The sequence below is a fragment of the Azonexus sp. genome, assembly GCF_030824335.1.
Classification (GTDB): Bacteria; Pseudomonadota; Gammaproteobacteria; order Burkholderiales; family Rhodocyclaceae; genus Azonexus.
This window is the reverse complement of the sequence record NZ_JAVBXX010000044.1, coordinates 1-56,791: the sequence shown is the minus strand read 5'-3', so window position 1 is coordinate 56,791 and position 56,791 is coordinate 1. Positions and strand designations below refer to the sequence as shown.

Annotated in this window: 56 protein-coding genes and 1 tRNA gene (1 of these 57 cut by a window edge); 19 read left to right on the top strand and 38 right to left on the bottom strand. The window is 61.7% G+C overall.

Annotated features, from left to right (window positions below):
* From RCI20_RS17540 to RCI20_RS17435, 22 genes are all read right to left on the bottom strand, one after another.
* A protein-coding gene (locus tag RCI20_RS17540; RefSeq protein WP_306607864.1) for a YfiR family protein crosses the window boundary here: on the bottom strand, positions 1–190 show its 5' portion. It extends 335 nt beyond the left edge of the window; only the first 190 of its 525 coding nucleotides appear in the window; the start codon lies at positions 188–190; its stop codon lies beyond the left edge, outside the window.
* A gap of 17 nt (positions 191–207) precedes the next feature.
* Entirely contained in the window at positions 208–1,467 is a 1,260-nt protein-coding gene (locus RCI20_RS17535) for a diguanylate cyclase (RefSeq protein WP_306607862.1), read from the bottom strand.
* A gap of 342 nt (positions 1,468–1,809) precedes the next feature.
* Positions 1,810–2,298: a nitrous oxide reductase accessory protein NosL gene (locus RCI20_RS17530; protein ID WP_306607860.1), complete on the bottom strand. Its 489-nt coding sequence runs from the start codon at positions 2,296–2,298 to the stop codon at positions 1,810–1,812.
* Positions 2,298–2,909 carry a nitrous oxide reductase accessory protein NosL gene (locus RCI20_RS17525; RefSeq protein WP_306607858.1) on the bottom strand — a complete coding sequence of 204 codons (612 nt, stop codon included), beginning with the start codon at positions 2,907–2,909 and terminating at the stop codon, positions 2,298–2,300. The genes RCI20_RS17530 and RCI20_RS17525 overlap by 1 nt, the downstream gene beginning before the upstream one ends.
* A gap of 79 nt (positions 2,910–2,988) precedes the next feature.
* Positions 2,989–3,690 carry a sulfite exporter TauE/SafE family protein gene (locus RCI20_RS17520; protein WP_306607857.1) on the bottom strand — a complete coding sequence of 234 codons (702 nt, stop codon included), beginning with the start codon at positions 3,688–3,690 and terminating at the stop codon, positions 2,989–2,991.
* 98 nt (positions 3,691–3,788) lie between these two features.
* A complete protein-coding gene (locus RCI20_RS17515; RefSeq protein WP_306607855.1) occupies positions 3,789–5,717 on the bottom strand; it encodes a TonB-dependent siderophore receptor in 1,929 nt (642 codons plus the stop codon).
* A gap of 26 nt (positions 5,718–5,743) precedes the next feature.
* Positions 5,744–6,511 carry a sulfite exporter TauE/SafE family protein gene (locus tag RCI20_RS17510; protein WP_306607853.1) on the bottom strand — a complete coding sequence of 256 codons (768 nt, stop codon included), beginning with the start codon at positions 6,509–6,511 and terminating at the stop codon, positions 5,744–5,746.
* A complete protein-coding gene (locus RCI20_RS17505) occupies positions 6,501–7,565 on the bottom strand; it encodes a 4Fe-4S binding protein (RefSeq protein ID WP_306607851.1) in 1,065 nt (354 codons plus the stop codon). Before RCI20_RS17505 ends, RCI20_RS17510 begins: the two co-directional genes overlap by 11 nt.
* Positions 7,558–8,409, bottom strand: coding sequence for a hypothetical protein (locus RCI20_RS17500; protein WP_306607849.1), 852 nt, complete (start codon positions 8,407–8,409; stop codon positions 7,558–7,560). The genes RCI20_RS17505 and RCI20_RS17500 overlap by 8 nt, the downstream gene beginning before the upstream one ends.
* Before the next feature lie 185 nt (positions 8,410–8,594).
* Positions 8,595–11,018, bottom strand: coding sequence for a cation-translocating P-type ATPase (locus RCI20_RS17495; protein WP_306607847.1), 2,424 nt, complete (start codon positions 11,016–11,018; stop codon positions 8,595–8,597).
* Complete coding sequence (locus RCI20_RS17490; protein WP_306607845.1) at positions 11,015–11,614, bottom strand: heavy-metal-associated domain-containing protein; 600 nt, start codon at positions 11,612–11,614, stop codon at positions 11,015–11,017. The genes RCI20_RS17495 and RCI20_RS17490 overlap by 4 nt, the downstream gene beginning before the upstream one ends.
* Before the next feature lie 11 nt (positions 11,615–11,625).
* Positions 11,626–12,003 (bottom strand): hypothetical protein, encoded by a 378-nt coding sequence (locus tag RCI20_RS17485; protein ID WP_306607843.1) that lies wholly within the window; start codon positions 12,001–12,003, stop codon positions 11,626–11,628.
* Positions 12,004–12,015: 12 nt separating this feature from the next.
* Positions 12,016–12,198, bottom strand: coding sequence for a heavy metal translocating P-type ATPase metal-binding domain-containing protein (locus tag RCI20_RS17480; protein WP_306607841.1), 183 nt, complete (start codon positions 12,196–12,198; stop codon positions 12,016–12,018).
* Positions 12,195–12,686: a TlpA disulfide reductase family protein gene (locus tag RCI20_RS17475; RefSeq protein ID WP_306607839.1), complete on the bottom strand. Its 492-nt coding sequence runs from the start codon at positions 12,684–12,686 to the stop codon at positions 12,195–12,197. Before RCI20_RS17475 ends, RCI20_RS17480 begins: the two co-directional genes overlap by 4 nt.
* Position 12,687: 1 nt before the next feature.
* Entirely contained in the window at positions 12,688–13,695 is a 1,008-nt protein-coding gene (locus RCI20_RS17470) for a hypothetical protein (RefSeq protein ID WP_306607837.1), read from the bottom strand.
* Complete coding sequence (locus RCI20_RS17465; protein WP_306607835.1) at positions 13,695–14,369, bottom strand: ABC transporter ATP-binding protein; 675 nt, start codon at positions 14,367–14,369, stop codon at positions 13,695–13,697. The genes RCI20_RS17470 and RCI20_RS17465 overlap by 1 nt, the downstream gene beginning before the upstream one ends.
* Positions 14,366–15,499, bottom strand: coding sequence for an ABC transporter permease (locus tag RCI20_RS17460; protein ID WP_306607833.1), 1,134 nt, complete (start codon positions 15,497–15,499; stop codon positions 14,366–14,368). The genes RCI20_RS17465 and RCI20_RS17460 overlap by 4 nt, the downstream gene beginning before the upstream one ends.
* Positions 15,462–15,806 carry a hypothetical protein gene (locus RCI20_RS17455; RefSeq protein ID WP_306607831.1) on the bottom strand — a complete coding sequence of 115 codons (345 nt, stop codon included), beginning with the start codon at positions 15,804–15,806 and terminating at the stop codon, positions 15,462–15,464. Before RCI20_RS17455 ends, RCI20_RS17460 begins: the two co-directional genes overlap by 38 nt.
* Positions 15,806–16,384: an SCO family protein gene (locus RCI20_RS17450; protein ID WP_306607829.1), complete on the bottom strand. Its 579-nt coding sequence runs from the start codon at positions 16,382–16,384 to the stop codon at positions 15,806–15,808. Before RCI20_RS17450 ends, RCI20_RS17455 begins: the two co-directional genes overlap by 1 nt.
* Positions 16,385–16,418: 34 nt before the next feature.
* Positions 16,419–16,598 carry a hypothetical protein gene (locus RCI20_RS17445; RefSeq protein WP_306607827.1) on the bottom strand — a complete coding sequence of 60 codons (180 nt, stop codon included), beginning with the start codon at positions 16,596–16,598 and terminating at the stop codon, positions 16,419–16,421.
* A gap of 92 nt (positions 16,599–16,690) precedes the next feature.
* Entirely contained in the window at positions 16,691–17,236 is a 546-nt protein-coding gene (locus RCI20_RS17440) for a response regulator transcription factor (RefSeq protein WP_306607825.1), read from the bottom strand.
* Positions 17,226–18,497 carry an ATP-binding protein gene (locus tag RCI20_RS17435; RefSeq protein ID WP_306607823.1) on the bottom strand — a complete coding sequence of 424 codons (1,272 nt, stop codon included), beginning with the start codon at positions 18,495–18,497 and terminating at the stop codon, positions 17,226–17,228. The genes RCI20_RS17440 and RCI20_RS17435 overlap by 11 nt, the downstream gene beginning before the upstream one ends.
* Positions 18,498–18,883: 386 nt before the next feature.
* Here RCI20_RS17435 and RCI20_RS17430 point away from each other — a divergent pair, with 386 nt between their 5' ends.
* The 10 genes from RCI20_RS17430 to RCI20_RS17385 all read left to right on the top strand — a co-directional run bounded on the left by RCI20_RS17430 (position 18,884) and on the right by RCI20_RS17385 (position 31,128).
* Positions 18,884–20,416 carry a cytochrome ubiquinol oxidase subunit I gene (locus RCI20_RS17430; protein ID WP_306607821.1) on the top strand — a complete coding sequence of 511 codons (1,533 nt, stop codon included), beginning with the start codon at positions 18,884–18,886 and terminating at the stop codon, positions 20,414–20,416.
* 12 nt (positions 20,417–20,428) lie between these two features.
* On the top strand, positions 20,429–21,565 hold the full coding sequence (gene cydB / locus RCI20_RS17425; protein ID WP_306607819.1) for a cytochrome d ubiquinol oxidase subunit II: 1,137 nt from the start codon (positions 20,429–20,431) through the stop codon (positions 21,563–21,565).
* 15 nt (positions 21,566–21,580) lie between these two features.
* The gene (gene cydX / locus RCI20_RS17420; protein WP_306607817.1) at positions 21,581–21,679 is read left to right on the top strand and encodes a cytochrome bd-I oxidase subunit CydX; all 99 of its coding nucleotides are present in this window, start codon (positions 21,581–21,583) and stop codon (positions 21,677–21,679) included.
* Positions 21,680–21,763: 84 nt separating this feature from the next.
* The gene (gene cydD / locus RCI20_RS17415) at positions 21,764–23,500 is read left to right on the top strand and encodes a thiol reductant ABC exporter subunit CydD (protein WP_306607815.1); all 1,737 of its coding nucleotides are present in this window, start codon (positions 21,764–21,766) and stop codon (positions 23,498–23,500) included.
* Positions 23,497–25,194: a thiol reductant ABC exporter subunit CydC gene (gene cydC / locus RCI20_RS17410; RefSeq protein WP_306607813.1), complete on the top strand. Its 1,698-nt coding sequence runs from the start codon at positions 23,497–23,499 to the stop codon at positions 25,192–25,194. Before cydD ends, cydC begins: the two co-directional genes overlap by 4 nt.
* An 83-nt stretch (positions 25,195–25,277) precedes the next feature.
* Positions 25,278–25,781 carry an RNA polymerase sigma factor gene (locus tag RCI20_RS17405; RefSeq protein ID WP_306607812.1) on the top strand — a complete coding sequence of 168 codons (504 nt, stop codon included), beginning with the start codon at positions 25,278–25,280 and terminating at the stop codon, positions 25,779–25,781.
* Between the two features lie 17 nt (positions 25,782–25,798).
* Positions 25,799–26,749 (top strand): FecR domain-containing protein, encoded by a 951-nt coding sequence (locus RCI20_RS17400; protein ID WP_306607811.1) that lies wholly within the window; start codon positions 25,799–25,801, stop codon positions 26,747–26,749.
* A gap of 114 nt (positions 26,750–26,863) precedes the next feature.
* Positions 26,864–29,200, top strand: a complete 2,337-nt coding sequence (locus RCI20_RS17395) for a TonB-dependent receptor (protein ID WP_306607809.1) — start codon at positions 26,864–26,866, stop codon at positions 29,198–29,200.
* An 80-nt stretch (positions 29,201–29,280) separates the two neighbouring features.
* Positions 29,281–30,504: a serine hydrolase gene (locus RCI20_RS17390; RefSeq protein ID WP_306607807.1), complete on the top strand. Its 1,224-nt coding sequence runs from the start codon at positions 29,281–29,283 to the stop codon at positions 30,502–30,504.
* 21 nt (positions 30,505–30,525) lie between these two features.
* Entirely contained in the window at positions 30,526–31,128 is a 603-nt protein-coding gene (locus RCI20_RS17385) for a nitrous oxide reductase accessory protein NosL (protein WP_306607805.1), read from the top strand.
* A gap of 68 nt (positions 31,129–31,196) precedes the next feature.
* On the opposite strand, the gene RCI20_RS17380 is transcribed toward RCI20_RS17385, so the two are convergent.
* From RCI20_RS17380 to RCI20_RS17355, 6 genes are all read right to left on the bottom strand, one after another.
* The gene (locus tag RCI20_RS17380; RefSeq protein ID WP_306607804.1) at positions 31,197–31,937 is read right to left on the bottom strand and encodes a formylglycine-generating enzyme family protein; all 741 of its coding nucleotides are present in this window, start codon (positions 31,935–31,937) and stop codon (positions 31,197–31,199) included.
* Between the two features lie 2 nt (positions 31,938–31,939).
* Positions 31,940–32,548 carry a nitrous oxide reductase accessory protein NosL gene (locus tag RCI20_RS17375; RefSeq protein ID WP_306607803.1) on the bottom strand — a complete coding sequence of 203 codons (609 nt, stop codon included), beginning with the start codon at positions 32,546–32,548 and terminating at the stop codon, positions 31,940–31,942.
* A gap of 12 nt (positions 32,549–32,560) precedes the next feature.
* A complete protein-coding gene (locus tag RCI20_RS17370; RefSeq protein ID WP_306607802.1) occupies positions 32,561–34,921 on the bottom strand; it encodes a TonB-dependent receptor in 2,361 nt (786 codons plus the stop codon).
* Between the two features lie 89 nt (positions 34,922–35,010).
* Positions 35,011–35,994 (bottom strand): FecR family protein, encoded by a 984-nt coding sequence (locus tag RCI20_RS17365; protein WP_306607800.1) that lies wholly within the window; start codon positions 35,992–35,994, stop codon positions 35,011–35,013.
* 37 nt (positions 35,995–36,031) lie between these two features.
* Entirely contained in the window at positions 36,032–36,526 is a 495-nt protein-coding gene (locus RCI20_RS17360) for an RNA polymerase sigma factor (protein WP_306607798.1), read from the bottom strand.
* Between the two features lie 17 nt (positions 36,527–36,543).
* Positions 36,544–37,116 (bottom strand): tetratricopeptide repeat protein, encoded by a 573-nt coding sequence (locus RCI20_RS17355; RefSeq protein WP_306607796.1) that lies wholly within the window; start codon positions 37,114–37,116, stop codon positions 36,544–36,546.
* A gap of 450 nt (positions 37,117–37,566) precedes the next feature.
* Between RCI20_RS17355 and RCI20_RS17350 the strand changes: the two genes are divergently transcribed.
* The 7 genes from RCI20_RS17350 to RCI20_RS17320 all read left to right on the top strand — a co-directional run bounded on the left by RCI20_RS17350 (position 37,567) and on the right by RCI20_RS17320 (position 44,249).
* Positions 37,567–37,971, top strand: a complete 405-nt coding sequence (locus RCI20_RS17350; protein WP_306607795.1) for a hypothetical protein — start codon at positions 37,567–37,569, stop codon at positions 37,969–37,971.
* Positions 37,968–38,918 carry a 4Fe-4S binding protein gene (locus tag RCI20_RS17345; RefSeq protein WP_306607794.1) on the top strand — a complete coding sequence of 317 codons (951 nt, stop codon included), beginning with the start codon at positions 37,968–37,970 and terminating at the stop codon, positions 38,916–38,918. Before RCI20_RS17350 ends, RCI20_RS17345 begins: the two co-directional genes overlap by 4 nt.
* A 1-nt stretch (position 38,919) precedes the next feature.
* Entirely contained in the window at positions 38,920–40,776 is a 1,857-nt protein-coding gene (locus RCI20_RS17340) for a nitric oxide reductase activation protein NorD (RefSeq protein WP_306607791.1), read from the top strand.
* An 82-nt stretch (positions 40,777–40,858) separates the two neighbouring features.
* Positions 40,859–41,977 carry an ABC transporter permease gene (locus RCI20_RS17335; RefSeq protein WP_306607789.1) on the top strand — a complete coding sequence of 373 codons (1,119 nt, stop codon included), beginning with the start codon at positions 40,859–40,861 and terminating at the stop codon, positions 41,975–41,977.
* A gap of 1 nt (position 41,978) precedes the next feature.
* Positions 41,979–42,731 carry an ABC transporter ATP-binding protein gene (locus RCI20_RS17330; protein WP_306607788.1) on the top strand — a complete coding sequence of 251 codons (753 nt, stop codon included), beginning with the start codon at positions 41,979–41,981 and terminating at the stop codon, positions 42,729–42,731.
* Positions 42,728–43,645, top strand: a complete 918-nt coding sequence (locus RCI20_RS17325; protein ID WP_306607786.1) for an MlaD family protein — start codon at positions 42,728–42,730, stop codon at positions 43,643–43,645. The genes RCI20_RS17330 and RCI20_RS17325 overlap by 4 nt, the downstream gene beginning before the upstream one ends.
* Positions 43,646–43,652: 7 nt before the next feature.
* The gene (locus RCI20_RS17320; protein ID WP_306607784.1) at positions 43,653–44,249 is read left to right on the top strand and encodes a membrane integrity-associated transporter subunit PqiC; all 597 of its coding nucleotides are present in this window, start codon (positions 43,653–43,655) and stop codon (positions 44,247–44,249) included.
* Positions 44,250–44,268: 19 nt separating this feature from the next.
* Here RCI20_RS17320 and RCI20_RS17315 read toward each other — a convergent pair whose 3' ends face one another.
* The 5 genes from RCI20_RS17315 to RCI20_RS17295 all read right to left on the bottom strand — a co-directional run bounded on the left by RCI20_RS17315 (position 44,269) and on the right by RCI20_RS17295 (position 50,169).
* Complete coding sequence (locus RCI20_RS17315) at positions 44,269–46,593, bottom strand: response regulator (protein WP_306607782.1); 2,325 nt, start codon at positions 46,591–46,593, stop codon at positions 44,269–44,271.
* The gene (locus RCI20_RS17310; RefSeq protein WP_306607780.1) at positions 46,590–47,705 is read right to left on the bottom strand and encodes an ABC transporter substrate-binding protein; all 1,116 of its coding nucleotides are present in this window, start codon (positions 47,703–47,705) and stop codon (positions 46,590–46,592) included. The genes RCI20_RS17315 and RCI20_RS17310 overlap by 4 nt, the downstream gene beginning before the upstream one ends.
* A gap of 139 nt (positions 47,706–47,844) precedes the next feature.
* Entirely contained in the window at positions 47,845–48,690 is an 846-nt protein-coding gene (locus tag RCI20_RS17305; protein WP_306607777.1) for an alpha/beta hydrolase, read from the bottom strand.
* Between the two features lie 16 nt (positions 48,691–48,706).
* Positions 48,707–49,669, bottom strand: coding sequence for an SLAC1 anion channel family protein (locus RCI20_RS17300; RefSeq protein ID WP_306607775.1), 963 nt, complete (start codon positions 49,667–49,669; stop codon positions 48,707–48,709).
* Positions 49,670–50,081: 412 nt separating this feature from the next.
* Positions 50,082–50,169 (bottom strand) — tRNA-Ser (locus tag RCI20_RS17295).
* Positions 50,170–50,298: 129 nt separating this feature from the next.
* Between RCI20_RS17295 and mltF the strand changes: the two genes are divergently transcribed.
* Positions 50,299–51,600: a membrane-bound lytic murein transglycosylase MltF gene (gene mltF / locus RCI20_RS17290; RefSeq protein WP_306607772.1), complete on the top strand. Its 1,302-nt coding sequence runs from the start codon at positions 50,299–50,301 to the stop codon at positions 51,598–51,600.
* 3 nt (positions 51,601–51,603) lie between these two features.
* Here mltF and serS read toward each other — a convergent pair whose 3' ends face one another.
* Positions 51,604–52,884 (bottom strand): serine--tRNA ligase, encoded by a 1,281-nt coding sequence (serS, locus tag RCI20_RS17285; RefSeq protein ID WP_306607771.1) that lies wholly within the window; start codon positions 52,882–52,884, stop codon positions 51,604–51,606.
* A gap of 178 nt (positions 52,885–53,062) precedes the next feature.
* Here serS and RCI20_RS17280 point away from each other — a divergent pair, with 178 nt between their 5' ends.
* A complete protein-coding gene (locus tag RCI20_RS17280; RefSeq protein ID WP_306607770.1) occupies positions 53,063–53,941 on the top strand; it encodes a M14 family zinc carboxypeptidase in 879 nt (292 codons plus the stop codon).
* Positions 53,942–53,985: 44 nt separating this feature from the next.
* Here the strand turns inward: RCI20_RS17280 and RCI20_RS17275 are convergent, their stop codons facing one another.
* The 4 genes from RCI20_RS17275 to RCI20_RS17260 form a co-directional block, all read right to left on the bottom strand.
* A complete protein-coding gene (locus RCI20_RS17275; RefSeq protein WP_306607769.1) occupies positions 53,986–55,299 on the bottom strand; it encodes a replication-associated recombination protein A in 1,314 nt (437 codons plus the stop codon).
* 4 nt (positions 55,300–55,303) lie between these two features.
* Positions 55,304–55,633, bottom strand: coding sequence for a CcdB family protein (locus RCI20_RS17270; protein WP_306607768.1), 330 nt, complete (start codon positions 55,631–55,633; stop codon positions 55,304–55,306).
* A complete protein-coding gene (locus RCI20_RS17265) occupies positions 55,630–55,881 on the bottom strand; it encodes a type II toxin-antitoxin system CcdA family antitoxin (protein WP_028995283.1) in 252 nt (83 codons plus the stop codon). The genes RCI20_RS17270 and RCI20_RS17265 overlap by 4 nt, the downstream gene beginning before the upstream one ends.
* Positions 55,882–55,992: 111 nt before the next feature.
* The gene (locus RCI20_RS17260; protein WP_306607767.1) at positions 55,993–56,550 is read right to left on the bottom strand and encodes a phage integrase N-terminal SAM-like domain-containing protein; all 558 of its coding nucleotides are present in this window, start codon (positions 56,548–56,550) and stop codon (positions 55,993–55,995) included.
* Positions 56,551–56,791 lie beyond the last annotated feature (241 nt).

The following is a 56,791-nucleotide window of genomic DNA, read 5'->3' as shown; positions in this document are numbered from 1 at the left end:
GCAGTTTGCCGAACGGATTGTCGTCAAGCAGGGTGATGACAAAGCGCTCGCGCTCCCTGTCTTTGTCGGGCCAGTCGATATAGCTGGCAAAACGACCGATGAACACGGCTTCGAGCTTTCTTTCCTCGTCGCCGGCATAGACCCACGGTGCTTGCAGCAATGACAGCAAGCCGACCATCAACAAAAGCATCCTCACCCGAACTCCCCTCAAGCCACGATGTAACAGTTGCGACCAGCCGCCTTGGCACGGTACAAAGCCTCGTCGGCGGCAGCGATCATTGTCTCAATCGGCTCGCCAGGCCGTTTTTCCGAGGAATATACACCGAGGCTCACCGTCACATTGAGCGAGTGTCCAGGTTGATATTCGATGCTGCGGCCTTCGAGTCCGAGGCGGATGCGCTCCGCCACGGCAATGCAGGCATCAAGCGTGCCGCAGTCACAAATCACCAGGAATTCCTCACCGCCCAGCCGGGCCACCAGGTCGTACTCACGGGCGCTATCCAGCAATACCCGCGCCGTTTCCTGCAAGACAAGATCGCCCACCGGATGACCATAAAGATCATTGACCTTCTTGAAAAAGTCGAGGTCGAGCATGATGATGCCGATCGGTTCCCCCTTGCGCAAGGCGCGGGTGAGCATGGTTCGCATGATTTCCATCGCATGATGGCGATTGGCCAGACCGGTCAACGCGTCCGTCGTGGCAAGTTTGCTCAAGCGGTCATCGCGCTCGTGGATATCAGCCAGCATGGCGTTGAAAACATCGTAGAGACTCTTGAACTCATCCCGGCGGTTCGATGTCAGCACGGCGCGGTAGTTCTTCGTCTGGGCCACCTCTTGCATGGTGGCGATCAGGCTCATGATCGGACGCGTGAACAGCGCCTGGAGTTTCAACGACAAAAACAGCAGCAAAACCAGCGTCAGCACGGATGCGGCAATTTGCACCAGCACGAATTCGCGGATTTTCGCCCACATCAGTTCGGTATCCGAAATGATCGCCAGGGTGCCAATCGGCTTGTTTTCGAAAAAAATCGGCCGCAAAACCAGCATCGAATCATTGTCGATGCGCTCAACGAAACCAAGCGGACTACCGAGTATGCCGGCATCTTTTCGAATGCTCGCCTGCAGGGCTTCCTTGAACGCTTGTTCGCTCGATGTCGGCAAACCGGCGGAACGATACTCCGCGAGCAGTTTTCCGGATTCATCGCTGACCACGGCCAGCAGGATATGCGGGTCCGCGTGCAAGGAAGCGAGCATGGCATTTGCACTGTCCGCATCGCTGAAGGCCAGTGCAGCGCGCATGTTCTCGCTGATCACGTCGGTCAACTGATGCAAAACCCGCAACGAGGACTTCGACTCACTCAGATAAGTCGAATAAATCGCGATCAGCGAAGAAATGACCAGCGCAAGCCACGCACTCAAACCGAGCAGGACAATCAGCTTGTAGCGAATTGAAATCCTATCGAACATAACGTTTTGATTAAACAGGTTATTAACCGAACAGGATTTTTGATTTCGGAAGACATGACCGCGACAGGGCCATCTATTCCACTTGGTTCACACAAGCGTTTCAGCAGACGCAGGAACCAAGGGACTCGACGATTCTACCCCAAGCCGAGGGCGTGCAAACCTCCCGCAACAGCAAGGGCCTGCGTTTTACTGGACGGCAGATGCCAATCCCCAGTCCGTAATGATTTTTACCTGAGGTTTGCCCGCATACCCAAGCCAACTGGCGAGTTGCACGAGTCCCCGTCACGTCAGGGACGTTTTTTGCAAAATTATCCGGTCGACCGCAAAAAAACCGCCGATTATCTACTTGAACCGACCGGCATCCAATGCATCGGGCAAATCCGGGGTAATCTGATCAAACTTCAATAAGCGCTTGCCCTTGTGATCCTTGAGGAAATCATCGGCATCCTCCCGGGTGCCCAAGGGCACGAATTCGTGCCCCATCGGCCCGAGCACATCCGAACCAGTCACGAACCAGGCTCCGCGAGCATCGATACGCTCCAGATTGTAGAAGTCTGTCACGTAAATACCGACAATATTTTCCCGGCGATGCCCCGGCGCATACTTGGACAGGTCGAACAGGAACTTGAACATGTCCTTGGCCCCATCGAAGAAATGGGCATGCCCATCCTTCCAGACGACGACGGCGATCCAGTTCGGATACTTGGAAACGATCATGCCGCAAACCGGGCATAAATCCTTCGGACCCGGTTTGGGCACAACCATGCCTTGCGCGTAAGCCGGCACCAGGCAGAACGCGAGGCCGGCAACAATGAAATGACGACGCTGCATCAGCCCTGCTTCTGCTGCATCGCGCGCTTGCGGCGCTCTTCACGGTTCTTGCGGATCTGGGCGACATCGTCCGACATGCCGAGATAGCTTTCGCGCAAGGCATCGTTGAAACTAGCCAGCGTTCCGCCGTGCTTTCCCTGAAACTCCTTGGCTACGTCGGCTGAAGCGAAGGAATGCTTGCTCTTCTTCGTCATCGCGTGTTTCAGGTCAGCACCGATCAGGTAGGTCAGCTGGTCAACCGGCACCAGCGGACGGGGTTCCTGGGTTGAGCCAAAGTCCGGCCCCCAGATGTTCTTCGGTTCGCGGTCGATGTTGAGGCTGAGGCTGAGCGCCAGACAGTGGATGGAACAGACGCCGTCGGCCAGGTCGTCACCGTACTGGACCAGCATCCGGGTCTTGTTGTGCTCCTTGCGATCCATGCCGCAGTACGGGCATTTCGCGTATTTTTCGATATCCCGCTCAAGCGGATTGGCATCGGCTGCCTTTTTGGGAATAAACTGGTTCGGCGTCCCGTCGGTCGTGCAGGCCTCGGCACGTGCGTTACCGGTAGCGGCCATGGCCATGGCCAGACCGGCCAGTGTGGAAACCTTGAGAAGATCGCGGCGATTCATGGTGTTCTCCCTGTGTCGAATTGATTTCGGGGCATATTAGCGCCGCTTGATTTACCCACTCTGCGGCATATTGTCGCAGTCAGCCGATCAGCCGGTGCATCACCATGTAGTAACGCATGCCCTGCCAGAGCGTCGAAACCCCGAGGGCGATGACGAACAATGCCGCCCCCTTGAGCAGCCAGCCGCGCAGACGCGGCCCCAGTTTGCCGAAGAGGAAGGAAGCGGACAGCATCGACGGCAGCGTGCCGGCACCAAAGGCCAGCAGCAGCAAGCCGCCTTCGACCATGCTGGGCGCCGTAGTTGCCTTGACCGCCATCGCCATCGTCATCGAGCACGGCATCAGGCCGTTGATCGCCCCGCCGATCAGCGCACCGGCAACCGGACCACGCTGGACCGCCAGGGAAAACTGTTTGCGCAGCCAGGCGACCGGTGCGAAACCGAGGCTGTTGCGCCAGGGCGAAACCCCCAGCAGGTCTAGGCCGAGCAAGATCACGACAACCCCGGCGACGATCTGCAAGATGCCCTGTAGCTTGCCGAACTGTCCAGTCGCCACGAGCACTGCGCCGACAGCGGCGGCAATCACGCCGATCACCGTATAAACACCGACACGCGCCGCGTGATAAGCAAGGTAGGGCCAGATGCCTTTGGCGCCGAGACGCATGAAGAATGCCGAGACCAAGCCACCACACATACCCAGACAGTGCCCGCTGCCGAGCAGGCCGGTCATGAAGGCCAGCCAATAGGAAAGATCGCCAATTGCCTGGTGCTGAGAGTGATCCATCGTTTTGTCCGTGAGAAGCGCCTGGCAGTCTAGCAAACCGGCTCAAAAAAAACGCCACGGATCAAGCGTGGCGATTTTCATTGCTCACTACCGCAAGATCAGAACCGGTAGCTACCGCTAAGGTAAAAGAAACGGGTCGGAGGATCCTCGACGGCATACATCGAGCCCCAGTTATCTGGCGCCTGCTTGTCGAAGAGATTGGTCACGCCGGTTGCCACCGAGAACTGCTTGTTGAAGCGATAAGCAATCTTGAGATCAGCAGTACCGTAATCGCTGGAAATATTCAGACCACGAATCGTATTGTGGCTGTTGTAATAATTGAAGTAATAACGCCCCAGCAAGTCCGCTGTCCATCCGGCCTGCTCGAAACGCAAACCCATTCTTGCAATATTGCCCGGCCTGCCGGTCAAACGGTCACCGGTAGTATCGTCGCGGGCATCAATGTGTTCATAAGCACCGCGTAACGACCAAATCTGACTGATTTGCCATGCCGCACTCAATTCGATGCCCTCAATAGTGACTTGTCCGATATTGGCATAGACCGAACGGGACCTCACGCTCGCAGGATCCGTCGGCAATCGAGCAGCCGAAATAGTCGTAATCAAGTTCTTGCTACGCGTCTGATAGGCAGACACATCGACTTTGATTCGCTCGGCGGCATATCCTGCAGCCAATTCAAAGCTACGGCTTTCTTCGGGTTCGAGGGTCTCACTACCGAGAATAAGGAAAGTTCCACGCCGGAAAGTCGCATATTGTTCAAGTACCGTGGGCGCACGAAAAGCCTCGCCATAGCCAGCCCGGAAGCGCCAGTTACCCGGCGTGTATTGAAGCGAGAGACGCGGCGTCGTTGCATCCCCGAACTCGTTGAAGCGATCGTGCCGGACTCCGGCAAGAATGCTCCATTCGCGATTCAGCCGGATATCTCCTTGAGCAAGAACATAGTTATTTGTCCGATCTCCCTCCCGGCTCGTATTGTTGGCGATGCTCAACTTGTCATTCTGTTGCCCGATGCCCAAGGTCAGGGTGTGATCGCCAAATGGCAGGACATAGCGCCCCGCATACTGAGTCTGGGTGTAATCGGTTTGCTCGATCAAAGGATAAGCGCGGGTCGTCTTCGCATCGCTCGTGCCACGCGATGCATCCAGGCTGAGAATACCAGGACCGACTTCACCGGTGTAATTAAGGCTGCCGTAGTCGCGGTCTTCGCGCTCGTAAGCACTGAAGCGCGTAAATGGGGTGGTCGTCAGTTCCCCTGGGCTGCTGTCATCCTGTCTGGCCCGCTCCAGACTCAAGCGCAGCTTCTGCCCTGGTGCGACCTGAAGACCCGCCTGGTAATTGATGTAAGTCTCATCGACACCCTTCAGATCGGCGGCATAACTATTATGGTCGACGCGGTAATCATCCCGGTTGCGCTGCTCGACACTGAATCGATGCGTCAGCATTTCACCACCATATTCGAGAGAAGCTTTCCAAAGGTCGGTTTCCCGCTGCTTGCCTCTGGATTGCCCATAGGTAACCGAGGTGCCGCCGTGCAACCCGCTCCCCAGCTTGGGCTGACGGGTAATCACATTGATCACGCCGCCGGATGCATCAGCCCCGTAAAGGGCGGACATCGGCCCGCGAACAATCTCGATCTGCTCGACATCTTCGGTGCCATAAAGGTTGATATCGCGTGAACCGTATTTCTGCGTACGGCGCATGCCGTCGAACAGAATCAGCGTGCCGCTGCCAGTCATCCCGCGCATGCTCACCGTGCTGTTCAACGAGGTGCCGCGGGTATCGACACCGACCGCTTGGTCAAGCGAATCAAGCAACGACACACCGGGCGTCGACTCGATATCGCGACGACTGACGACCTGAACGCTGGCCTGGACGTCCTTGACATCCTGGGCATAGCTGGCGGCGGTAACGACGACGGTGGGCATGATGCCCGCTTCCTCGGCGGCGAGCGGCACAGTCAGCGCAAAAAGGATTGCAGCGCTGAGCGGACGCAGGCGAGGCAGGGAAGATGGATTGGTGGTTTTCATGAGGTCTGGTGGGTGTATTGAAGAAATCAGTCCGCCCGCTGGCGGAAAACAACGGGAACAACAGCTACCGGTATCGGCGTTTGCCCCGGACGGCGCCGCAGCAGCAAGCAGGCCGCAGCAAGGCAAAGCAGCAGTGAAACCAGCGCGGCTTCCGGCGACACCGTGGCAATCCGGCGGCAACCGATGAGCAGAAGCACGACTGCGGCGCCAAAACGCAACAGTTCCTCCAGCCACGGCTGATCGTTGCGCAGATGCTCCCCGACGCTGGCACAAGCGGGAATCAGGACGAGCATCGGCGTCAGCAAGGCACCCAACCCGAAAACCATCCCGAGTAGCGCGCCTTGCATGGCTGATGCTCCTGCTGCAGCGGTGGCAAGCAGTGTTGCCAGCGGCGCGCAGGGAATCAGGGTCAGCGCGATACCAAGCAGGAATGGGGGGAAATTGGCCAATTTTTGTGGTCGACCGCAGGTGCCACGGTTTTTTCGGCCAGGCACCACCAACAACAAAGCGGTCAGGCAGGCAACGCTGCCGATGATGAGGTTGCCCAGCCCCCCCACCAGCCATTTGACAAAACCGGCGCCGACCAACCCGGCCAGTCCGCCCAGCATCGAATAGGCGAGCAGGCGACCGCCAAGAAAGAGGCCCATGTCGATCAGCCCTGCCCGCCGGCCACCTGCCTTGCCGAAAGCCAGCGTGCCGATGAACGGCAGGCAGGTCACGGCACAGGCAGTCAGCCCGAGCGAAACTCCGAGCAGGAAGACCGTCAGCAGCGATGTCGTCGAGTCAGCCGACATGCTTTTCCTGCCGCGACTTGCGCACGATGCGGACCGGCTTGACCTCTCCCTCCGGCGTTTCACCGCGGACCCGCCGCTTGTAGTACTCACGAGCCGACGAGAACAGCGCCAGCGGCCCAAACTTGAGGCGGATGACGCCATCGTCCGGACAGAATTCGGCGCAGCGGCCGCACAGTGTGCAGTCCTCGTTGAAAGCCCGGCGGCCGTGTTCGTGGTGAATCTCCGGGATATCCATCGGACAGGCTCTGGTGCAGATACCGCACTTGTCGCACTTGGCGTGTTCGACCTTGCTCAGACGCAGCAGCGCAGCGTGGCGGGCCACGGCATTGAGCGCCAACATCGGACAGATGCGGCAAAACGGCTGGCGCACCGCCAGTGCCGCGGCAACGACGAAACCGGCAAGCAGGTTGGCGACGATGCCGAGGCCGAGGCTGAAGCCGTCGGCGCCGGTACGGATCGCCAGTTCATCGGTGTTGGCTGTTAGCAAGGTGGTTACGATGCGCGACGGACAGATGTCGCAATACGGGTTGCCGGCCGAATGCGGCGCGTAGCCGAGACCGGCGAGCAGCGGCACAACGAAAACCAGACCGAGCAATACCAGCCATTTCACCGGTCGCAACCAGCGCAGTTTGCCCGCTGGCACGGGCGTCATGCCGAAACCGAGGCGGCGGCCGAGGCGGAAAAGCCATTCCTGAACCGTTCCCAGCGGGCAGACCCAGGCACAGAAGGCCTTGCCGAGGACGAAAAAGAACAGGAGGAAAGTGCTGAAGGTAACGAAAACTGGGATCAGCACCTTGACGGTAATCTGCTGGGCTTTGGCCATCACCGCGCCGACGCGGTGGTCCATCTGGTGCTGGAGCGGCACCAGCGCGCAGTAGCCGCCGTTTACGCTGTCGTAAGCACAGGATAGCGCAGGCAGCGCAGTAGATATTTTCTCTGCCGCATAACTACCCACCAGCAAGCCGCCATAGACGCTGAGCGCAAAGGTCAGCAACTGGACCAGGAAGCGGAACCGGGACAGCGTTGGAACAACTTGCTTCAGTCGCTCAGGCATTCTTCTTCTCCTTGCGGCGCAGCAGCGGCACGGCAAACACCATGCCCAGTGCGAAGACCCCAACGCCAAGTGCCAGACTGCGTTCTCGCATGCGGTCCGGGTTGTAGCTCTGGTTGTAGGTCGTCAGGAAACGCTTTCCCCCGGAAACATGATCAAGCGAAAGAACGAATTCCTGACGTGCATTCATGCCCTCCTTGGCGTTCAGGCGCTCACTCGTGAAATCGCGTGGAAAGCTGACCTCGGCCACACCGTCGGCGTCCGCCATGAATTGCTGCCGGGTACCGCCCTCGGTTTCGAGGGTCAGCAGGTGTCCGGGCAAAGGCTGATTGTCGTGCCGCAACAGGAAACGCCAGCGACTGCCTTCACGCGTGCCGCCATGCTCCTGCAGGCGGAGCGGAACGATTTCCAGCCCACCGCGCGGTGCGCGCAGCATCTCGGTCGGAACCTGATGACGGGCTGGAAAGAAAAAATAGGTGGTGGCACGGACGACTTCACGTTCGTTCTCACGCGTCGCGATGAACCACAGGTGGCCGCCGGTACCCATCTGGGCCTTGCTTACCGTCCAGCCATCCTTGCCTTGCGCCAGGACAACCGGTGCCGGTGCTTCCGGAGTCTGCAGCACGACCTGATCAAAATCGCCGACGCTTGCCTTCACCCGCATGCCGGGTGCTTCGCCTCGGCTCATCGTGACCCTCAGCAAGGCATCACTGCTCCAGGTGGTCGCCATGGTGGATGCCTGTGCCGCTGCATGGCCTGCTTGTTCACCATGGGCCAGCAGAGTCGGACTGACACCCGTCAGGGCAAGTGCCAGAAGCGTGGAAGCAAGAGCATGGGATCGAATCATTACGTGCGCCGGAGATTGGAAAGCGCGCAATGGTTACATAACGTCACATGACAAGGAATGCGACAAGATGTCGCACTAAGTACATGATTGAATTATTATTTTGATGTAGATCAAGTTACCCGGAGCGCTTGCTGGAATTCCTGGCAAGGCCTGCAAATCTGCGAGACAGATATTCCCGGAATGAGTTAGCGCTGCAAGCGCAGCGAATTGGCCACCACCGACACCGAACTCATCGCCATCGCCGCTGCCGCAATCATCGGATTGAGGCGGCCGGCGGCGGCGACCGGGATGGCGATGACGTTGTAGCCGAGCGCCCAGAACAGATTCTGGCGGATGATCGCCATCGAGCGCCGCGACAGGTCGATGCCGGCGGCGACGCGGGCGATGTCGCCGCCGACCAACGTGATGTCGGCCGATTCGACGGCGATGTCGGCACCGCCGCCGATGGCGAAACCGACGTCGGCGGCGGCCAGGGCTGGCGCATCGTTGATGCCGTCGCCGATCATGCCGACCCGCTCGCCGGTTGCCTGCAGTTCGCGGATAACGGCCAGCTTGCCGGCCGGCGTGGCGCGGGCGATGACTCGTTCGATGCCGACCTGGCGGGCGACGTGATGCGCCACCGCATCGACATCGCCGGTCGCCATGACGGTCTTCAGGCCCAGGCGATGCAGCAGCGCGATGGCTTCGCGGGCGCCGGCACGCGGCTGATCGGCAATGGCGAAAACTGCCCGGATTTCGCCGTCGACCGCAACATGCACCGGCGTCTTGCCCTGCTCTGCCCAGCGTGCCGCTTCGTCGGCCAGAGCGCTGCTGGCGATGCCCTGTTCGGCGAACAGCGCGGCATTGCCGATGACGATGCAGCAACCGTCGACCGTCGCCGTGACGCCCTGCCCCGGAAGCGCGGCAAAGGTATTGGCATGTAGTGGCTGGCCCTGGCGCGGCCGGCACCAGTCGGCCATGGCCCGCGCCAGGAAATGCTCGGAACCGGCCTCGGCAGCGTCAATCAGACTGGCCAAGCGGGCCTCGTCGGTGCCGGCGACCAGCAGCGCATCGCTGACCACCGGCTTGCCCTCGGTGATCGTCCCGGTCTTGTCGAAGACCACGGTAGTCAGCTTGGCAGCGGTTTCCAGGGCTTCGCCGTGACGGATGAAAATCCCGCGTTTAGCCGCCTGGCCGGTACCGACCATGATCGCCGTCGGCGTCGCCAGGCCGAGGGCACAGGGACAGGCGATCAGCAGCACGGCAACCGAATGCGCCAGCGCCGCCGATACCGGGGCGCCAGCCAGCGCCCAGCCGGCGAAGGTCAGCCCGGCGATGCCGCCGACAGCGGGTACAAAACGCGCCGAAATGCGGTCGGCCAGTTTCTGCACCGGCAGCTTGCTGCCCTGGGCGTGATCGACCAGCTTGACGATGCCGGCGAGCACAGTGTTACCGCCGATGGCGCTGACGCTCATGGTGAAGCTGCCGTTGCCGTTGAGGCAGCCGCCGATTACCGTATCGCCTTCGCCCTTGGCCACCGGCAACGACTCGCCGGTGATCATCGCCTCGTCGATGCTGGAATTGCCGGCGAGCAATCGGCCGTCGGTCGGCACCTTTTCTCCGGCACGCACGCGCAGGATGTCGCCAACTAGCACGTCGTCGATCGGCACTTCGCGCTCGCTGCCGTCAGCCTCGATGCGCAGTGCGGTTTCTGGCTGTAGTTCGATCAGTTTGCGGATCGCCTCGCCGGCCTGACCCTTGGCCCGCTCTTCCATGTAGCGGCCGAGCAGCACAAAGGTGCAGATGCCGGCGGCCGACTCGAAATAGACGTGGTGATGCATTTTGAACACGCCAGGAATGCTGTAGGCCCAGGCGGCGCCGGAGCCGATGGCGATCAGCGTGTCCATGTTCGCCTCGCCCTGCTGCGCCAGCGCCCAGGCCTTGCGGAAGATGCTGTTGCTGCTGCCGAACAGGATCGCGCTCGACAGCGCGAATTCCATCACGCGCAAGGCCGGCGAGCGGTGCATCAGCATCCCGGAAACCATCACCGGCACGGTCAGCAGCGCCGACTGGACGAAGCGCTTTCTGGCTTCCTCGACGCGCGCCTTCTCGCGCTCGACCAACAATCGGCGCTGGGCCAGCGTGTCCATCGGCCGGGCTTCGTAACCCAGGCGGCGGACCACCGCCGAGACGCCATCGCGGTCGATCACGCCATGCACGGTCAGCGTCGCGGCAGCGAAATTGACCACCGCCGAACGTACGCGTGGGTCGCGCTTGAGCTTCATTTCGATCAGCAGCGCGCAGGAGGCGCAGCTCATGCCTTCGACGGCCACCGAGCACTCGCTGACCGGGCCGTCGACCGGCGCCACCGGCGTTTCCACTTTCGGTGCCGCCAGCAGGTTGCCGAGGATGGCGTCAAGCGTCGCCAGCAGGCGCGCCTCCGGTAACGCGGCGGGATCGTAGCGCACGGTCAGCGAACCGATCTCCGCCACCACGGCCACCTCCTTGATTGCCGGATGCTTGCACAGCAGGATTTCCAGGATGTAGCAGCGCTCCTGCTCGCCAATCAGCGACGGCGCGATGACGCGAATGCGCCGGACCAGACGATGGGCGACCTGGAAATGCTTCATTGGCTCTTGCGGTAGCGGACCAGCAGGAAGACCAGGTAGAACACCGTCAGCCAGGCGTTGCTGTGGGCGACCGGGTTCTGCAGCCAGCGTTTGGTGATCAGGTCCCAGTGCGTCTTGATCAGGTAGAAGGCGACGATGTCGTTGAAGAAATTGACGATGGCCTTCTCGGTAAGCGCGCTCTCGACCAGCGGCTGGAAACGTGCCTGCAGGGAGCCCTCGGCCGGCGGCGTGGCCGGCGTCAGCAGGGCCTTGAGGCGGTCGAGCAAAGGCTGCAGGCCGTTGGCAAAAGCCCCACCAACGAGGCTCTCCGGCGCTTCGGCGACGGGCTCGGCGGTGGACGGCTGATCGCCCAGCAAGACGAACAACGCCCGTGCCACCTGGCCGGCACTGACGGTTGCCGCATCGAAACGAATCGACATCCGCCGGCCATCCGGGTCAACCGTGGCGCCGGCAACGCCGGGCGTCACCGGCAGGCCACGCTCGACAGCCTGCGCGACCTCGGGCCGGCACAGTTCGTTCGGCAGTTCGAGGCGCAGGAAGCCGGCCCCGCGATGCAGCACGACGATGCGCCGTGCCAGTTCATCGGCTTGTGACATGGTGGACTCCGTCAGGCTGCAGACTGGATATCGGTGGCAACCGGCGCCTTGACGCCCTCGATTTTCTCTTCCGCCTCGGCCATCAGGTCAGCGAGGTTTTCCTTCTGGTGCAGTGCGAAATCCTTGCCCATGCCGGTCGCCTTCGAGAGGCCATCGATGATTTCCTTCTGGTACTTGAAGAGCAGGAAACCGGCAACGACACCACCGGCGGCGCCAACCGCCAGCAGGGTCAGCGGGTTACGCAGCAGCGCCCCGCCAAGCAGACCTTTACCGGCGGCAAAACCAGCGCCGGCCATCATTGCGCCGGTGGTCAGCGGTTTTGCCATCACGTGGCTGGCGCCGTTCATCATCATGTGCGGCATGTTCTTGAGCATTTCTTCGGTCATCATGGTTCTGTCCTTTCAACGGGCTTGCGGGTCATTGTTTTCATTCTGAACCGGCGCTTCCTTGATGTCATGCAACATCTCGTAGATGCCGCGGCAACCCTCGCAGCAGAAGCGGTACTGCCGCTCTGCGGTGTTCAGGACAAAGGGCTTGACCCCGATGTCGAGACCGCAGAGATCACAGACCCGGTTATCGTTCATTTGAGCAGTTCCAGCACATGCCGCTCGAAGCTGGCCTCGTCAGCTTCGCCAACAATCTTGCCGCGAACAATGCCGCCGGCGTCGACAAAGAAAGTGGTTGGCAGGCCGACAACGCCGTAGCTACGGGCAATCGCCGACGATTCGTCGAGCAGCGCCGGGTAGCTGACGCCGATCTTCTGCATGAAGGCAGTGACGGTTTTTGCGTCCTGGCCGGCGTTGACCGCAAGAATCGTCAAGCCGCTGGCCTGCTGGCGCCGATAGACCTGCTCGATGGCCTTCATCTCGCCCTCGCAGTACTTGCACCAGTCGGCCCAGAAGCGGATCACCAGCGGCTTGCCGGCGAAGGATTCGGGAAAGGCTACCGTCTTGCCGCCGGCATCGACCGTCTGAAAGGCAGGCGCCGGGCTGCCGACATTGATGTTGCTCTTCGCCGCATCGCCGCCACAGGCGACCAGCAGGCAGGCCAGGAAAAAAGGTAAAAGGCGCATTTCAGTGCTCGATCAGGATCAGGTTGGAAGCCAGCACGAACCAGGTGGCTATCGCAGTAAAAAGCAGGAAGCCGGCCGCGGTCAAGGCTGCCAGGCGGGCGGAAACCCGGGGAATCACCTCGCGCAGGCTGGCCACCCGGGCAAAGGGCTGGATCGCGCCGGCACCCAGCCCCGCCGCCGTCGCTGCGAACAGCGGCAAGTAGAGCGCGTAGCCGCGGTAGTCGTATTCCGGTTTGAGGATGCAAAAAGGGCAATGGTGATGCGGATGCTCGTAGATGTAGAGCGAGACGAAGGACAGCACGCCGGTCATGGCGACGATAAATCCCGCCGCACTGAGCACGGCCAGCAGCCCGCCGCTGATGACCCCACGCCGACGCCAGTGCCACAACGCGAGCAGTGTCGTCACTGCCATCGTCGAGTAGAACAGCCAGATAGCCGGTAGCGGCGGCAGCGCCGACAGATCGCCGGCAATCGATTCGGCCTCGGTAGAGAACATGCTGCCGCAGCAGGAGGTGATGACGTTCGCCTTGAGCCCCGAGAAGTAGCGGAACTGCAGCCAGAACGAAGCGGCCAGGAAAGGCAACAGGACGATCAGCAGGCCGTACTTGATGCGCACCAGCGGGTAGTCGCGCGCCTGCGTGTCGACATGGTTAATCGCCAGCCAGGCCGCGGCCAGGAAGAAAACCAGCATCTGCGCGATCAGCGCCGGAAAGCCCCACTCATTGACATTCAGCGTGCCGACTGCACACATGGCGCCAACAAACATCGCCGACAGCCGGTCAGCGTTGAAGACAAAGAGCAGCAAGGCGCCAAGCTGGACGACGAGGACGAAGGAGACTAGCGTCGAGAACAGGTAGGTGCGCCGCTCCAGAATCAACTGGTATTCCGATCCGCTGCCGATGTCCCAGCGGCGGATTACCTGCAGCGCGAACGGCGTCGCCAGGAGCAGCATCAGCACGGCCAGGCCGGCTGCCAGCAGCAGTGCGATGATCGCCGGCTGGAACAGCATCAGTCGCCGATCAGCCGGCCGTCGCGCATGCCGACGACGCGATGGACGGCGCTTGACTCGACCACCAATGGATCGTGGCTGGTCAGCAGCACCGTCTTGCCGGCGGCAGTGAAGCCTTCGAGGATGGCCATGAACTCCATCGACAGCGCGGTATCGAGGTTGGCGGTCGGCTCGTCGGCAATGATCACTTCCGGATCGTTGATCAGCGCCCGAGCGATGGCGACGCGCTGCTGCTCGCCGCCGGACAGCCACTCCACCTTGGCCTGCGCGCGGTGCGTAAGTTGCAGGCGCTCGAACAACTCGCCTGCCCTGGCGACCAGTTCGGCGCGTGGCCGGCCGGTGGGAAAGGCCGGCAGGATCACGTTTTCCAGCGCCGACAGGCCTTTGATCAGGTTGAACTGCTGGAAAACAAAGCCAAAGCTCTGCCGGCGGATGTCGGTCAGGAAACGCTCGGGCAAGGCCGAGATGTCCTCGCCCTTGAAGCGCACGCGACCGCTGGTCGGCCGGCTCAGGCAGCCGACGATGGTCAGCAGCGTCGTCTTGCCCGAACCGCTCGGGCCGCGGAAGGCGGTCACCTTGCCGGCTTCGACGGCGAGGTCGATGCCGTGCAGCGCCCAGTATTCGTTCGGCCGGTTCTGGTTGAAGGCCTTTTTGATATCGAGCAGTTCGATCATCGCATCACCGCATCGGGATCGGTGATCGCCGCCCGCCAGATCGGCACCAGAATGGCTGCCGTGTACGGGAACACCGTGAAGAAGAATAGCGTCGCCACCTGCAGGCCATCGACCGCCGGCACCAGCGCGAATTTCGGATAGAGCACCGACCAGCCCTTGAGCACCGGCTCGAAGACCGCCGCGCCAAAGTGGAAGACATGAACGTAGGCGGCAAGGAAGCCGCCGAGGAAGGCCGTCAGCGAGATCAGCAGGCCCTCCCAGATCTTCATCCGGATGACGTCGCCGGTTTCCCAGCCGATCGCCTTGAGGATGCCGATCTCACGCTTTTCTTCGGCGGAAAGGCCGGCAGCCTTTTCCCAGGCGAGGATGGCGAAAGCCAGGATGGCGCCGGCTAGCACCGTCAGCAGGATGCCCTCGCGCCAGTCGAAGACGCTCTGGTAGGTGCGCTGCACCTCCTCGCGCAGGATCGGCCGTGAATCCGGCAGCGCCGCCGTCAGCTTGGCGGCGACGTTGCGCACCTCCTGCGGATTGGCGACCGACAGCGCGATGTCGGTGTAGTGGCCTTCCGGATACTCGAAGAAACGGCGGAAATCGTCTTCCGAGAGCAGCACCAGGTCGGCCGACAGCAGCTCCGAATCCGGCGACAGCACCGCCGCCACTTCGAAGGTGAACAGCTTGCCCGAATAGGAACGGAAGGAAATCGTGTTGTTCTTGGCCAGCCCGCGCTCGCGCGCCAGCGCCTCGCCGACCATGATCATGCCGTCGGCGACCTCGCTGGCCGGCCGCGCCATGAAGGTGTAGTTGGCATTGAGCACCGGGTCGTAGTAATAGCCCCAGAGACGACCTTCCTTCTTCTGCACGCCGCGGATGCGACCGATCTGCTCGAGGTAACCTGGCGGAATCAAATCGTGACGGCCGGCCACCATGCGCTGCAGGATGACCTCCGGCGAACCGGCGAGCACGTATTTCGCCTCGCTGCGCAATGCGTTGGAAAACAGCGTCAGCGACGCCAGTACGAAGACGAGCAGCGTGTAGGCGACGAGCAGGCCGATGTTCCGGGTCTTGCGCCGGGCCAGCGAGGCCAGCGTGAAATCAATCAGGTGACGCTGTTTTTCCAGCCACGGGTTCATGGGAATCTGTGCGGTCTCGGGTCAGGTGGGCCGGCGGCGACAGCAGCGAACCGGAAGGAAAGTGATCGAAGGCGCCTGGATGATCCTGCAGCGCCGAATGCAGATCGGCCTGCGAAGGGTGGCGGGTATAGCGGGCCTCGGTGAACAAGGCCAGGTCAGTCAGGCCGAACCGGGCGACCAGTTCGCGGTTGGCGTCGAGCCGGGGCTGGTGTGCTGCGGTCAACGGTCCGGAAAAGGCAAAAATGCCGAGCACAGCGCAGGCCAGCAGGCCGATGATCACCAGGGCAACAGTGGAAGGACGGGACACTACAACAGACTCCGGATGGTTGACGCGATTCTATCGCCGCCGGCGCCCAGTTCAATGACGTCTGACAGCCTGCCGGCGGGGTCGATGACATAGGTTGCCGTCGTGTGGTCGACCGCGTATGTGCCATCGGCTGCCGACGCCTGGCGGACATAGCCGGCACCGTAAGCCTTGGCCAGGCGGGCGATTTCTTCCGGCGCCGCGGTCGCACCGACCATCTCGGGATGGAAAAAGGCGGCGTAATCCTTGAGATGGGCAGGCGTGTCGCGCTCCGGATCGACCGACACCAGCAACAACCTGACCCGCCCCCGCTCTTCCACCGACAATGTGCGCAACGCCTGGGCACCCGCGGCCATCGATGCCGGGCAGACATCCGGACAATGGGTATAACCGAAGTACAACAGGACCACCTTGCCGCGCCAGTCGCGGCTGTCGATCACGCCGTCCGCCGACTGCAGGACGAAATCGCCGCCGGCCGGCAGATCGGCACGTGCCGGGCCGGATGATCTCGATAATCCCAGGGCGACTCCGGCAAGCAGCGCCAGCGCCACGACTGCGCCGAACAACAGGTTTTTTTTCATGGCACTGGCGGCAGCGTTGCGGCGCTGCCGACGATCAGAAACGATTGGCGGCGCGCATCAGGGCGCCACGCAGGGCGATGGTCACGCTCGAGCCGAGGCCGACGCGCTGCGCCACGGCCGGCAGGATGATCAGGGAAGCCAGTGCAAAACCGGCGCCAAGCAGCAAGGAGGCCATTTCCGGTTGCTGCGATTCCTGAGTCTTTTTCTGTTCCATGACGCTCTCCCTAAGGCGGTGAGCGTCATGCTAACCAGTTTTACCGGCGGCCAGATGCGACATAGTGTCGCACCCGGCTGCGGCACGACGCCTCATTCGCTGCTGACATGGCGCTTCTTGGCCAGCTTGCGCTGCAGGGTCCGGCGATGCATCTGCAAGGCACGCGCGGTCGCCGCGATGTTGCCGCCGTGTTCGTTGAGGGTACGCTGGATGTACTCCCACTCCAGATGCTGGACGGTCATCCGCTTCTCGTCGGGCATTTCGGGAATCTCGATCGCTTCGTCGAGCAATGCCTTGACGATATCGGCCGTACTCGCCGGCTTGGGCAGGTATTGCACGGCACCGAGCTTGAGTGCGCTGACCGTCGTCTGGATGCTGGCATAGCCGGTGAGGATGACGATCCTGGCCGCCGGCACCGCGCCGAGCAAGGGCTGAATCAGATTGAGGCCGGACTGCCCGGCCAGATTGAGGTCGAGCAGAATGTACTCGGGGTCATGCTCGGCACATAGCGCCAGCGCTTCTTCGCCACCGGCCGCGGTAAGCACGAAGAAACCCTTGCGCGACAGCGAACGGGCCAGGACATCGCGGTAGCTGTCGTCATCATCGACGATCAGCAGATAGCGTTCTTCAGGATTCATTGGCGCAGTTCTCCCGGTTCATCTCCAATGGAATTTCAATATCGACGCGTGTCCCTACGGGCGCCAGTCGGCTCAGTTCGAGATGCCCGCCATGCCGCTCGACGGCCGTGCGCGACAGCAGCAGGCCGATCCCCATGCCGGCCGGCGAAACCGATGGCTGCCCTGCGGCGTAGGCCTGCAGCGCGGCGTCGCTGATGCCCGAACCATCGTCATCGAGGCGGATGACCAGCGTACCGTCGCGGATGTCGGCCTTGACCAGGATCCGCCCGGCACCGGCGCGCACGGCGTTGTCGAGCAGATTGCTCAGGGCCCGCTCGAGCGTCACATCAAACGGCAAAGCCCCCTGCCCGAGTGCTGGAGCCAGCGCCAGTTGCAGGCTGGCTGCCGGGTTCAGTGCGCTCCACGCGCTCAGCATTCCGCTCAGCCAGGGGCCGGCCATCACCCGCTCGCCACTGCCGCCACGGGCGTGACCGGCGCGCAGCGTGAGCTGGCCGAGCGCCCGCTTGCAGGTTTCGATCTGGGTATCGAGGAGCCGGCAGTCGTCGCGTTGAAGTGCGGCCAGGGAGGCGTCCTCAAGCCATTCGTCGACGATGATCCGCATCGTCGCCAATGGCGTGCTCAGTTCATGCGCCGCACTCGCCGCCAGGGCGCCGACCGAGATCAGCCAGTCGTTGCGGATCGCCTGCTCGCGTGCTTCGGCAAGCGCCAGGTCGCGCCGCTGGATGGCCTGAGTCATTTTCTGGATGAACCAGATCAGGACCACTGCCGACACGACGAAAACCAGCCACATGCCGAGCAGGTGCAGCCGCGTCGCCATTTCCGCATCGGCGATCGCCAGCGGCTGATAGAAGCGCCAGAGGAAGGAATAGGCGAGGATCGCCGCGATACCGAGCAACCACGCCTGAAACCGGCTGAGGACGATGGCCCCGATTGCCGCCAGCGGCAGGAAGACCGAAATCAGCGGATTGGTCGCACCGCCGGAAAGATAGATGTAACTGGCCCAGCAGGCGAGATCGAACAGCAACTGGATCAGCGGCGAAAAAAACGGAAAGTCGTCGTCACCGCGATTGAACAGCAAGGCCAGTTGCAGGCACAGGTTGATGGCGGCAACGAAAGTGGCGAAAGCCAGCAGGCGCGGCATCAACATCGACGAACCGAGGATGTTCGGGCTGACCAGCGCCGCCGCCAGCATGGCGAGCACCGAAAGCCAGCGCAGCTGGATCAGGCGTGCCTGGGTGATCTGGGTCAGCGAACTTATCAAGGGATTTGGCCGGGCAAAAAAAGAAGCCCCGACACCGGGGCTTGAAACGAGAGGTGGCCCGTTCCCGGGACACTTGGGACCGAACTATAGGGAGCCGGCCACCGTCCGGGAAGTGACCAATTGTCGCGCCCCGTCCGAACCTTGCAGCGACAAGCTGTCGCGCGGCATTTGGTCACTTCCGCCGACCTCCCGTGATCGTGAAAATCGCCGCGTCCAAAGCTCCCAAGCCAGGACAAGCCCCCGGGGAGTGTCGCCAGCATGGGGCGCTCCCCCCTCCTCGGACCCATCCATTCACCGGAAACCATGCCGAAAGCCATCCGGATTTCACGCCGGCCATCAGCGCGTCGGGCTGCCGGCACCAACTCAAACAAGCAAGGGGAACCGTCATGATCGATACAACGGTCGTTGACCTGTCGCGGCTGCAATTTGCGGCAACGGCGCTTTACCATTTCATTTTCGTACCATTGACCCTGGGGCTGTCGTGGCTCCTGGTTGCCATGGAATCGGCTTATGTCCTCACGGGCAAGGAAATCTACCGTGACATGACCAAATTCTGGGGCAAGCTCTACGGCATCAACTTCGCGCTCGGGGTGACCACCGGCATCACCATGGAGTTCCAGTTCGGCACCAACTGGGCCTACTACTCGCACTACGTCGGCGACATCTTCGGCGCGCCGCTGGCGATCGAAGGCTTGATGGCCTTCTTCCTCGAATCGACCATGGTCGGTCTGTTCTTCTTCGGCTGGAACCGCCTCTCCAAAGCCGGCCACCTGACCGTGACGATGCTCATGGCGCTGGGCACCAACCTGTCCGCGGTACTGATCCTGATCGCCAACGGCTGGATGCAGGATCCGGTCGGTTCGGCCTTCAACCCAATCACCATGCGCATGGAACTGATCGACTTCTGGGCACTGGTATTCAATCCGGCAGCCCAGGCCAAGTTCGTGCATACCGTCTCGGCCGGTTATGTCGCCGGTTCGCTGTTCGTGCTCGGCATCTCGTCCTGGTATCTGCTCAAGGGCGTGCATACCGAATTCGCCCGCCGCTCCTTCCGCATCGCCGCTGCCTTCGGCCTGGCCGGCACGCTGTCGGTGATCGTTCTCGGTGACGAATCCGGCTATGCCGTCTCCGAATCGCAGAAATCGAAGCTGGCGACCATCGAGGCAATGTGGGAAACCGAGCCCGCACCCGCCGGTTTCAACCTGATCGCTTCGATCAACGAGGAAAAGCAGACCAATAACTGGGCGATCAAGATTCCCTACGCCCTCGGCCTGATCGCCACCCGGTCGACCACCGAAACCCTGCCCGGCATCCGCGAAATCCGCGCCGAGAACGTCGGCCGCGTGAAATCCGGGATCGAGGCGGTCATTGCCCTCGAGGCATTGCGCAAGGCGCCGCAGGACGCCGAGCTGCTGGCCCGTTTCCGCGAGTACGAGCAAGACCTCGGCTACGGGCTGCTGGTCAAGGCTTACGTCGACGATGTCCGCCTGGCGACACCGGCAATCATCGAAAAGGCGGCGCACGACACCGTACCGCCGGTGGCCTCGCTGTTCTGGTCGTTCCGGCTGATGGTCGGACTCGGTTTCGCGATGCTCGCCCTTTTCGTCGTCGCCTTCTGGGCCGGCATCAGGAACAGTTTCGCCGAAAAGCGCTGGCTGCTCCGCTGGGCCCTCTATTTCATCCCGGTTCCCTGGATTGCCATCGAAGCCGGCTGGTGGGTTGCCGAGTTCGGGCGCCAGCCATGGACGGTCTTCGGCGTGCTGCCCACGCACCTGTCCGCCTCCAGCCTGTCGGTTGCCGACCTCTACGGTTCGCTGTTCGGCTTCCTCGGCTTCTATACCGTGCTCCTCGCCGTCGAGATGTACCTGATGTTCAAGTACGCCCGCCTCGGCCCGACCGCGCTGCAATCGAACCAATAAGGGAGAACTGCGATGTTTGATTACGAAACCCTGAAACTGATCTGGTGGTTGCTGGTCGGTGTTCTCCTGATCGGCTTCGCGATCATGGACGGCCACGACATGGGCGTCGGCACCCTCTTGCCCATCCTGGGCAAGGACGACACCGAGCGCCGGGTCATGATCAATTCGGTGGCCCCGCACTGGGACGGCAACCAGGTCTGGTTCATCACCGGCGGCGGCGCCATCTTCGCCGCCTGGCCCTTCGTCTATGCAACGGCCTTTTCCGGCATGTACTGGGCGCTGCTGCTGGTGCTCTTCGCGCTGTTCTTCCGGCCGGTCGGCTTCGAGTACCGCTCCAAGCTGCCCAATCCGGCCTGGCGCGCCACCTGGGACTGGGGCCTGTTCGCCGGCAGCGCCGTACCGGCGCTGGTCTTCGGCGTCGCTTTCGGCAATCTGTTCCTAGGGGTGCCGTTCACGCTCGACGACACGATGCGTTCCTTCTACTCGGGATCGTTCTGGGCCTTGCTCAATCCCTTCGCCCTGCTCTGTGGCGTCGTCAGCCTGTCGCTGCTGACCCTGCAAGGTGCCACTTTCCTTGCCCACCGCACCGAAGGCGCACTGCAACAGCGAGCGAAGATTGCCGCCAGCGTGCTGGTCATCGTACTGCTGGCGGCTTTTTCCGGCGCCGGTGTGATCGTCTGGCGCATCGAAGGCTATATCATCCAGTCGATTGGCGATGTCGGCGGCGTCATCAACCCGCTGATGAAGGAAGTCACCCGCCAACCCGGTGCCTGGTTCGGTAATTTCCAGAAGATGCCCATCCTCTGGCTGATTCCGGCCATCGCCTATGTCGGCGCGCTGCTTGCCTTGCTTGCCATCAAGGCCGGAAAGACCCTGCTCGCCTTCGTCGGTTCGTCGCTGGCCTGCGTTTCGGTGATCCTCACCGCCGGCGTTGCCCTCTTCCCGTTCATCCTGCCCTCGTCGACCATGCCCAAGGCCAGCCTGACCGCCTGGGATGCAACCTCGAGCTACGTCACGCTCAACGTCATGCTCTGGGTCGCGCTGATCTTCACGCCCATCGTCCTGGCCTACACCAGCTGGGCCTATCACGTCATGGCCGGCAAGATCACGCGCGACTTCATTGCCGCCAACGACAAGCAACTGTATTGAACGAAAGGAATCGTCATGTGGTACTTCACCTGGATTCTCGGTCTCGGCTTCGCGCTCCTGCTCGCTGTCGTGAATGCCCTCTGGTACGAAGCGCAGGAGGAAAAATCCGACTAGCGCACGGTCGACCGTAAAAATCGACCAATTTTGCCGGCGCCGGGCGATGACCCGGCGCCGCGCATTGTTTCCGGAGATTCACCGATGTCCGTACCCACCAGCGACGGAGGCACCGCCCTCCGTGCGCTCTCCCGACGCTACGCCCGTCATCCCGGCTGGTCCGCCCTGGCTGTCGGTGCCGGCGTCACCCAGACACTGGCGACCATTGTCCTGGCGACGCTGCTTGCCCACCTGCTGCACGCACTGATCATCGAAAAACAGGCGCTGGCCGGGCTCAACGACGCCTGGCTGGCGATCCTGCCGTGCCTGCTGGTGCGCGCCGTGGCCGGCGTGGTTCGCGAGGAAGCCGGGCTGCGCACCTCGCTCGCCGTGCGCAGCGCCCTGCGCGCCGCGCTGCTCGACCGGTTGTACGCGCTCGGCCCGGCCTGGGTGCAGCAACGTCCGGGCGGAGCGCTGAACGCCGCGCTGCTTGAGCAGGTCGAGGCCGTCGACGGCTATTTCGCCCGCTACCGCCCGCAGCAATGGCTGGCGACACTGACACCGCTACTGATCGCCGCCGCGATCGCACCGTCGAGCTGGGCCGCCGCGGCCATCCTGCTCCTGACTGCACCGCTGATCCCGCTGTTCATGATTCTTGTCGGCTGGGGCGCACGCCAGCGGCAGAGCGAGCAATTCCAGATCCTGCAACGAATGGGCGGGCACTTCCTCGACCTGATCCGCGGCCTGCCGACGCTGCGCCTGCTCGACGCTCACCGCCGCATGGGCGACGAGGTGGCTGGCGTCGCCGATGAATACCGCCAACGGACGATGCGCGTACTCCGCCTGGCTTTTCTTTCCGGCGCCGTGCTCGAATTCTTCGCCTCGCTGGCGATCGCGCTGTCGGCGGTCTATTTCGGCATGAGCCTGCTCGGTTACCTCGATTTCGGCCTCTACGGCGAACCGCCGACGCTCGAGCTGGCGATGTTCGCGCTGCTGCTGGCCCCCGAGTTCTACCAGCCGCTGCGCGACCTGGGCACGCATTACCACGCTCGCGCCGAGGCCCAGGCGGCGGCAAGCGACCTGCTCGCCATCCTCGACGAGAGCGGCGGCCAGGCCGCCGGTGGTCGACGCCGCATCGGTCCCGCGGCACCGGCCCTGACGCTGGCCGAAGTCAGCTTCGCCCACCGTCCGGAAGCGCTGCTGCTGCGCGCCTGCTCGTTGCACGTCGACGCCGGCGAGGCGGTTGCCATCCGCGGCGCCAGCGGCGGTGGCAAGACCACACTGCTGCGCCTGCTGCTCGGCCAGCTGAGCACCGGCGCCGGCCGCATCCTGGTCGACGGCCTGGCCCTCGACAGCCTCGACCTGGCCGCCTGGCGCGAACGGGTCGCCTGGATGAACCAGCATCCGCGGCTGATTGCCGGGAGTCTCGGCGACAACCTGCGCATCGCTCGCCTGAACGCGACCGACGACGAACTGGTTGCGGCAATCGGCTTCGCCGGACTCGCGCCCTGGTTCGCCGCGCTGCCCGATGGGCTCGCCACCCGCCTCGGCGAAGGCGGCCGCCAGCTCTCCGGCGGCCAGCTCAGGCGCCTGGCACTGGCTCGTGTTTACCTCCGCCGGGCCGACGTGCTGCTGCTCGACGAACCAACCGCCAGCCTCGACCCAGCCACCGAAGCATGGGTCGTCGCCCGGCTCGCCGAGCTGCGCCGCGGGCGCACCCTGATCCTGCTCACCCATCGCCAGGCACCGCTCGGCATCGTCGACCGCGTCGTCGAACTGGCCAATGGTTGCCTGCATCCGGCCGACACCGGCCAATCCAGCAAGGAATTTGCCGCCTCATGAAAATCCGCGACGGTCTGCGGGCGCTCGCCCCATACTCCACCCGCCTTGCCGGCGCCGGCCGCTGGCTGGCCTTGGGCGCTCTGCTTGGCACCCTGACCCTGACCGGCAGCCTCGGCCTGCTCGCCCTCTCCGGCGGTTTTCTCAGTGCGGCGGCAATCGCCGGCTTGAGCGCGACGACGGCGATGCACTTCAACTTCTTTCTGCCTGGCGCCGGCGTCCGCTTCTTCGCCCTACTGCGTACCGTCAGCCGCTGGGGCGACCGCGTCGTCACCCACGAAGGCACCTTCCGCCTGCTTGCCGGCCTGCGTCAGTGGCTCTACGGCCGCCTGGCGCTGCTCTCGCCACGCCAGTTGAACCGCCAACACGGCGGCGAGACCCTGAACCGGTTGATGCGCGACATCGATGCCCTCGACAACCTCTACCCACGCTTCCTGCTGCCGATCTTCGCGGCGACGCTGACTTTCGCCGCCCTGCTCGCCGTATTCGCGCACCAGGCACCTGGCCTGCTGTGGCTGCCGGCACTGCTGCTGACCTGCGCCCTCCTGCTGCTGCCGCTGGCCGGCTGGTATCTGGGCCGTGATCTGCTGCCGGCCTCGATCCGCGAACGGGCAACGCTGCGCCGCCACCTGCTCGACTGTAGCGAAGGCATCGAGGATTTTTCCCTGCACGCGCAGGCCTGGTCGCGACAACGCGAGCGGACACTGGCCGCTGCCACCCGCTGGCTGCGGACGCAACGGAGCAACGGCCGGCGCGGCGCCCTGCTGCGGGCGGCCAGCACCTTGCTGGCGGGCCTCGCGGCCTGGGCCTGCCTGGCCAGCGCCGGCACCGATGCGCAACTCGCCGGCCCCTGGCTGGCGGCGCTGACGCTGCTCCTGCTCGGCTGCGGTGAAATCCTCGCCCCGCTGGCCAGTGCCAGCCTGGAACTGCCCGGCACCGCCGGCGCCGCCCAGGCAATCAGCGCGCTCGCCGGACAGACGCCGGCAACCCGCTTCCCCGAACACGGACCGGCACCGGCCGGCAGTGACCTGAAAGTGATCGACGTCGGCTTCGCCTGGGACGCCCATACGCCGGTCTTCACCGCGCTCAACCTCGAATTCGCCAGCGGCCGGCACATCTTCATCAAGGGCGCCAGCGGCTGCGGCAAGAGTACCCTGAGCCAGTTGCTGAGCCGCCTTGAAGACCCGCAGTCGGGGCGCATCGAACTCGGCGGCATCGCTCTCGAGGCATTCGACGAAAGCACGCTGCGCCGGCAGATCGCCTGCGCCGGCCAGTTCGCCTGGGCGAAATGCGCCAGCCTCGCCGACAACCTGCGCCTGGCCGACCCCGACGCCAGCCCGGCGCACATGCGCGAGGTGCTGGCACTGGTCGGCCTGGGTTCGCCCGACACGGCCGGACAACTACAACTGGAAACCTGGATCGAGGCCGGCGGCGCCAGTCTCTCCGGCGGCGAACGCAAACGCCTCGGGATTGCCCAGGCGCTACTGCGCAACGCGCCGATCACCATCCTCGACGAAGCCAGCGAAGGTCTCGACCCGGCCGCCGAACGCGCCCTGATCGGGCGCCTGCGTGAACAACTGCGCGGCCGCAGCCTGCTCTGGATCAGTCACCGCGACCAGTGCGAGGACTGCTTCGATCTGACGGTCGACCTCGATTCCCGGCCCTTTTCCACCAGTTCTATACCCGTGATACTTTGACCGCCTCTCCGGAGGAACGTGATTTCTGATGGCTTTGCCCCGCATTTTGCGGTAAAACGGGCCCTTTGCCGTTCCAATCGTTAATGCCTGACCACCGATCGTTCGTTGCCGCGCTTTACCAGCAGTATTTCGACGAACTGTCCCGTTTCCTGACGCGGCATGTGGGATGCCGCGAGCTTGCTGCCGACCTGACGCATGAACTGTTCCTGCGCCTGTTGTCGAAAGAAACGACTTCCACCGGCATCCGCCACCAACGGGGGTTTCTGTTTCGCTGCGCCCGCAACCTGGCAACCGAAGCCGCCACTTCATCCCGCTGGCGCCGATCGACAGTCGACGAGACTGCGACGGCAATCGAAGAATGTCACGGCACGCAAAACCCCGAGCGTCAAACAGAAGACAAGCAGGCGCTTGATCGCTTGCTCACCGTTGTCCTGGAACTGCCGCCGCGCTGCCGCGACGCCTTCATCCTGCACAAGTTCGAAGGAATGACTTACGGAGAAGTGGCAGAACACATGGGCATTTCCGTCGGCGCCGTCGAAAAGCACATGGCGCGCGCCCTCCAAGCCTGCCGCGCGGCAACGCGCTGATCGGTCTTGCCATCACCATGCGCGACAAGTACAAGACTGCCGAAGACGAAGCTCTTCAATGGTTCATACGTAGCCAGGCCAGCGACTTTTCCGCTACCGAACGAGAGCACCTTGATGCCTGGCTGGCTGACGACACGGCGCATCGGGATGCCTTTGATGCGCTTGGCGGCGTCTGGGCGAGGCTTGACGAACTCGGGCCGCTGTTACCGGAACAGGCGCGCAGAATTCCCCGCGCATCACCTCGCCTGAGCCAATACCCCTGGCAGCGCCTACGCTCCTGGAGCGGAGCTTTGGCGATGGCCACCGTTGTCGCCTTCGTTTTCCTTTTGCCGCAGGAAGAATCGTTGCGCACGATTGAATCGCTGCCAGGCCAGCATCGCCAGGTGACGCTGGCCGATGGCACGCACCTTGCGCTTGATGCGGACAGCACGGTGCGGGTAAGCGATGCCCTGCCGCCTCGCATCGAATTGCTCAAGGGCAAGCTTTATCTTGAGGTAGCGCCCGCGAGTTCCGGCCAACTTGAAGTTCGCGCCGGCGCTGCACGTATCCGCGATATCGGCACGCGTTTCGCCGTCAACCTGCGTGATGGCCGGGGGCAGGTCGCTGTCGCCGAAGGACAGGTCGAGATCAAGGACGATCAACGCCTGCTGATGCTGCTTGCCGGACGTGGCGCTGATTTCGGGCCACAAGGCCTCACTGGCGAGCGCGCTATCCCGGACCCCGACATTGCCCCCTGGCGTGACGGCCGCTGGCGCTTTTCGGCAACGCCGCTGTTGGAACTGGGTAACGAACTGGCTCATCAGCATCGTATACGCCTTGATATCCCGGACCCCCGAATCGCGGCGCTGACGGTCAGCGGCAGCTTTCCGATCAGTGAACCGGACCGTGTTCTCTGGGCCGTCGCCCAGGTACATGCGCTAAAACTGGAACGTATCGCCGAACGCCATTACCGCTTGCGCAAAACCTGAGAATGCTCGATTAACCTCTTGCGACAATATGTCACAGGGGGTAGAAAAGCGCCTCTCCCCTCTTCCTTTCGTTAGGCCGCCATTGGGGCGGATCACTTCGTCAGGGAGAAACAAATGTATCGCCGTACCCCCATCGCGCTTGCCGTCGCAGCAGCGCTCAATCTTGGTGCTGCCGTGCCGGGTCATGCTCAGACCAGTCGAACCGAATTCGTACTGGCAGTCCAGGACCTCGGGCCGGCGCTCGATGCGTTTTCTGCAAAAACTGGGGTGCGTTTGCTGTACGCCCCCGACGCCGTCAAGGGTAAGAAAGCCCCGGCTGTCAGTGGCAAGCTGCCCCCGGAAGAAGCACTTTCCCGCCTCCTTGCCGATTCCGGCCTGACCTGGACGCGCTCGCCGGACGGTGCTTACGCGATCAAGCAAGGGGCAGTAGTAAAGCCCCCCCAAGCGGTCACCAGTAACACCACGCTCGAGCTTGAGGAAATGATCGTCACCGCTCAGCAGCGCCGCCAGCGTGAAATCGACGTTCCCATCTCGATCAACACGCTGAGCGCCGACGAGATCGCCAATCGCGGGATCAAGGATATTCAGAGTCTCTCCTTTGCCGTGCCCGGCATGACGACGGTGGTCACGGGAATGGCGCAGAATCGGGTCATGCTGCGAGGCATTGGCGAAGGGGCCGGCGGTGGGAGTTTCCCGCTGGTTGGCATCCGACAGGACGAAGTGGCGGTCGATGGCCCGCTACGTGGGGGCCTCGATATCCGCCCGCTGGATGTCAAGCGCGTCGAGGTTCTGAACGGACCGCAGGGCACGCTCTACGGCCAGGGCGCCATGGGTGGCACGGTTCGTTTTTTGACTCACGACCCGATCATCGGCAAAACCAGCATGACGGCCGAAGCCGATGTATCAACGACGAAAAGCGGTTCAGCCTCCAACCGGCTCACCGGTGTTGCCAATCTGTCACTAAGCGATAACGCCGCACTGCGCATCGCCGCTACCTTCGAGAATGCCGGCGGCTGGATCGATGCGCCGACGGCCGGCAAGAAGGACATCAACGATGGCGAACTCGCACATATCCGCATCAAGGGCTTGTTCCATCTCACCGACCGTTTTTCATTGACGCCGATGGTGCAGATTCATCGGAACAAGGTCGGCTCGTTGAGCAACGGTGAAAATGCCGACGGCAACCTGGCGCTGCCGGCTTTTGCACCGAATGCCGTCCAGTCCGCCCGCAACGACCATGAACTTTACAGCCTGACGGCAGATTGGGATGTGGCGGACGGCATCAAACTGCTCGCCATCGGCTCGATGTTCCGCAACGACGCCGACGGCGGCTATTACAGCACGACGCCAAACGGCCTGATCGGCGTCATCTCGAGATTCGAGAATCGCGACACGGCGAAGAGCGGTGAACTGCGGCTGATGTCCGACCAGGCCGGTCCCTGGCAATGGACGATCGGCAGCCTCTACCGTAACGTCGATTATCGCCAGACAGTGACATCGTCCCAGATGGGCATGATCAACAGTCCTGTTCCTCTGGCGGTTCCGGCCACCGTCACGTTCACCCCGATCCGGTCGAAAAGCTGGTCGTTTTACGGCAACACCAGCTTCGATCTGACCGAGCGCCTGCAGATCGGCGGCGGTCTTCGTTATTTCACCGATGAACAGGAAGCGCCCAGCGCCGGGCAGTCGAGTCAGCGATTCGATTCCGTCGATCCCCGCGTCTATGTCTCTTACAAGCTGATGCACGACTGGAATGTCTATACCAGTGCCGCCAAGGGTTTCCGGAGCGGCGGTTTCAACGCGGTCAATCCGGCGTTTCCGGGATCGTTCAAACCGGAAAGCGTCTGGAGCTATGAGTTGGGAACCAAGTTCGAAGCGATGGGCGGTATGTTCGGCGGTCAAATTGCCGCTTTCGTGAGTCGTTACACCGACATGCAGACTTCCACGCTGGCGGCGACACCGAACACGTTCTACACCGATAACATCGGCCGTGCGGAAATCAAGGGGATCGACTGGTCGTTCCGGGTGCGTCCCACCGACTGGGTCGCCTTCGGTGCCAGCGGCACCGTCCAGGATACCGAACTGGTCTCGGTCAAAGCCAACAGCGCTTATGCCGTCGGCGACCGCTTGAACTACATTCCGAAAACCAATTATTCAGTTTTTGTCGAAACCCAGACTCAACTTGCTAACGAACTGAAAGCGCGTTTCCGCGCCGACTACAACGTTCGCGGCAGTTCCGTCTTTGCCCAGAGAACCTACAACGCCACGGCGAAAAACGAACGTCTGGCGTTGTTGAACCTGCGTATCGCCCTGAGTCACAAGCAGTACGGCATCGAACTCTACGGCGAGAACCTGCTCGATGATCGCGGCCAGACCTTCCCGAACCCGGTGAACTTTGCGACTCGCACCGTGCCGCGGACGATCGGTCTCAAAGGCACGGTGTCATTCTGATGCCGTTCCGGGAGATGGATCAAATGCAGCCGCAACCCGCACCTGCGAAGCGTATGGAAAAACCGGGCCGGAGAAGCTTCATGGCTACCGCCGCAGCCTTGGGCATGGGGGCTCAAGTTGCCGGATTTGCATCCGAGGCCAAAGCCGCAGCCGCACTACCTGCAGCCAAGGCGATCAAGGTCGAGGGGCGCGTTGCTAGTAGTTACGAAGGCGTCCGCGAGGCTTTCGCTGCCGCCCAGGCAGATGACATCGGCGGTGCCCAACTCTGCGTTTACCGTCACGGCAAGGTGGTCGTTGACCTTTGGTGCGGGCGCGACAGGGTCAATAATCGCCCCTACACCAGCGAAACGGTCACGGTGATCTTTTCCGCGGCAAAAGGCATGGTTTCGACCTGTCTGCACATGCTTGCCGAACGCGGACTGGTCGATATTGACGCGCCGGTCGCTCGTTACTGGCCGGAATTCGCCGCCAACGGCAAGGAGAGCATTCCGGTATCGTCGCTGATGTCGCATACTGCTGGGTTGCCCTGGTTTCCGCCCGACACCGGCATCCAGATGTTGGGGCTGGTCGACTGGGAGCGCTGCACCGCCGCATTGGCCGCCATGAAGCCCCTATGGACGCCGGAAACGGCCTACCAGTACCACTCGGCAACACACGGCTATCTGTTGGGTGAAATCGTTCGCCGCGTTTCGGGGAAGTCCGTCGGACGTTTCTTCGCCGACGAGATTGCCAGGCCACTTGGGCTCAGCGCCTGGATTGGCTTGCCCTTGAGCGAGGAAGGACGGGTGGCGCCAATCTTCAACAGCAACTTTGCCGGCAATCCTTTCCTCTGGTTCTTGAATCTGCGTGAAGCGCTGATGGCGGAAATTCCATCCGGCAACGGGGTCAGCGATGCACGTTCCCTTGCCCGGATGTACGCCGCCGTGATCGGCGAAGTCGATGGCGCCCGGTTGTTGAGCCGCGACACCGTCGACCGGATACGCGCGCCACGGACCGATTCCTTGACACTGGTTCCCTACCCGGCCTTCCTGCGCGGCCTGTACGCCCCGGCATTTGCCATGGAATTGCCGCCGCCGTTGAAGCAGCGTTTCGCCCTCGGCTATGAACTCCCCTACGCGGCCTCGCCCATGCTGGGTCAGGGTTCGTTCGGGCAACCGGGCATGGGCGGGCGCATCGGTTTCGCTCACCCGGAAAGCGGAACTGCCGTCGCCTATGTCTGCAACAACACCACCTGGAATGCCTACGCCGGCCCCGACCCTCGCTGGACGCCATGGCTCGACGCGTTGCGCAACATCATTTCGTAATCCCACCTGGAAGCAAGCAAAATGAAACGTCGCGATCTGCTCAAAGTATCCCTCCTGGGTAGCTTGGCCGTCACCGCATCAAGGGCATCGGCCCAGGAATCCTGCGCCACGGACGCCACGCCCAACCAGTTCATTCCCAAAACCCCCGGTGATGCCACACCACTCGCCAATGAGTTTGAGAAATACCCCAAGTGCCCCTACTGCGGCATGAACCGCCGGGAGCATCACCGGACCCGCATGCTGGTCCAGTATTCCGACGACCTGAACGATGGGGTCTGCTCCATCCACTGCCTGTCGCTGAGTCTTGGCCTGAATATCGACCGGGAACCGAAGCACATCTGGGGGCCGGACTATGCGTCGCCCGAGGAACCCGCTCCGTTGCTGCCGGTTGATCAATTGACTTACCTGGTGGGCGCCGAGCTCAGACACGCGATGACCAAGCGGAGCAAGCATTCCTTTGCCTCGTCCGACATTGCCGGTGAATTTCAGTCAAGGCACGGCGGCACGCTGGCCAGATTTGACGATGCCTTGCGCGAGTCTTATCTCGACATGGCTTCGGATGTGACGATGATTCGTACTTTGCGTGCCAAGTATCGCCGCCCTACAAAAATGCAACAAAGCTGATCCTTGGATTCGCTCTAAACGACGATTGCCCCCCACATTTCCGGCTGTAACGAGTTCCAGGCACATCGCTACGGCAACTCGCGGACGACACGAAAACCGAAATCGGCGCCGCGGTAGGCCGGCGAGAAACCGAAGCGGATCACCGCCCGTGCGTATTGCGCGCCGCTGCGCCAGGAACCGCCACGCAGTACGCGACTGCGGCAGTCGCCGGTGACGCGTGGCGAACCGTCGGTCGGGGCGCCCCGGTAATCGGCCACCATGCAATCGGCAGTCCATTCCCAGACGTTGCCGCTCATGTCATGCACGCCCCAGGCATTGGCCGCCTTGCCGCCGACCGGCCGGGCACCGGCACGCTCGTCGCCGTACCAGGCAAGGTTTTCGGGATCGTCACCACCGCAATAGTCGGTCGCGGCCCCGGCCTGGCAGGCGTATTCCCATTCCGCCTCGCTTGGCAGGCGATAGGTTTGCCCGGTCCTGGCACTGAGACGACGGGCGAACTCGTTCGCCGCCTCCCAACTGATCCCGCTGACCGGGCAATCCGGCGTGCAGGCTTCAGCCGGCGGCGCCGTCCCCATCACCGCCTGCCACTGGCCGCCAGTGACTTCGTGGCGACCGATGGCGAAAGCGCGCAGGCTGACCTGATGTGCCGGCTCGGCACCGCGCCAGCCGGCCCTGCCCATCGTGAAACTGCCGGCCGGCAAGGCCACCATTTCGGGGCAGTCTGGGCAATCGCGCAAGGGCTGCGCCGATGCCGATGCGGCCAACAGGACGCCCCCGAAGCCCAGCAACAAGCCTGTCTTGTATCGCATGTTCAGCCCTCCTGACGCTTGCGCGCCGCCCGCTTGCGCCGCTCCTCGCGCCCCTTGCGCATGCGCTCGAGATCGTCGGCCAGATCGGCGAACGAGACCCGCAGTGTCTGCTGGAAATCGAGCAGACGGCCACCATGCACCTGCTGGGCAACTTGCGCCGCCGCAGTGCTCCCGTAGGCCACCTTGCTGTTCCACGTCATCACCCCGGGCAGGTCACTGCCGACCAGGAAAGTGGCTTGACCGACCTCGATCAGCGGATGCGGATCGTGGGCGACGCCGTTGTCGGCGACATAGATCGCCTTCGGATCGAGCCCCAGGTTGATGGCCAGGCTGATCACCGCGCAATGGATCGAGCAGAGCGGATCGGGAAGGTCGTTGCCGTAATGGATCAGCATTCGCGAATGATGGTTGAAACGCCGGTCCATCCCGCAATAGGGGCAGCTTGGATATTTTTCCAGGTCGTTGTCCTGCGGTGCCGGATCGGCCGGTTTCTTCGGCAGGAACTGCGCCGGCGTACCGTCGGTTTCCTTGGTGCAAGCCGCGTTGACCGTCGGTGCCAGCAAGCCGGCGCCGCCGGCCAGCGGCAACTTGAGCAGGTCGCGTCGTTTCATTGGCGTGGCTCCTCAGAAATCCGCACTGACCGCCAGACGCAGGCTGCGCCCTTCCTGGTAGGTATAGGCGAAGGCATTTGACGACTGATAGGCGGAATAACGCTTGTCGAACAGGTTGCTGACGCCGGCGTCGATCTTGTAGCGGCCGCCGGCCGGCATCCAGGTGACGAACAGGTCGTGCGTGCTGTAGCCGGAACGACGCCGCAACACCGTCGAATCGTAGTCCTGGGCGGCAACGCCGGTCGTGTTCCAGAACAGCGTCGTCCCTTGTGCCGGCAGTTTCAGGCGCACTTGCAGGCTGAGCTTGTCCGGCGGCGAGAAAAGCTTGTCGCCGTTGTCCCGGTTATCGACTCGAACCCGGCTGTAAGCGGCATTGACCTGCCATTGCCCGAGGCCGTAGCCGACTTCGATTTCGCCACCGCGGCGGCGGGCGTCGGGAACGTTCTGGAACTGCAGCTTGCAGTTCAGGCCGGTCGCTGCACAATTGGCGGCGAAGGTTGCCTGCTGGGCCGGCGTCGATCCGACCGGCGTCATTCCGCCGAGGTTGACGCTGTAAATCAGGTCAGTCACCCGCGAAGCGAACCAGGCAGCGCGCAGGCGCAGCCTGTCGCCCTCGGTCAGCCAGGATTTGCGCTCGAAATGTGTTCCCAGCTCGAAGGTCCGGTCGATCTCCGGCTTGAGGCTGGCATTGGGCAGGAAATTGGTCAGTCCGAAGCCGTTGAAGTTCTGGTAAAGCTCGTTGACGGTCGGGGCGCGGAAAGCCTCGCCATAATTCCCATAGACCATCAGTCCACGGCCATCGTCCCAAGCCAGCGAGACCTTGGGCGAAACCCGCGAGGCACTGTTGCCAGGCAGGCTGCCGTCGGCCATCGAGGCACTGTAATGGTCCGAGCGCAGGCTCGGCGTCAGCCGCCAGCCGCTGCCCAGATCGATTTCATCCTGCAGGAAAACCCCGCCGACCTGACGCTCGCCGTTCCGGGTCACCGTGCTCGGCGCCGACGGATTGGTGCTGGTGGCGCTGACTGCAGTCTGCTTGTCCTTGAAATAGTCACCGCCGGCGGTCAGCCGGTGCCGGCCCCAGACGCCGCCTTCGACAATCCGGCTGCCCTGGATGCTGGCACCATCGGTGACGGTCTTGGTATTGCTGTAGAGCACATTGGTGATTGCCGGATCGGGACTACGGTCAGCTTCGTACTGCAATGACGTGCGATAGACGGTAGCGAGTACCGCCGGACTGTCGTCGACCTTGCCGACGCTGGCCTTGAGCACGGTATTCTGCTGATCGACATGAACCTCCTGGATCGCCGGCATGGTGATCGGCAGGTTGCTGGTCCGGTACTGGGTTGCCTGCGGATTATTCACCTGCAGGTTGTCGCTCTTGTAGAACTGGTGCGTCAGTTCGATCCGGGCATCGGCAAAGGGCTGAACGCCGAGCTTGACCATCCCGGTGGCAGCATCGCCGTCGTTCGGATCGAGATAGCCACCAGCGCCCTGACGGATCTTGTTCCAGTCCTGCGAACCCACCGCCAGCAGCGCGTCGAAAACCTCGCCGGCGGCGTAGGCGCGAGCATTCATCCGGGTCGAGCGATCGGCCCGGTTGTAGGCAACTTTGGCGCCGCCACCGAGCCGCTCATCGGCGGCCAGCAGGTCGCGCGCACTGATCGTGGTGAAGGCCATCACGCCACCGTTGCCGCCCGAGCCGTAAAGCGACGATGCCGGACCGCGCAGCACCTCGATCCGCTGCAGGAAATACGGATCGATGAACAACGGCGACTTCAGCCCTGGCGAAGTCGAGTCGTTCTGCCTGGCCCCGTCGATCATCAGGGTGATCGACGGCCCGAAGACGCCGCGTATCGTGGGAATCTCGCCATTGACCCGGGGACCGCCGCCGAACTCGACGTTAGGCAGTTTTTTCAATACTTGTGAAGCTGTGGCCGCCTGGCGCTCCTCGAGCATTTCGCTGTCAACGACACTGACCGACGCTGCGGTCTTCGACAACGGGTTGGCCGTACGTGTGCTGGTCGTGACCAGGATTTCCGGCAGCAAGGTCGGGGCGGCCGGAGGTTTGCCGGCTATTGCGCGGATAGCTACCGTCTTGTCGGCAGTAAACCGGTATTCGAGGCCACTTCCAGCAAGAAGGCGATCGAGCGCCTGCGGCAAGGTGTAGCGCCCGTCCACCGCCTGGCTGCGCAAGCCACCGACGCTGTCTTCGGCAAAGAACGGCTGCAGGCCGGTCTGGCTGCTCAGTGTCTCGATGGCCTGAGCCAACGGCTGGGCCGGAATCGAAAGCTGGTAGGCCGTTTCCTGCGCTTGCGCGAAAGCGGATGCGATAGCCAGACAGATGGCGACCGCAGGCTTGTGGTATTGCTGCATGGTTTCCCCTTTGGTTTTGACTACTCCAAAGGTGAGACCGGCATTGCCGGCAAAACCCGCCAGAACGGATCGAATATTTCGTGCTGCGCTCAGCGCCGTGCGATCGACCAGCGGTCACCGTTGCGTTGCAGGCTGACTGGCAGCGTTGCAGCGATGGTCTGCAGGGTCAGGGTCAGGTCGTCGGTCGGGAATACGCCGCTGACGCGGATTTTCCCCAGCGCCGGATCGGCGATGACGATCATCGCCCGGTGATAGCGCTGCACTTCCTCGATCACCTCGGCCAGCGGCTGTGCCCGAAAATGCAGCTTGCCTTCGCGCCAAGCCGACTGCCGCTCGACGTCGACTTCGCCGACGGCACCGGGCAAGCCGTCGCGCCCGTAGCTGACTCCTTGCCCACGCTGCAGCGCCAACCTGCGGCCGTCGCCGATGACCTCGACCGCACCGTCGAGTACGGCAACCGTGGTGGTCGTCTGGCGCAGGCGTACATCGAACCGGGTGCCGATGTCACGGACGATGCCGCCGCCGGCATGGACATCGAACGGACGGGCATCGCCATGGGCAACAGTGAAGACAGCCTGGCCTTGCTTGAGTTCGACGACGCGACCAGTGGGCGAATAGCGGACGACGACTTCGCTGTCGGTATTCAGATCGAGGCGGGAACCATCGGCGAGTTCGACGCTGCGCTGCTCACCGACCGCGGTCCGGTAGCCATCCGGCGAAAAGAACAGCGACCACGAGGACAGCGTAAGCACGAGAAGCGCCGCCGCAGCGGCCGGAACCGGCCAGCGCCGCCGACTTCGCCGTCGCTGCGCCATGAAGGCCCGCGCCTCGGCCAGTTGCGGCGCAGCAACCGTGTCGAGAACGCGCATCTGCTCCCACAAGCGTTCTGCCTCGGCGTAGGCCCGGCCGTTTTCCGGGCTGGCGTTAAGCCAGTCGAGGAATGCCCGCTGATCGGCAGCACCAAAGCTGCCATTCAGGCGGCGGGCCAGCCAGTCGGCGGCATTCGGCGCGGCCGGCTCGGGAATCGGATCGGGAGAGGACAAGGTCGTGGCGCGGCGAAGAATGGGCGACATTGTATATGACCGGCCAGCGCCGGGATTACCGCCACCTTCAGCGTCCGAGTCGTGCGATGCAATGCGCCAGCGCCTTGGCGACATAGCGCTCGACAGTCCTTTGCGGAATCTCCAGCGCGACGGCAATCTCGACCTGGGTCATGCCGTCGAGACGGTGCAGCAGGAACACGTGCCGGTAGATCGCCGGCAATTCGTCGAGCGCGGCCAGGCAGCGCTGCAACTCGTCGCGAGCGGCAAACACCGTCTCCGGCCCTGGCGCCGGACAAACCTGAGCAGCGGGATCGCCAGGCGGATCGCACCAGTCATTGCCGATACCGAATTTCGCGTTGCGGTCATTGGCCGCATTGGCGGTAATCCGGTAAAGATAGGCACGCGGGTTCTCCAGCGCCGCGCTGTCACCATAGGTCATCAGGCGGACGAAACCATCGTGCACGACATCGCACGAACTGTCACCACCAACGCGTTGCCGCGCGAACGCCAACAACTCGGCGGCATGCTTGGCGTACAGACGGCGGATCGTATCGCCCGACATCGTTCGGCTGCCGGTTCCTAACGCGTGTTGGCCGCGAGCAGTGCGCTATCGGTAGCCGGCATGCCGGCGCGCCGGCGCAACTCGGCAACCACCTGCGCACCATCACGCCGCGCAATATCTGCCTGCTCGCGGCGCTCGCCCGCTTCGATCAGGGCCAGCGCCTGCTGGCGCCAGGCCTGCATCCTTGGCTCGTGCTGATGGTGGAAATGATGCTGGCGATGCATCGTGAACCAACGATGCGCCTCGGTCTCGTCAGGCGCGACGCCGAGACCGTTCTGATAGAACAGGCCGATCTGGACCTGGGCGAACTTGTCACCCTGCTCCGCCGCCTGGCGGTACCAGCGCAGGGCCTTGGCGTAATCAAGGGCGACCCCGTCGCCATGGTGGTTGACCACCGCCAGGTTGTAGGCCGCATCGATGTCGCCACGTCCAGCCCAGCGCTCCCAGATGGCGATCGCGGCGGTGCTATCGCCATTCTTGTGGAGCCGCGCCGCCTGGCGTAACTCGGCATCGACATCGGCAGCCTGGGCGACGACCGCGAGGGTGAGCGAGAGAACCGCAACGAAGCTGGCGAGCGATCGCTTGAACATGGCTTTCCTTTCCCGACAATGACGCATGCCGAAGCAACAGCCGCAGCATCAAGTGGGCGCATCGTAGCGAGTGCGACCGAATCGAGGAATTGGGCAAATTGTCGCGCGGCAATTTGCCGCACATACAGACTCTCGCAAGATTGACCGCAAAATCAGCGGTTTTTTCCATGATGAGCCTCTTTAATATCCTAAGGATGGTCTGAAAAAATGCGAAAAACTGGGGCTGACGTATTGCAACCCATTGATTTTTCGATGCCCGGATTTTTTGAATCGGGACTTGTTCAGACAATCCCTAAGTGGACATTCATTGCGCGTTTCCTTAGTGCGGATCAAGGCCGGCCAGCGGCTGGATTCCTAAACTCCAGTCATGCCATTTCATCGACCACCGCCCCCCTCCGGTTCATGCTGCCCATTTGCTTCAATCGACGGGAAGCTCATCGGAGAACAAGCTTGACCATCGAACGTCCCGATCCGCTGACCCATGTGATGCCCGGTCCACCGCTGGCGATTGCTGCCGGTGTACTGTTCCTGGCCAACCTGATGATCCTGCCCGGCATTGCCTTCATCGCCCTCGTCTGGCTCTGGTGGAAACACCGCGACCATGCCGATCCGCTGGTGCGCAACCACCTGCAGCAGAACGTCGTCGCCTGCCTGTGGGGTGGCGCGGTGCTGGTTGGGGTCAGCCTGGCCATCCTGCTGCTCGGCGGCTTTGCCAATCCGTGGACCTGGCTGGTCGGCATCCTGTACTTCGTGCTGTTTCACGCCGGCCTGATTTATCTCGGCGTCATGGGTTTGATCCGCGCGATGAATGGCCACCCGTGGCGCTTTCCGTTGATCGGCCCAGCCCTGCCATGAGCCACCCGCTACAGCGCAAGCGCCTCGCCTTCCAGTTGGGGTTTTTCGCCCTTTTTCTGGTCGCACCGGTCTTCAACCTGTTTCGCTACGACCTCGACGCCGGCCATGCCTGGATACTCAGTCTCGAATGGCGACTCGGCCTGGATGATTTCCTGGCCGGCCGTATCGGTGCCGGGCAGGCGGCGTTGAACGTCCTGCTGCGCCTGTTCCTGCCCATTGTCGGCGGGGCGGCACTGTTCCTGCTGGTCGCCCGGCGCTGGGGGCGACTGTATTGCGGCTGGCTGTGCCCGCATTTTTCCGTGGTTGAAGCGATCAACGGCTTGATGATCAAGGCCTCCGGCAAGCCCAGCATCTGGGAGAAGGAAATTCAGCCCTTGTGGCTGCCCGATGGCCGTCCGCGCCAGCAGGACTGGCGCTGGTGGCTGCTCGTCGTCCCGGTAGCCATCGGCTTCGCCTTCTGCTGGGCCGTGGCCTTTCTCACTTACCTGCTGCCACCCGAAGAAATTTATCGCAACCTGTGGCATTTCACCCTTAGCCGCAACCAAAGCCTGTTCATCGGTGCCGGCACACTGGTGCTGAGCGTGGAATTCCTCTTCGCCCGCCACCTGTTCTGTCGCTATGCCTGTGCCGTCGGCCTGTTCCAATCGCTGGTCTGGATGGGCAACCGCGATGGCATGGTGGTCGGCTTCCAGCGCGCCCGTGGTGCGGCCTGCACACAATGCCTGCCGGAACGCGCCTCGGCCTGCGACGCGGTCTGCCCGATGCGACTGAACCCGCGCAACATCAAACGCCACATGTTCACCTGCACGCAATGCGGCCAGTGCCTGAGTGCCTGCGCCGAAACCCAGGCCGACAAACCCGGCGGCGCGCTGCTGCACTGGGTCAAGGATGCGCAGGCACGCAGCAACGAGGCCGGTTTCCGGCCCGGCAAACAAGAGAAGCGCTGACATGGAAGAATGGGTCGGCAAAGTCTGGCACCGCTGGATCACCCGTGCCGCGGGTGGCAGTCACCCCGCAGCGGCGGTGCACCTGAAAACCCAGGAACGCCCGCTGAGCATTTTTTTCCGGGCGCTGGGCGGCGACCCCGGCTTGCGCATTGCCCCGGCAACGGCCGACGTCCATGGCAGCCGGCGCACCTGGCTGGCCCGCGTGGCCGGCAGCGGCGAACGCACGATGCAGGCCCGGCGCGACAACAGCACCTTGCGCTTGCCGCCCGCCATCGATGCCTTTCCGGATACTTCGCTCAACCGCGACCTGTATTACTGGCTGGCCGCCCTCGCCGCCTGTCTCGACCGGTTGGCGCCAGCCCAGGCCGATGAATCGGAGATTTACCGCAATCAACGCGCCACCCTGCTGGCGCTGGAAAACTGGCCCGGTCTGGCCAGCCGCTATCAGCGCCTGCTGAGCGCCTACCTGCCCGAACGCTTCCCGCTGGACAAGCTGCCCCCCGCCGAAGCCGCACGCGAACAGGCCATCCGTCAGGCCCTGCGCGAACCGGGCAGCCAGCTTGCCCTGCCCGCCGTGCCGCCTGGCACCCCGCCCTATCAACCGGTATTGCTCTGGCTGCAATGGCGTGACATTCAGGAAACGTCGACGGCAAGGTCCGGCGATGGCGGCGATGCCGAAGCCAGCGGCGGCGAATCCAAGGATGCCTCGCAAAATGCCCACCGGGCCGAGCGCGTCGAAGCCCCCAAAGACAAGAACGGCATGCTGATGTTCTTCCGCGCCGAAAGCCTGCTGTCGGTGGCTGAATTCCTGCGCGTCAATCGCAGCGTCGACGACGATCCGGACCAGAATGCCGAAGCTGCCGCCCGCGAAATGGAGCAGCTATCGCTGGCCACACCGGATGCCGGCGAACGGATCGCCTCGCGGGTGCGCTTCGATCTCGATCTGCCATCGGCAGCCGAAGACGACATCCCGCTCGGCGCCGGTATCGCGCTGCCGGAATGGGACTATCGCAAGGAACGTCTGCTGGAAGATCACGTCCGGCTGCAGGAAATGGCCTCGCGCCACGCCGTTCCCACCCCGCTGCCCGCCCGTCTGGCGCGCACCGCCCGCCGGCTGCACCAACAGTTCGCCGCGCTGCAACCCGGTCGGCGCTGGCTGAAAGGACAAGCCGATGGCAGCGAACTGGACCTTGACGCGGTCGTCCGGGCAAGCACCGACCGTTGTTGCGGTCGACACCCGGCCGAACAGCTTTTTCAGTCGCTGGAAAAACGCGAAAGAGACCTTGCCTGCCTGGTCCTTGCCGATCTGTCGCTGTCCACCGACACCTGGGTATCCAGCGAAGCGCGCGTGATCGACGTGATCCGCGACGCGCTGCTGCTGTTTGGCGAAGCCCTGCGCTCAACCGGCGATCGCTTTGCCATTTGCGGTTTTTCCTCGGTCCGTCGCAATCAGGTGCGTTTTCATCGCCTGAAGGAATTCGCCGAGCCGTTCAACGACACCGTCCGCGGCCGCGTCCAGGCCATCCGCCCCGGCTATTACACGCGGATGGGCGCAGCGATTCGCCGGGCAACGCAGATGCTGCTCGAAGAAAAGGCCGGCCGGCGCATCCTGCTGTTGCTGTCGGACGGCAAACCGAACGACCTCGACATTTACGACAGCCGCTACGGCATCGAGGACACGCGCGCCGCCGTGCATGAAGCGCGGCGTCTTGGCCTCGTCCCCTTCTGCCTGACCATCGACCGCGAAGGCGGCGGCTACCTGCCGCACCTGTTCGGCGCCACCGGTTACGCCGTACTGCGCAGCCCGGAAGAACTGCCGCTGCGCCTGCCCCTGTTTTATGCCCAATTGACCCGTTGACCGCAGAAATACTGTAATGCCGGGCAGATTTTGCTGGATATAAGGCAAAATAAGACGGGATAGCTAAACGGGAAACAATTTCATGACAGACAGGCCAGCCAGCGCTGAGTGCCAGGTCGACGCGAGCGTTGCAATATGCCGCCTCGCCGGCGACTGGCGGACCAGCCAAGTGCTCCCCGTCATGGATCAAACGAAAATCGGTGGCTGTACCGCGCTGTCATTCGATTGCCACGAACTCGGCGAGTGGGACAGCAGCCTGCTGGTTTTTGTACTGCAAATGACCAAAACGGCCGAGCAAAACAATTGCCGACTCGATACCGCCGGACTGCCGGCCGGCCTGGTCAGACTGCTGCAACTGGCCCGGGCCGTACCGGCCAAAGCGCAGACGGATGAAGTGCTGCACGAAGATGGCGTGCTGGAATATGTCGGCAATGTCACGCTGGCCACCTGGTGGCGGATACCCCAGAACCTCGCCTTCATCGGTGATCTGACCCAATCGCTGGGGCGCTTCGTGACCGGCAAAGCGCGCTATCAACGGGCCAATTTGCTGCTCTTCATCGAAGATGCCGGACCGCGCGCCCTGCCCATCGTCTCCTTGATCAGCTTCCTGGTCGGTACCATCCTTGCGTATATGGGCGCTGCCCAACTGACCCTGCTCGGCGCGCAGATCTATATTGCCGATTTGGTCGGTATCGGCATGGTGCGCGAAATTGCTGCGCTGATGACCGGCATCATCCTGGCCGGCCGCACCGGCGCCGCTTACGCAGCGCAACTCGGCACCATGCAGGTCAATGAGGAAATCGATGCGTTTCGTACCTTTGGTCTGCCGGTCTCCGATTTTCTGGTCTTGCCGCGCTTTCTCGCGCTGCTCGTCATGGCCCCGCTACTCACCCTGTACGCCGGGATCGTCGGCGTTGCCGCCGGTATGCTAATCGCGACTACGGTGTTCGACGTCGGTGCCTTCGCCTATTTCAACCAGACGGTCAAAGCCCTGACCCTGACCCACTTCGCCGTCGGCATGATCAAGGGTACCGTTTACGGCGCGCTGGTGGCGCTGGCCGGCTGCCTGTGCGGCATGCGCTGTGGCCGCAGCGCACAGGCCGTGGGTGATGCCACGACAGCCGCCGTGGTGCTGGGCATCCTGCTGATCACGATTGCTGCCTCGCTGTTAACCATGGTTTTCCAGCGCTTGGGTATTTGACATGAATACAGCGCCCCCGGTGATCGCAGTAGAAGAATTGACCATGCGCTACGGCGAACGCCTGATCCAGCGCGACCTGAGTTTTACGGTCAACCAGGGCGACATTTTCATCATCATGGGCGGCAGCGGCTGCGGTAAGAGCACCCTGCTGCGCCATCTGATCGGTCTGCAGGAACCGGCTAGCGGCAATGTGCGCTTTTCCGGCCAGGACCTGTGGCGCGGCGACGATGCCACACGCACGGCAATCCAGCGGCGTTGCGGCGTACTTTTCCAGAGCGGTGCCCTGTGGAGTTCGCTGACCTTGAGCGAAAACATCATGTTACCGATGACGGAAATCGCTGCTCTTAAGCCAGCCATCGCCCGCGAATTGGCGGCTGTCAAACTGGCATTGGTCGGGCTAGCCGGCTTCGAGGATTTTTACCCATCAGAAATCAGCGGCGGCATGAAAAAACGGGCCGCCCTGGCTCGCGCCATGGCTCTTGACCCAGACATTCTCTTTTTCGACGAACCCTCGGCTGGCCTCGACCCACTCAGTTCCGCCCATCTCGACGAGCTGATTCTCGAACTGCGGGCCAGCCTGGGCGCCACCATAGTCGTCGTCACGCATGAACTGGCCAGCATTTTCGCCATCGGCAACAATTCGCTCTTTCTCGATGCCGACAGCAAGACCATGATCGCTGGCGGCAATCCGAACACACTCGCCCTATCCGGCCCGGATACCGTGCGGGCCTTTCTCAACAGGGGAAAATCTTGAGCAGGAAAACGCATTCCGCCCTGATCGGCGGCTTTGTCCTCGGCGCACTCAGCCTGGCGCTGGCCGCAGTATTCCTGCTGGCCGGCGGCGATCTGTGGCAGAAAAAAACCCGTTACGTGATGTATTTCGAAGATTCGGTCTATGGTCTGAAAGTCGGCGCACCGGTCGTCTTTCGTGGCGTCACCATCGGTACGGTAAAACGCATTGGCATCGCCATGGACAGCGGCACCAAATCCTTTTTTGTCCCGGTCGAGGCCGAATTATTCCCCACCTCGGCCGCCGACCTGAGTGGACAGACGATTGAAATCAACAGCCTGGTTTCCGGGGCTGACTTTGTCAAAGAGGGCCTGCGCGCCCAACTCGCCATGCAAAGCCTGCTGACCGGGCAACTCTACGTCGACCTGGACTTCCATAGCGATGCACCGAATACCCTGCGTGGTCAAGGCAATACGCTGCTGCCGGAAATTCCAACCATTCCGACCCCGGTACAACAATTCAAACAACGCTTTGAACAGGTCGACTTTGAAAAACTGCTGCTCGATATTTCCGCAGTAGCCAGCGCCTTGCGCAGCAAAACCGAAAGCCGCGAACTCGAAGCAACCCTGCACTCACTGGCCAAGACGATGGCCAATCTGGAACGGCTAACCGGCCGGCTTGAACAGGGAACCGGTCCATTACTCAAGGATATTCACGGCGTACTGCAGGAAACCCGCCAGGCGATGACTACGGCGCAGGCAGCACTGCAGGAGATTTCCGGCGTCGCTACCGGACTGCGCGACGCGACGGCCGATAACTCGCTGCTGCAACAAAATATCCAGCGGGCACTCAAGGAAACGACGCGAGCTGCCACCGCCGTCCGACAGTTGTCCGAATCCATTGAACAGCGGCCGGAATCCCTGCTGCGTGGCAAGTGAGGTAATCATGTTGCGCTCCCCATTGGCTTTACTGCTTTCCGCGCTCCTGCTGGGTGCTTGTGCCACGGCCCCCGCCAGTCGCTTCTACCTGCTCGACCCCCTGGCTGTCGCGCCAACAGAAAAAACCGTCGCAACCGACTATCGGCTCGGCATTGGCACGATCAGCCTGCCCGATTATCTGAACCGCCAGCAACTGGTCATCCGTGGCGCTGGCGGCCGCCTGCTCATACGCGACGGCGAACGCTGGGGCGAGCCGCTGGAAGACAGCGTGCGCCGGGTTCTCGGCGAAAATCTCGGCCGACTGCTCGGGCCGGGCAAACTGGTATTTTTGCCCGCACCATCCGGCATCACGGTGAACAATCGCCTGCAACTGGAAATCACAGCTTTTGAAGCCAGTGCAGACAATGAAGTCCGTCTGAATGCCCGCTGGAGCCTGAGTCGGACCCAAGGGGTGAGCACGCTGCGCGAAAGCCGTATCGTGCTTGCCATGAAAGCAGATGACGCATCGGCAATGGTGACAGCAATGAATCAGGCTCTGCTGCAACTGGCGAGCGAAATTGCCGCAGAAAGTAGCGGCGTGGGCCAGTTGACCCAAACCCGATAAGGCGCCAATCAGCCCGCTGTCAGACCTGCAGCGAGCTTGCTCCTCTGTCTTCACGCGCCTGCTGTTCCGACAAACTGCTCAACAGGAGTTTCAGGAACACATCAGGATCGAGCGGTTTGGTGGTGAAGTGATTCATTCCCGCAGCCAGGCAACGCGCCTTGTCCTCGGCAAACGCGTTGGCGGTCATCGCAATGATCAACAAGTCAGCACCGCCCGGCTGGGCCCGAATACGGCGGGTCGCTTCCAGACCATCCATCCGGGGCATCTGCATATCCATGACGATCAGGTCGTAATGCTCGCGCCCGGCGAGGTCGACCGCCTGCTCACCATCTTCAGCCAGATCAACACAAAACCCGATGTCTTCCAGCAGGATATGGGCAATCTCTCGATTGATCGGCTCATCCTCGACCAGAAGAACACGACTCCCGCAGAATGAAGCACGGAGCGCCGCCTCAATATCGCTCAAGGCAAGCGACTCGTGAACCAACCAGGTATCAGCTTTCTTCAAGCGTGCGGTAAACCAGAAGCAACTGCCTCTGTTCAACTCACTATACACACCGGCCTCGCCCCCCATCGCCGCAGCAATTTTTGCGGTAATCGCCAAACCCAGTCCGGTCCCGCCGTATTTACGCGTCGTTGAACCATCGGCCTGCTCGAAGGCATTGAACAATCTCGCCTGGGCTTCGGGGGCGATGCCAATACCGGTATCGATGACTTCAAAACGCAGCAGGACCTCGTCCCCGTTTTCTTCCTGGACTTCGGCACGCAGGGTGACGCTGCCCTGTTCCGTGAACTTGACGGCGTTGGCGGCGTAATTAAGCAACCCCTGCTGCAGACGCGTCCGATCACCAAGCACGACGGCTGGCAAGGGCGGAAATTCGCAAGTCAGTTGCAAATGTTTCTCCAGCGCCCTTTCGTTCAGCATCGAGCGAACATTCTCGAACAGGCTACCGAGCGGAAAAGCCGTTTCCTCAAGCACCAGTTTCCCGGCCTCGATTTTCGACAGATCCAGCACCATGTTGATCACTTCCAGCAAGTGCTCGCCGGCCCCTTCCAGTTTGCTCAGGCGCTCGCTCTGATCCGGTGGCAATCCGGCCCGGCGCATGAGCAGAGCCATACCGCTGATGGCATTGAGCGGCGTCCGGATTTCATGGCTCATATTGGCCAGGAAAGTGCTCTTCGAACGACTTGCTTGCTCGGCGGCTTCCTTGGCCTGCGACAATGCGATGGTACGTTCATTGACCCGGGCCTCAAGTCCGGCGTTGAGTTCGCGCAACTCATGTTCTCGTTCAAGAATGGCACTGGCCATCCGGCCGATATCGGCCGACAGATGATTGAATTCCTTGATGCGTCCACGCGGCCATTGATCGACGACTTCGCCCAGCGCTACCTGATGCGCCTGATGCACGACTCCCGAGAGCGGACGCAGCAGGCGTGCGGCACCATAAACAGCCAACAGGACACCGATCAACAGCGAAGCCAGGAAGCCACCGCAAAACACCAGGATGGTCATGCGGATTTCCGGGTGCGCAAAGCCGGCAGGCTGACGTGCAATGAACGACCAGCCAAGCGCGGCCGAACGGGCCCCGCCAACGTAATATTGACTGCCGTCGAAGGCAAACTGGGTGGGGAGGCTTTCCCCATTCAGTACGGCCTTGAGGACTGGAGAGTTATAAAGATTCACCCCGCCGACACGGTTTGCCGATTCCGTATCGGCCAGCAGTTCACCGCGCTGATCAATGACCCAGATGGCACGTTGTTTGGCACCGGGGTTATGGTCAAGAATGGCCAGCAGATAGCTCAAGGGAATTTCCGCCAGCAGCACCTTCCCGCCGCTGACCGGAACAGCCAGTCCCACAGTGACCTGACCGCTTAGCGAAGACAGATACTTGTCACTCCAGGCCGGTCCGGCACGTTGTTTCACTTCACGGAAAAGCGGTGTCGCGGAAAGGTCGCTACCAAGCACCTCACTTTCCAGATGGCGGTACTCCGGCGTCAGGCCGGCGACGATCACCTCGCCAGCCGGCGACAACAGGTAAAGCGCCCGAAACACCTTGCCCCCGGCAACCGCCTGGCTGATCAGCCGTGCTGGAGACTCGCTATTGAGCAAGGCCGTAGCGACCAGCGCCAACTGCTCCTGTTGCGCCAGCATCTGCATTTCTATCCGGAAAGCCAGCTCGCGGGCATCACCTTCAGCGCGAGCACGAATCTCGCCTTCAAGTTGCGGAATACGGGTGAGCAAAAAGGTAGAACCAACGAACAGAAATGTCAGGATGGACGTAATGGCCAGCAATACGCCGAGATAGACATCCAGTCGCCATTCACGGGGCTGAGATTGTGTCATTGGATCTGGAACAGATCGCCGTTGCGGATTTCCGTAAAATAAACCTGGCGCGTCGCATCGCCATTGGCATCAAAACGGATTTCCTGCTGTACGCCCTGGTAGGGACCATATTTGAGCAGGGCTTGCTTCATGTCTTCACCCTGGCTGCGTTGCTTCATGGCGGCAAAAACGACATTGGCCGAATCGTAAGCCAGCAGGGAGAAAGAACCGAATTCCCGCTGAAAGCGGTTCTTGAACGCCTTGCGAAACTCCTGGTAAGCCGCCCTGGCATCATCCCGATTGTAGGCGTGGGTCATCAGCATGCCTTCGACGGCGCTGCCCCCCATTTCGCTAAGTGCTTCGGCCGAAGCCGCCCATTCGGATGAACTGAGCGGCAAACCAGGCGCCAGACGACGCGCCTGTTGGGCAAGACGCGCAGTATCGAGCGTACTGGCGACAAAAATCAGGGCATCCGGCTTTTTGACCAGCAAACGCTTGATCACATCGGAAAAACTGGTACTGGCAGCCGATTCGAAACCCGCTGAACCACTGACGCGCCCACCCAGCTTTTCAAACTCGCTGGCAAAGGCTTTTACCCAGGTATCCGAAAACGGCAGGTTCGATGCATCGAAGGCCAGCCCGACATGGCGTGGCCCGCGCTCGAACAGTACCTTGGCGTGCTGAATGGCGGCTTCTCTGGTCGTGCAATTGACCCGGAAAAAATTGTCGTCCTTGCCATGAAAATCGGTCGAGGCGACTGTCGGACTGATGAAAGTCTGCCCCGCCCTATCCATCAACGGCAGGACTACTGCAGCCATCGAACTGGTCACCGGACCGATGATGATGTCCGGACGCAAGGCTATCAACTCCTGCGCCGCCTTGGCCGCCATGGCTTTATCCTGACCATCGTCGCGCACGAGCAATTCGATTTTTCGCCCGTTGATGCCCCCAGCCAGATTTTGTTGCTCGACCGCCAGGATGACCCCGTTGCGGACACTTTCGCCAAAATCGGAACCACGATCAGAGAGGCCGGCCAGCAAACCAATCCTGATCGGCTCGGCAGGACTACAAGATGACAGGAAAACGGCCAGGCCAATTGCATGGAGAATCAACCAAGACTTATGCGTAGCCAAGCGCATCTCCTAACTATTCGATTATTTTTGCCAAGATGTCACTTTTAACATAAAAACCGACAGCTTTGCCAGATATGCCTCAAGCACAGAGGCAAAGCATGCGACTGGAAATTGCCGCAGGCTTCTACCGCTGAAACGATCATTGCATTGAGTAACGCAAAAAATCCAGCAAGTCTGTGATCCGCTGTTCGAGATCATCAAATTGCTCATGGTCACCAGGCACGATTAGCAGGCGAACTTGTTCTCCTGTTCGATTGGCATGAATTTCACGCGCGTCTTCAACAGGAACAGTTCTGTCATCCTCTGCATGAACCAAGAGGGTAGGACAACTCACCCGTTTGATCGTGTTGCGAGGCGCGATTTCCTCAAAACGATGAGCAATCACGTGCTGGACGTAAGCAAGAATATATGCTCCCAATGGCCAGAACGGGATGCCTTTGGCGCTCAACCAGCGGCGCATCATGCTGGCGGGATGAGAGAACGCCGATAAGCTGATCACGGCGCGAATATCCTGGCAACGCGATGCCACCAGCAAGGCAGCGCCAGCACCTACCGAATGCCCGATCAATCCAATGCGCAAGGGATCGACTTCTGCTTGCAAGCGCAACCAGGCGATGGCGCACTCAATATCTTCGGCAAAGCGTGGCAAAGACGAAAAATCATCGCCATCGCTTCGCCCGTGGTTTCTTGCCTCAAAAAACAGTAGACCGTAACCGGCCGCATGCAAGGGCCGCGCGAGCGGCAGCATCATCTCGGCATTACTTCCCCAGCCATGCAGGATGACCAGACAAGGGGCGCCGGGGAGACTCGGAATAAACCAGCCGAAAAGCTTCTTCTGGCGCACCGTCGGAATGCTGACTACATGCCATGGCAGCTCCTCCGGAGTAGCCTCCCCGGCAATTCTCGGTGCAGCCAGACCGCGCCTGATCAGCAGGTTGAGGGCGAAGAGGGCGACGCACAACAATATCGCCAAGCTGGCGAACATTGTCATGTTCTGCCGATCAATGACCAGCCACGCAGATTTCGTGCCGAAGCACAGCCCGGATCGTACGCCAGATCAACAAGACAACCAGCAGACTCAACAGACCAATCAGCGCCCCGCCAAGCAAAACATAGACAAGCTGCTCGGTGGCCTTGGCCATCAGGAATGTGGCAATCGTCATTGCGGCCAACGGAAAGGAATAGGCCCACCAGGACAGGAAAAACTGAATCCGTCGAAAATGGTTGACCTGGCTGAACAAAACGAGAGTAAACACCAAGGCAATCGAATAGAGGATGCGGCCAAAGGCATCCAAGCCTCCCGTCAGGTTGAACCAGGAAATGAAACCCACGGCAGGTGGTGCAATGAAGATGAATAATGTCGGCAACAACCGTTCCGGCAAGGCTGAATGGAAAATCAAGCGATAGAAGATAATGGCTGTCAGGACCGGCCAGAAAAACAAGCCCAAACTGAAGAAGAACCAGGAAACATCCGCTGTTGTATGAAGCATCCCGGCAATCGGCACCAGAATATTGCCAACCACGGGGATGAACCAAGCCGGGTTCAAGTGCGTAATCTCATATTGCGTGTGATGTATCCAGGACGAAAAGACATATAGCGTGATGCCCAGATGCACGCTCGCCCCCAGCGACCACAACCAGAATGAGAAATCCGGAGCAGATTGCATATAGGCAATCGAAAGCAGGATCAGGCTGATCGAAAAGGTCGGCACAAAAGCCAGTTTCACCGGATGCCTGATTTCGGCCATCACCTCGGCCGGATATTTGACCATTTTGGTTGCGTAGATGACGGTCAATACGATGAACCACAAGGTAGTCAGACCGAGCAATACTGAACTGACGCAAAAACCCGGATCAAAAAAATGCTCGGCACGATTCCAGGCAATCGACAAACCGGCCATCCCCATCACCGTGGAAAACCAGGAAACAGGAAAGTGCTTTAGGCGGGAGTTTTCTTGATCCACTTTTTTACTCGAGAATTGACTGTGCATTCTCGACTCGACCCTGATGCACAGCGCGGATTATATTAGATAATTCTAATATACAAACTCCAAACAGTCAATGACGATCAAACAGCACAACCATAGATCAAAATGACGCCAGGCTCCTCGTCCGATCAGAGCATCATCTACATGCCGGTGCCGTGAAAATCGATATATCTCAGGTAAAATTTACCGAGAAAAGCATCAGTTGCTTCGTGAATTGGTTTCAGGCTAAAACCCAACGTCGAGCCAATCGAAGAATAATGGTCGTTTATAACCGCTTAAATCAGCGCAACCGAGGCAAACATGCCATGACACACCTGATGGCATGCTTAACCTGAAAAAGGCAGAAACAAAAAAACCCTTGATCATCAAGGGTTCATTTTTTGTCGCTTGGCGGAGAGGGTGGGATTCGAACCCACGGTACCTTGCAGTACGCCTGATTTCGAATCAGGTACATTCGACCACTCTGCCACCTCTCCGCAGCGGCCGATATAATAGCACAAGAGATGCGCGAGATTAAGAGTCTATTTTCGTTAATTGTTATTCTTTTCGTCACCGCCTGCGGAGACGGAGGACCGCTGCCCTTCCCGACCCCAGGCAAACAGGACTTGATCGTCGTGACCCGCGCCGGGCCTCTCACTTACATGGCCGATGACACGGCAAGCGCCAACGGCCTGGAGCACGATCTGACCACGGCCTTTGCCGAAGAATTGGGCGTCGGGGTCAAATACCAGGTCGTGCCGCCCAATGAACTCGAGGAAAAAATTGCAGGAGGAGCGTACCACCTGGCAGCCGCCTGGTTGTCACCGGTATATGAAAACATTCTGGCCAGCCCGCCCCTGTTCAACACACGGGACATCCTTGTACAGCATGAAGCCTCCCTGCCGCTGACCCACCTCGATCAACTTACCGGCAAAACCATTCACGCCATGGCGGGCTCAAGGCAAGCCGCCACCGTACGCAAACTGATCGAGACGATTCCCGACCTGAAACTGGTCGAAGTCGAACAGGGCGACATCCTGGATCTGCTCGACTCGCTCGGCAAACCGCCGGTCAATTACGTCGTGATGGATGCCCGCATGGAAGAACTGGCCAACCAGTTCGTTCCCAGCTTGCGTAGCAGCCTGACACTGGGAGAAAGCGCGCCGATTGTCTGGCTGCTAGGCGCACACCCCAATCCGGAGTTGAAAGCCAGGGCCGAGGCATTCATCAAGCGCATTCATCAGGATGGCACGCTGGCGCGAATCGAGGAACGTTACTTCGGCCATGTACGCCGACTGACCCAGCCGGATATCGAAAAATTTCTCGGCGAAATCGAAAAAACCCTGCCCAAGCTGCGCAAGCATTTTCATTCCGCCGAGCAAATCAGCGGCATCGACTGGAGACTACTGGCCGCGCTGGCCTATCAGGAATCCCACTGGGATTCGTTCGCCACCAGCTATACCAATGTACGCGGTTTGATGATGTTGACCGAAGAAACGGCCGACCGGCTGGGCGTCAGCAACCGGCTGGATGCCCGTGAAAGCATTCTGGGCGGCGCGCGCTACGTCAACATCCTGAAAGACATGTTACCGGCAGAAGTTCAGGAACCCGACCGGACCTGGCTGGCGCTGGCCGGCTACAACATCGGCCCCGGCCACCTGAACGCGGCGCGGAGCATAGCCCGGCAATTGAATGTCGACGCCAACACCTGGTACGACATGAAGCGCGTCCTGCCGCTGCTGGCCAAACCGAAGTATTACAGCCGCCTGAAATCCGGCCGGGCCAGAGGTGGCGAAGCGGTGATCCTGGTCGAAAACATCCGCAGCTATTACGACATCCTGACGCGCAACGAACCGCCACAACCGCCATTTACCGCCAAGGTGGAAGGCACGCCCGGCAAGATGCCGGGCATCAAACTGAAACGCTGAAACTCAGGCGCTGAGTTTTTCCACACCACCCATGTACGGGCGCAGCACGGCTGGAATGGTCACGCTGCCGTCGTCATTCTGGAAATTCTCCAGGATGGCGACCAGCGTCCGCCCCACGGCCAGACCCGAACCATTCAGCGTGTGACAAAGCTCCGGCTTGTTCTTGTCGTTGCGGAAACGCGCCTGCATGCGTCGTGCCTGGAAAGCGCCGAAGTTCGAGCAGGAAGAAATTTCGCGATAGGTGTTCTGCGCCGGCAGCCAGACTTCCAGATCGTAGGTCTTGGCGGCAGAGAAACCCATGTCGCCGGTGCACAGCGCCATGCGGCGATACGGCAATTCCAGTTTTTCCAGGATGACTTCAGCCTGACGCGTCAGTTCCTCATGCGCTTCGGCCGACTTTTCCGGATGCACGATCTGCACCAATTCCACCTTGTCGAACTGATGCTGGCGGATCATGCCGCGCACGTCGCGCCCGCCGGAACCGGCTTCGGAACGGAAACACGGCGTGTGGCTGACGAATTTCAAAGGCAGGCTTTCGGCCGCCAGAATTTCATCGCGCACAATGTTGGTCACCGGCACTTCGGCGGTCGGAATCAGGTACAGCGGGTCTTGCTCGCCGCGCAGCACCTTGAACAGGTCTTCCTCGAACTTCGGCAACTGGCCGGTGCCGTTCAGGCTGGCCGCATTGACCAGATACGGCACATAAACCTCGGTATAGCCGTGTTCGGCGGTATGCGTGTCGAGCATGAACTGGGCGAGTGCACGGTGCAAACGCGCCAGACCGCCCTTGAGCAGCGAGAAGCGCGAACCGGAAATCTTGGCGGCGGTGGCGAAATCGAGCTGGCCGATGGCCTCGCCGACGTCGGTGTGATCCTTGACAGGGAAATCGAAAACGCGCGGCGTACCCCAGCGCTTGATTTCAACATTACCCGCTTCGTCTTCGCCCACCGGCACCGACTCGTCCGGGATGTTCGGCAGTGCCGCCAGGATGGCGTTGAACTTCTCCAGCAATTCGCCGAGACGGGCTTCGGACGCCTTCAACTCGTCGCCAAGTGCGCCGACCTGCGCCATCACTTCTGACGCATCCTCGCCCTTGCCCTTCAACATGCCGATCTGCTTGGACAGGCTGTTGCGCTGCGCCTGCAGTTCCTGGGTCCGCGTCTGCAAGGTTTTGCGCTCGGTTTCCAGAGCCGTGAATTCCGTAAAGTCGATGGGCTTGCCGCGCTTGGCCAGGCCTTCCGCCACGGCGTCGAGGTTGGAGCGAAGTTGTTGGATATCGAGCATGTTTTTTCCTGTTTTCTTGCGACCAAGGAAACCAAGGCTGGCCCCGCGGTCGACCGCAGTTTTTGAGCAAAAACCACCGTGTTTCATCAAGCGCGGGATTATACGCGAGGCCGGAAAACTCGGGACCGGAACGGCTACCCGGTTATCATCGCGTTTTGCCTGCACTCACCGACTTCCCATGTTCCGCTTTTCGCCCACCTTCCCGCCCCTCTCCACCGCTGGCTTGTGCGCCGCCCTGCTTCTTGCCCTGCCCGCCTTCGCCAACCCGGCCACAGATGCCATCACCGATGCCTGGTGCAAAGACCTCGATCAGCGCCTGCACAGTGTTTCGGTCGAAAGCTGCCGCGCCCGGCAGTTCCTTGCCACCGACGAACGGACCAGCGGCGGCCGTGCGCTGGTCCTGCGCGACATTCCGGCAAGCGGCAAGCACGCTACCAAGGCGCCGCGCGTGCTGGTCATCGGCGGTATTCACGGCGACGAACTGACCTCGATCTCCACGGTTTTCCGCTGGCTGGAGTGGATGCACGAAACTGAACCCGCCAAATACAACTGGCGCGTCATCCCGCTAGCCAACCCGGATGGCCTGCTGGTTCGTCCATCGACACGGGTTAACGGTCGCGGCGTGGACCTCAACCGCAATTTCCCGACGCCCGACTGGAACAGCGACGCGCACAAATACTGGACCGAACGCACCGGCCGCGATCCGCGCCGCAACCCCGGCGACAGCCCCGGTTCGGAAATCGAGACGCGCTGGCTGGAAAAGCAACTGGATGAATTCAAGCCGGATGTGATCATCAGCGTGCACGCCCCGTACAATCTGCTCGATTACGACGGCCCGGCACCGAAACCGCTGCGCTTCGGCCGCCTGGCGCTCAACCGGCTGGGCGTTTACCCCGGCTCGCTCGGCAACTACGGCGGCCTGCACAAGAGCGTGCCGGTGGTCACCATCGAACTGCCGCACGCCACGATGATGCCGGCGATGCGAGATCAGCGCGCCATGTGGCTGGACATGCTCGGCTGGATGGGCCAGAACATCAAGGCTGGCAAGAAACACTGAAATACTGCGGTCGACCGCAGTATTTCCGGCAAAACCCCGGCCGGCTATTTCTTGCCGGCCTTGCGATCCAAGGCCCGCAGATGGGCGAGTTTCTCGCCGATCTTGCCTTCCAGCCCACGCGGCGTCGGCTCATACCAGCCGGGTTCCGGCATGCCGTCCGGCAGATAGCTTTCGCCGGCGGCGTAGGCTTCCGGCTCGTCGTGCGCATAGCGGTAGGCCTTGCCGTGGCCGAGTTCCTTCATCAGCTTGGTCGGCGCGTTGCGCAAATGGATCGGGACCGGCCGCGAACCGTCCTGCTTCACGAAGGCGCGCGCCGCGTTGTAGGCGTTGTAGCCGGCATTCGACTTGGCGGCCACCGCCAGATAAGTCACCGCCTGCGCCAGCGCCAGCTCGCCTTCCGGTGAGCCAAGCCGCTCGTAGGTTTCGGCCGCGTCGTTGGCGATCTGCATCGCCCGCGGATCGGCCAGGCCGATGTCTTCCCAGGCCATGCGGATGATCCGCCGCGCCAGATAGCGCGGATCGGCACCGCCGTCGAGCATGCGGCAGAACCAGTAAAGCGCGCCGTCCGGGCTGGAACCGCGCACCGACTTGTGCAGCGCCGAAATCTGGTCGTAGAAGGCGTCGCCGCCCTTGTCGAAACGGCGCAGGCTCTGCGCCATGGTTTCTTCGATAAAAGCGCCGTCGACCGTAGAAATATCTGCCGTCCGGGCCGCCGTCCGCACCTGTTCGAGCAGGTTAAGCAGCCGCCGCGCATCGCCATCGGCCAAGCCGATCAAGCGCGTCCTCGCCTCGCCGGCAAACGACAGATCCGCCAGCGCCCGTTCGCACGCCCGGTCGAACAAAGCCCCCATCTCGGCCTCATCGAGCGACTTCAGCACATAGACCGAAGCGCGCGACAAGAGCGCCGAATTCAGCTCGAACGATGGATTTTCCGTCGTCGCACCGATGAAGGTCAGCAGCCCGCTCTCGACGAAAGGCAGAAAGCCATCCTGCTGCGCCTTGTTGAAACGGTGGATTTCATCGACGAACAGGATGGTCCGCCGCCCCTGCGTCTTCCACATCTCGGCCTGCGCCACCGCCTCGCGCACCTCCTTGATCCCGGAAAACACCGCCGACAGCGCAATGAACTCGCACTGGAACTGCGTCGCCATCATTCGCGCCAGCGTGGTCTTGCCCACTCCCGGCGGCCCCCACAGGATCATCGAATGCGGCTGCCCAGACGCAAACGCCAGGCGCAGCGGCTTGCCCGGCCCGAGCAGATGCTGCTGGCCGATCACCTCGTCCGGCGTCTGCGGGCGCAACTGTTCGGCCAGCGGCGCGGAACGGTCGACTTCGTTGGAGGAAAACAAATCGCTCATGAACTTAACCCCAGGCACGCGAAAAAACTTCGTCCAGCGCAGCAACGATGGCCTCGCCCTCGGCAGCCAGCGACGTAACGCGCGGTCCGAGCGCATCAAGCGGCACCGAAACGATTTCCAGCGGATTCAGGATCACCTTGCGCCCCTCGACGAAAAACTCCGGCGTCACCCGCGACGCCGGCAAACTCACCTGCTGCTGCGCCAGATCGCTGGCCACCAGCGGCACCACGACCCGGCGTCGACGCTCGTCGAAGACCGCCGACTGCACGACCACGACAAAGGGAATCAGCACCGCGTGCCGCCCGGCGTTGCGATGCACGTCGAACTGGCTCATAGCGTCGAATGCTCGTCGGCAAACGAACCGTTCAGCGCCTCCAGGCGGTTCCACGCCTCGGCCACCGCCGCGTAATGCTGGCGCTGCTCGTCGCGGCGCAGGCGCTCGCGCTCGACGAACTCGGCCAGCAAAGCATCGACCGTGGCCGACAGATTGGCGGTGTACTGCCGCGCCCGCTCGACGTTGCCTTCATTGAGCAACAAATTGACCGGGCGCTTGGCTGGCGAGGTTTGGGGCATGGATTTCATCAGGCAATCTCCTCTGCGCATGGTATGCGCAGCAAACAGAAAAATCCACTCAGCGCACTGCATCCAGCGGCGACACCGGCTTGCTCAACCCCGCCATCCCAGCCGCCAGCTTCATTGCCCGCTGCAGGGATTTTTCATGCGCATGGTGGCGCCGCTCGATGCCACTTCGCGGATCAGAATTTCCCGGCGCAAAAAATCAACGTCCTTGATCCGCAGACGCAAGCACTCCATCAAACGCATCCCCGTGCCATAGAGCAAACGCCCCATCAGTGCATGCTCAGGCCGGATCGCATCAAGCAGGCGTGCCACTTCATCCACATGAAGCCCCGTCGGCAGACGTGCCGGCTTCTTCGGACGAACGAGATCATCCAGCCACGGCAACTCGATTTCCAGAACCTGTTTATACAGAAACAACAAGGCCGAAAGCGCCTGTTGCTGGGTTGCCGCCGCAACATCGCGCTCGCTCGCCAGGTACGAGAGATAGGCAGAAACCTCACGCACCCCAAGCTCACGCGGATGTCGCATTCCGCAATGACGAATGAAACGAAAAACCCAATGGACATATGCCTGCTCGATACGTAAACTGTAGTGCCGAACGCGTATTGCAGCCCGAACCTGATCGAGCAGACGCAAAGGCGACACATCGGAATTGAGACTGTCCGGTTTCACGGGAGAACAAATACTGTATGGATAAACAGTTATACACCCTGAACCCGGAAATGACAAGGGCAAAACCATGTCCGGTCCGCCAGCTTATCGGACAGAGGTCCAGCTTATTGGACACTTCTGTCGTCTACTAATGAAATGGACTCCCCCTCCCATCTAGCGGGACACTGAGGGTATTGCAGCCAAGGGGCTGTGAGCCAGCCAAGGAGGTGTGCCATGAAAGTTGTCCGTATCGGTCTTGATA

Excerpts from the sequence above, each read along its gene's own strand:
- RCI20_RS17535 (WP_306607862.1), bottom strand. The coding sequence starts at position 1,467 with ATGTTCGATAGGATTTCAATTCGCTACAAGCTGATTGTCCTGCTCGGT.
- RCI20_RS17530 (WP_306607860.1), bottom strand. The coding sequence starts at position 2,298 with ATGCAGCGTCGTCATTTCATTGTTGCCGGCCTCGCGTTCTGCCTGGTG.
- RCI20_RS17525 (WP_306607858.1), bottom strand. The coding sequence starts at position 2,909 with ATGAATCGCCGCGATCTTCTCAAGGTTTCCACACTGGCCGGTCTGGCC.
- RCI20_RS17520 (WP_306607857.1), bottom strand. The coding sequence starts at position 3,690 with ATGGATCACTCTCAGCACCAGGCAATTGGCGATCTTTCCTATTGGCTG.
- RCI20_RS17515 (WP_306607855.1), bottom strand. The coding sequence starts at position 5,717 with ATGAAAACCACCAATCCATCTTCCCTGCCTCGCCTGCGTCCGCTCAGC.
- RCI20_RS17510 (WP_306607853.1), bottom strand. The coding sequence starts at position 6,511 with ATGTCGGCTGACTCGACGACATCGCTGCTGACGGTCTTCCTGCTCGGA.
- RCI20_RS17505 (WP_306607851.1), bottom strand. The coding sequence starts at position 7,565 with ATGCCTGAGCGACTGAAGCAAGTTGTTCCAACGCTGTCCCGGTTCCGC.
- RCI20_RS17500 (WP_306607849.1), bottom strand. The coding sequence starts at position 8,409 with ATGATTCGATCCCATGCTCTTGCTTCCACGCTTCTGGCACTTGCCCTG.
- RCI20_RS17495 (WP_306607847.1), bottom strand. The coding sequence starts at position 11,018 with ATGAAGCATTTCCAGGTCGCCCATCGTCTGGTCCGGCGCATTCGCGTC.
- RCI20_RS17490 (WP_306607845.1), bottom strand. The coding sequence starts at position 11,614 with ATGTCACAAGCCGATGAACTGGCACGGCGCATCGTCGTGCTGCATCGC.
- RCI20_RS17485 (WP_306607843.1), bottom strand. The coding sequence starts at position 12,003 with ATGATGACCGAAGAAATGCTCAAGAACATGCCGCACATGATGATGAAC.
- RCI20_RS17480 (WP_306607841.1), bottom strand. The coding sequence starts at position 12,198 with ATGAACGATAACCGGGTCTGTGATCTCTGCGGTCTCGACATCGGGGTC.
- RCI20_RS17475 (WP_306607839.1), bottom strand. The coding sequence starts at position 12,686 with ATGCGCCTTTTACCTTTTTTCCTGGCCTGCCTGCTGGTCGCCTGTGGC.
- RCI20_RS17470 (WP_306607837.1), bottom strand. The coding sequence starts at position 13,695 with ATGCTGTTCCAGCCGGCGATCATCGCACTGCTGCTGGCAGCCGGCCTG.
- RCI20_RS17465 (WP_306607835.1), bottom strand. The coding sequence starts at position 14,369 with ATGATCGAACTGCTCGATATCAAAAAGGCCTTCAACCAGAACCGGCCG.
- RCI20_RS17460 (WP_306607833.1), bottom strand. The coding sequence starts at position 15,499 with ATGAACCCGTGGCTGGAAAAACAGCGTCACCTGATTGATTTCACGCTG.
- RCI20_RS17450 (WP_306607829.1), bottom strand. The coding sequence starts at position 16,384 with ATGAAAAAAAACCTGTTGTTCGGCGCAGTCGTGGCGCTGGCGCTGCTT.
- RCI20_RS17445 (WP_306607827.1), bottom strand. The coding sequence starts at position 16,598 with ATGGAACAGAAAAAGACTCAGGAATCGCAGCAACCGGAAATGGCCTCC.
- RCI20_RS17440 (WP_306607825.1), bottom strand. The coding sequence starts at position 17,236 with ATGAATCCTGAAGAACGCTATCTGCTGATCGTCGATGATGACGACAGC.
- RCI20_RS17430 (WP_306607821.1), top strand. The coding sequence starts at position 18,884 with ATGATCGATACAACGGTCGTTGACCTGTCGCGGCTGCAATTTGCGGCA.
- cydB (WP_306607819.1), top strand. The coding sequence starts at position 20,429 with ATGTTTGATTACGAAACCCTGAAACTGATCTGGTGGTTGCTGGTCGGT.
- cydX (WP_306607817.1), top strand. The coding sequence starts at position 21,581 with ATGTGGTACTTCACCTGGATTCTCGGTCTCGGCTTCGCGCTCCTGCTC.
- cydD (WP_306607815.1), top strand. The coding sequence starts at position 21,764 with ATGTCCGTACCCACCAGCGACGGAGGCACCGCCCTCCGTGCGCTCTCC.
- cydC (WP_306607813.1), top strand. The coding sequence starts at position 23,497 with ATGAAAATCCGCGACGGTCTGCGGGCGCTCGCCCCATACTCCACCCGC.
- RCI20_RS17405 (WP_306607812.1), top strand. The coding sequence starts at position 25,278 with ATGCCTGACCACCGATCGTTCGTTGCCGCGCTTTACCAGCAGTATTTC.
- RCI20_RS17400 (WP_306607811.1), top strand. The coding sequence starts at position 25,799 with ATGCGCGACAAGTACAAGACTGCCGAAGACGAAGCTCTTCAATGGTTC.
- RCI20_RS17395 (WP_306607809.1), top strand. The coding sequence starts at position 26,864 with ATGTATCGCCGTACCCCCATCGCGCTTGCCGTCGCAGCAGCGCTCAAT.
- RCI20_RS17390 (WP_306607807.1), top strand. The coding sequence starts at position 29,281 with ATGGCTACCGCCGCAGCCTTGGGCATGGGGGCTCAAGTTGCCGGATTT.
- RCI20_RS17385 (WP_306607805.1), top strand. The coding sequence starts at position 30,526 with ATGAAACGTCGCGATCTGCTCAAAGTATCCCTCCTGGGTAGCTTGGCC.
- RCI20_RS17380 (WP_306607804.1), bottom strand. The coding sequence starts at position 31,937 with ATGCGATACAAGACAGGCTTGTTGCTGGGCTTCGGGGGCGTCCTGTTG.
- RCI20_RS17375 (WP_306607803.1), bottom strand. The coding sequence starts at position 32,548 with ATGAAACGACGCGACCTGCTCAAGTTGCCGCTGGCCGGCGGCGCCGGC.
- RCI20_RS17370 (WP_306607802.1), bottom strand. The coding sequence starts at position 34,921 with ATGCAGCAATACCACAAGCCTGCGGTCGCCATCTGTCTGGCTATCGCA.
- RCI20_RS17365 (WP_306607800.1), bottom strand. The coding sequence starts at position 35,994 with ATGTCGCCCATTCTTCGCCGCGCCACGACCTTGTCCTCTCCCGATCCG.
- RCI20_RS17360 (WP_306607798.1), bottom strand. The coding sequence starts at position 36,526 with ATGTCGGGCGATACGATCCGCCGTCTGTACGCCAAGCATGCCGCCGAG.
- RCI20_RS17355 (WP_306607796.1), bottom strand. The coding sequence starts at position 37,116 with ATGTTCAAGCGATCGCTCGCCAGCTTCGTTGCGGTTCTCTCGCTCACC.
- RCI20_RS17345 (WP_306607794.1), top strand. The coding sequence starts at position 37,968 with ATGAGCCACCCGCTACAGCGCAAGCGCCTCGCCTTCCAGTTGGGGTTT.
- RCI20_RS17340 (WP_306607791.1), top strand. The coding sequence starts at position 38,920 with ATGGAAGAATGGGTCGGCAAAGTCTGGCACCGCTGGATCACCCGTGCC.
- RCI20_RS17335 (WP_306607789.1), top strand. The coding sequence starts at position 40,859 with ATGACAGACAGGCCAGCCAGCGCTGAGTGCCAGGTCGACGCGAGCGTT.
- RCI20_RS17330 (WP_306607788.1), top strand. The coding sequence starts at position 41,979 with ATGAATACAGCGCCCCCGGTGATCGCAGTAGAAGAATTGACCATGCGC.
- RCI20_RS17320 (WP_306607784.1), top strand. The coding sequence starts at position 43,653 with ATGTTGCGCTCCCCATTGGCTTTACTGCTTTCCGCGCTCCTGCTGGGT.
- RCI20_RS17315 (WP_306607782.1), bottom strand. The coding sequence starts at position 46,593 with ATGACACAATCTCAGCCCCGTGAATGGCGACTGGATGTCTATCTCGGC.
- RCI20_RS17305 (WP_306607777.1), bottom strand. The coding sequence starts at position 48,690 with ATGTTCGCCAGCTTGGCGATATTGTTGTGCGTCGCCCTCTTCGCCCTC.
- serS (WP_306607771.1), bottom strand. The coding sequence starts at position 52,884 with ATGCTCGATATCCAACAACTTCGCTCCAACCTCGACGCCGTGGCGGAA.
- RCI20_RS17280 (WP_306607770.1), top strand. The coding sequence starts at position 53,063 with ATGTTCCGCTTTTCGCCCACCTTCCCGCCCCTCTCCACCGCTGGCTTG.
- RCI20_RS17275 (WP_306607769.1), bottom strand. The coding sequence starts at position 55,299 with ATGAGCGATTTGTTTTCCTCCAACGAAGTCGACCGTTCCGCGCCGCTG.
- RCI20_RS17270 (WP_306607768.1), bottom strand. The coding sequence starts at position 55,633 with ATGAGCCAGTTCGACGTGCATCGCAACGCCGGGCGGCACGCGGTGCTG.
- RCI20_RS17265 (WP_028995283.1), bottom strand. The coding sequence starts at position 55,881 with ATGAAATCCATGCCCCAAACCTCGCCAGCCAAGCGCCCGGTCAATTTG.